We start from the raw sequence: 57,671 nt of genomic DNA, 5'->3' as shown, positions 1-57,671 counted from the left end.
ATTAGGTTCTCCCTTTTCAATCAGTGCATCCACTTCTGTTTTGAAGATAACCAACTGTTCGGCTACTGCTGTATTCAGGGCAATCATAGCGCTGGCGCAGTTGGCTTCCGAACCCACCGCACGGAACTCGAAACGGTTGCCGGTGAAGGCGAACGGCGAAGTACGGTTACGGTCGGTATTGTCAATCAGCAGTTCCGGAATCTGCGGAATATCCAGTTTCAGCCCGTGTTTGCCACCCAAAGACACCAGATCATCACTTGTACTTTCCTCCATGTGGTCGAGCACCTTACTCAGTTGGTCGCCCAAGAAAGAAGAAATAATGGCAGGAGGTGCTTCGTTGGCTCCCAGACGATGAGCATTGGTGGCACTCATGATGGAAGCCTTCAGCAGTCCGTTGTGACGGTAGACAGCCATCAGGGTGTTGACAATGAAGATAATGAAACGCAGGTTCTCTTCAGCGGTCTTGCCCGGAGCCATCAGCAGGACTCCCGTATCGGTACCCAATGACCAGTTGTTGTGTTTACCGGAACCGTTCACTCCCTTGAAAGGTTTCTCGTGCAACAGCACACGGAAACCGTGGTTGCGGGCGATTTTCCGCATCAATGACATGATAAGCATGTTATGGTCGACTGCCAGGTTACATTCCTCGAAGATAGGCGCCAGTTCGAACTGGTTCGGAGCCACTTCATTATGACGGGTCTTCACCGGAATACCCAGTTCCAAAGCCTGGATTTCCAAATCCTTCATGAAAGCAGCCACACGGCTCGGAATGGCTCCGAAATAATGATCTTCCAGTTGCTGGTTCTTGGAAGCCTCGTGTCCCATCAATGTGCGTCCGGTGAGCAACAAGTCTGGACGGGCGGCATACAATCCTTCGTCTACCAGGAAATATTCCTGTTCCCATCCCAGATAAGCCATTACCTTCTTCACATCCGGATCGAAATAATGGCAGACATCTACAGCTGCCTTATTGACCGCACTCAGGGCTTTCAGCAATGGAGCTTTATAGTCCAGAGACTCACCGGTATAAGCGATGAATACAGTCGGGATGCACAATGTGTCATCTACGACAAAGACCGGAGAAGAAGGGTCCCATGCACTATAACCACGAGCCTCGAAAGTATTTCGAATACCACCATTCGGGAAAGAAGAAGCATCCGGTTCCTGTTGTACCAGCAGTTTTCCGGAAAATTCTTCCATCATTCCACCTTTTCCGTCATGTTCTACAAAAGCATCGTGCTTTTCGGCGGTACCTTCCGTCAGCGGCTGAAACCAGTGTGTATAATGTGTAACCCCCAATTCGCTGGCCCAACGTTTCATACCGGCTGCTACTTCATCAGCAATGTCCCGGTCCATCGGAGCTCCATTGTCCATAGCATCCACCAGACGGGCGTAAACGGTACTGGGCAGATACTTGAACATCTTTTCACGGTTGAACACGTATTTACCAAAATATTCACTCGGTCGGCAATCAGGAACAGCCACTGGCTGCGGCTTGGCCTGAAACGCCTTCTCAACGACACTGAATCTTAAACTTGTCATCATGTTTCAATCTTTTCGTTAGTTGTTATTCATATTTGTTATTTATCTTTTATTGCTCCGGAAAGACCGTTGAGCCTTTCCGGTATCAATTATCGGTTATAAGCGGATTCTCCATGTTCATAGATATCCAATCCTTCTTCTTCCACCCGTTTATCTACCCGGATACCAACCAGTCTGTCGGTTACCTTAAACAGCAGATAAGTCATAACCGCACTGAATACAATGGAAATCAAGGTAGCTACAAGCTGTACACCCAACTGATGCCAATCACCGTAAAGAGCTCCCTTCACTCCTCCTTCACCAGTGATGAACTGAGTGGCAAAGACACCCGTCAGGATAGAACCAATGATACCGCCTACTCCATGTACACCGAAAGCATCGAGGGTATCATCGTATTTGAATTTAGGTTTGATAACAGCCACCATGTAAAAACAAACAATCGGGGTTATCAGTCCGATGAAAAAGGCTCCCAGGATATCGGTACTTCCAGCTGCCGGTGTAATAGCTACCAATCCTGATACAGCACCAGTACAGGCACCTACCGTAGTCGGTTTCTTGTTATAAATCCAGTCAATAGCCATCCAAGTAAGTGCAGCCACACAAGTAGCCAGGTGTGTCACCAGAAAAGCGTTGGCGGCAATACCGTCGGCACAGAGGCCACTTCCGGCATTGAAACCGAACCATCCCAGCCACAGAAAGGCAGTTCCCATGAAGACGAAAGTAATGTTATGCGGAGCCATAGGATGTCCGATCTTATAATCACGCCGTCTCCCTATCAGGACAGCCATAACCAAAGCTGCGATACCGGCATTGATGTGCACCACTGTTCCACCGGCAAAATCGATAGCTCCCATCTGCTGGAGAAATCCTCCTCCCCATACCCAGTGTGCCATCGGCATGTAAACCAGAATGCTCCAGAGTACTGTAAACACCAGGAAACCAGCAAACTTGATACGCTCGGCAAAAGCTCCCAAAATCAGGGCCGGCGTAATGATGGCAAACATACACTGGAAAAGAACAAACACCAGTTCCGGTATGTTACCTGTAGTCAGGGTCGATGTAGTAATTCCCTGTAGAAAAAGTTTATCGAAACCTCCGATGAAATGTCTCCAGATACTGTCTGTATTCATCAGACTGCTGCCAAAGACAAAACTGTAACCGAATGCTATCCAGAGTATACTGACCGCTCCTACTATCAGCAGACTCTGCATGATAATGCTCAAAACATTTTTCTGTCTGACCAATCCACCATAAAACAAGGCAATACCCGGAATAGTCATCAATAGGACGAGCAGGGTGGCTACAATTATCCAAGCCGTGTTCCCTGAATCTAGTATCATAGTTGTATCCATATCCATTCGTTTTAGTTGTAAATGTTTTGTATAGTAGCTTATAAAATTCTTATTTCTCCTGTTCGGCATTGTAAAGAGCAATATCCCCCCGTTCACCGGTACGGATTCGGATAGAGTCTTCCACCGGAATCACAAAAATACGTCCATCACCGATTTCACCTGTACGCGCAGCTTTCATGACGGCCTGTATGGTCTTCTCCACATTCTTATCACGCACCACAATGGAAATCAGGATCCGTTCAATAGAACTGGTATCATACACAACCCCACGGTAGATACGCCCTTCACGTGTTTTACCTACACCTCTTACATCGTAATACGAGAACCATTCAATGTCGGCTGCCAGTAAGGCCTCCTTTACATCTTCGAACTTGGTTCTACGGATAATTGCTTCAATCTTTTTCATACCTTGTATTGTATTTGTTCATGTATTTGCTCGTTTATTTCTATCTCTTATAAGGGTCAGAAACTGATACCACCTACAAAATAGGCGCCTTCCGTAGCCGGGTTCCAGGTGAATTTGGCAAACAGCGGCAACGAGAACGAATCGGTAATGCCGATTTCTTTCGATACACCGACACTAATGTCACAAACCTCAAAGCCAGACGCTCCCCCATTATAGAAAGTGTTCGCCCAAGGTGTAGCACCTATCCCTGCTGTCCAGTCCAGCCCGCCCAGTTTGAAGGGCGCAACTACTGAAAGATAAGATGAATAGGCACGGTCGCCATCCTTATTCACGCCATCGTTTCCGGCAAAATTCGTATACCAGTTCAATGCCAGCAGACCAAAATCATAACCTACCTGCACTTCGAACACATGGCTTGTATTTGTGCTTCCGTAGTGGAAGTAACCGGGACCAGAATTAAACCAGTAATCAGTTACCGAAACACTGAAACCTTTGTGTGCATAACCAAAAGTCAGGTCGAATTCTTTGGTATCTTCTTTTTCAAAACCTACAGAACCCCATCCAGACAAAGAGAATCCACGATAGGATATCGATGCGGAAGGCTGGATACTTACATTTCCCAAATCCTGTCCACGCCAAATATATCCCGATACAAGATCTGCACCTACCGATGCTTCTACTTTACCCTGGGCCTGTACCCCTACCGGTACCGCTGCGGCTAACACCAACAGCCATGCACCTGTCTTTACCTTTCTATCCATTTGCTTTTACCGTTTTAGTTAAACATTGCATAGCGTGTCTTATCCGGATTCATTCACACTTTTCTTTGTATTGCAGCACTCGTCAGTTGTATTGCATACTACCCTTGAAAACTTTCTTTTTGAAAACCTATTTAATTGTATTGTTGTTATTTTGTTTTTGTTTGATGCAAAGTTATAGCTTTTTGAAATGATACAAATAAAAATGCTTTCTTTTTCCTAGAAAAAATTACACACAATATCAATCTGAAACAAATCAACGGATTTTACTTTCCAATCGAAAGAAAAGAAAATCGATTTTCAACGATGTTTAAGTAATCAAAAAACGAGAGAAAAAGAACTGGATTCGGAAGAATTTCATTATTTTTGTAAGAAAGTCAAACTTTTTCAAAAACCGTTTGTTTATAAAGTACAGAAGCAAACATTTTAAAAAATGAAGCAGACATTTTAGTATCACTTTAAAAAACAATCACTATGAATCACCCGATGCCTTCACTTCCCTACGCTGCGGAAGCACTTGCCCCACACATGAGCAAAGAAACTATTGATTTCCATTATGGGAAACACCTGCAAACTTACGTAGACAACCTGAACAAGTTGATTCCGGGAACTCCGTATGAAAAGATGAGTCTGGAACAGATTATCCGCAAGGCTGATGGCCCTGTCTTCAACAATGCCGCACAGACCTGGAACCATACTTTCTTTTTCCAGACTCTGACCCCGCAACCGACCGCTGTACCGGAGAAACTGGCTGAACTCCTGACACGCGATTTCGGCTCGGTAGATGCCTTCAAAGAGGCATTCACCAAGGCTGCATTGGGACTCTTCGGATCCGGATGGGTATGGCTGGTATCCGACAAGCAGCACAAGCTGTCCATTGTCAGTACGCCGAACGCCGGGAATCCGCTCACCCAAGGATTAAAGCCGATATTGGTCATCGATGTATGGGAACATGCCTATTATATTGACTACCGCAACCGCCGTGCGGCTTTCATCGAAGCTTTCTGGAACCTGGTAGACTGGGAAAAAGTGGCTGAACGCTGCGTAATGAAACGCTACGAATGTACAGCCTGCGATTACATCTACGACCCGGAAACCGGTTCACCGGAAACAGGTATCGCCCCGGGAACTCCGTTTGAAGAAATTCCGGACGACTGGACCTGCCCTATCTGCGGATTGTACAAGGACGCGTTCCGACCCATGGAATAACCAGGTGACCAGGTAATGGAGAACAGGCGACCAGATTCTCACGATTACCGATTCAACTGTTTATATAGAAAGACGGTGGATTGAATGAGGTACCAGTTACCCCTCTTCACTCCACCGTCTTTTTCATGAATAAAAAATCCGAATATCCAGTAGCTAGTCCTCGGAAGTTTCCTGATTCTCCTGCATCTTCCGCTCTACAAAACGGATTTTCAGGTTCGCTTCGTTCTGTTCCTTTTTGATTTCCTCCATACCGGAGAGAACCTTAGCCAGTTCCACCAGCTCCACTACCGCCTTCACGTCATTCGGCTGCATCACTGTACGGTAAGTCCGGTCTCCCAGGAAGGTCAGTTGGATATTCTTCTTGTCCTGATTGGCCAGGATGAAGTTCACTACGCCACCGTCGTTTTCTACCTTATAATCGGCCTTTTCGATGGCACGTCCCAAATCGGTCGTTTCGTAACTGTCGTTCGATACAGGAGTTTCCGCATACGTATCGCCCACACTTACCCGGACAGCCGTATGATGGAGATTTCCTCCGGCACAATAGATGGACGTCAACGACATTTCTCCCAGTTCATTGACCTGAGCCCGCAGGAACGAACGTCCGATGTTCTTCTCCACCACCTGAGTCGGATAGAAATAATTGCCGATTTCCTGGTAAGCGGTATCCTTTTCGAGGACAAAGCGAGTCTTCAGGCTATCCAGAGCCGCCTGTTTCACCGCCATCATGCTATCCAGATACACCAGACTCTTCTGCTGTTCCTCCAGATCCACCCGCTGCATCAGCCGGATTCCCTCTTTCCGGGCATCGAATGCCTTCGGATAGAAGGTACGTATACTGTCAATCTGTAGTTTAGCCAGGTTATAGTCGCCGGCTTCAAACGAGGCATTGGCGCGTTCCAACAATCCGGCAGCTTTCTGTTTATCGCCGTTGCAGGCAGTGAGCAGTCCCGCCAACGACAGTACAATCCATCCTGTTTTCTTCATGTCTTTCTTCTATCTTTTTGTCAATGAGGCAAAAATACAACATATTCCGGAAACGTTGACACGATTGGCCCGAAATCTTCGGCATCTTCCACCTCCAGACCACCGTAGAATACACTTTTTTTCGTACCTTTGCACTCCGATTTCGAACAAATACAACAACCATGAATTTGAAAGAGCACTTTACTGACAAGATTTTCCAGCAGATTTCAGCCACAGCCGACGAGCTGGGCCTGGAATGCTACGCGGTAGGTGGCTATGTACGCGATATATTCCTGAACCGCCCGTCGAAAGACATCGATGTGGTAGTTGTAGGAAGCGGCATAGAAATAGCGCAGGCATTGGGAAAGAAGCTGGGACGTGGAGCACATGTAGCAGTTTTCAAGAATTTCGGGACCGCCCAGGTGAAATACCACGACATAGAAGTGGAATTCGTAGGTGCCCGTAAAGAATCATATAGCCACGACAGCCGCAAGCCGGTAGTAGAAGACGGTACCCTGGAAGACGACCAAAACCGCCGGGACTTTACCATCAATGCCCTGGCCGTCTGCCTTAACAGCCAACGGTTCGGCGAACTGGTAGACCCGTTCGGCGGACTGGACGACCTGAAGGAACGGACTATCCGTACACCGCTCGACCCGGACATCACCTTCAGCGACGACCCGCTCCGCATGATGCGCTGCATCCGCTTCGCCACCCAGTTGAACTTCTACATCGAAGACAGTACCTTCGAGGCGTTGGAACGCAACCGTGAACGTATCAAAATCATTTCACGCGAACGCATTGCCGACGAGCTGAACAAGATACTGCTCTCGCCTGTCCCGTCGAAAGGATTCGTCGACCTGGACCGTTGCGGACTGCTGGCCCTCATCTTCCCGGAACTGGTAGCCCTGCAAGGCGTAGAGGTACGGAACGGACGGGGACACAAGGACAACTTCTACCATACCCTGGAAGTAGTGGACAACATCTCGCGGGTGACAGACAACCTTTGGCTCCGTTGGGCAACCCTGCTGCATGACATCGGCAAACCGCGCACCAAACGCTGGGAACCGCGTGCCGGATGGACCTTCCACAACCACAACTACATCGGCGAGAAAATGGTACCGGACATCTTCCGAAAAATGAAACTGCCGATGAACGAAAAGATGAAATACGTGCAGAAGCTGGTAGGACTCCACATGCGTCCCATCGTCATTGCCGACGAGGAAGTAACCGACTCGGCTGTCCGCCGCCTGCTTTTCGAGGCCGGCGATGACATCGACGACCTGATGATGCTCTGCGAGGCCGACATCACTTCGAAGAACGAAGCCCGCAAGCAACGTTTTCTCGACAACTTCAAACTGGTACGCCAGAAGCTGAAAGACCTGGAGGAGAAAGACCGCATCCGTAATTTCCAGCCACCGGTAGACGGTACCGAAATCATGCATGTGTTCAACCTGCAGCCCTGTCAGGAAATCGGCCGACTGAAGGCTTCCATCAAGGACGCGATTCTGGACGGCATTATTCCGAACGAGCACGATGCCGCCTTCAGCTACATGCTGGAAAAGGCAGAAAAGATGGGCTTGAAACCGGTAAATTTACCGGCCGAGAAATCCGGAGAACAGCCATAAAAGAAATATTCGAATTTCCAAAATAAAAAAGCAATATAAATAAGACTTTCCCGTTTATCCGCTCCAAAAAGCGTATAGACGGGATTTTCTTTTCCAAAGTCTCCCAATTTAGACAGAATACGCACCCCGCATATTTTTCAGATTCATTCTTTTTCCTATCTTTGTTTCGCTTTTCAGGGTAACTCACAAGTTTCAAAAGGGAATGCCGCGCGATTCGGCAACAGTACCCGCTGCTGTGATTCTTGACGAACCCCGGACGATGTCCAGACAGCCACTGCCGGCACGGCGCCGGTGGGAAGGTACGACCGAGGGGAGAGATCAGTCAGAAGACCTGCCGAGAAAAGCAGAAGCATTTTTTAATACATTCATTTAATCATTCTCAACCATGAACGTAGAAGACATCTGCATCATCAAACGTGACGGAAAGCGGGAAAACTTTTCGGCCCACAAGATTTCGAACGCCATCGGCAAAGCCTTTACCGCGACAGGACTCAACGACCAGGAAGCATTGATTGACGAAATTACCCGGCGGGTCATCAACCATTTCCAGGAACCGACCATCGGGGTGGAAGCCATCCAGGACCTGGTAGAAACGGAACTGATGAAGGTACAGCCGGAAGTAGCCAAGAAATACATCATCTACCGCCAATGGAGAAATACGGAACGCGACCGGAAGACCCAAATCAAACACATCATGGACGGCATCGTGGCCATCGACAAGAACGATGTCAACCTGAGCAATGCCAACATGTCCAGCCACACACCGGCCGGACAGATGATGACCTTCGCCTCGGAAGTCACCAAGGACTATACCTATAAATACCTGCTGCCCAAACCGTATGCCGAAGCACACCAGTTGGGCGACATCCACATCCACGACCTGGATTACTATCCGACCAAAACGACAACCTGCATCCAGTACGATCTGGACGACCTGTTCGAACGCGGTTTCCATACCAAAAACGGTAGCATCCGTACACCACAGTCCATCCAGAGTTACGCTACCCTGGCCACCATCATCTTCCAGACCAACCAGAACGAACAGCACGGCGGTCAGGCTATCCCGGCTTTCGACTTCTTCATGGCAAAAGGCGTGCTGAAAACGTATCAGAAGGCGGTAGCCTCTACCCTCTCCTTCTACCTGGAGATGAAGGGAGGAACCCTGAACGAAAAAGAAGCACTGGAACTGGTCCGCCAGCAACTGCATACCATTCTTCCGGACGCACAGGTCATCGCTGCCCTGCAGGAAGCCCTGCAGAGCAGACACTGCGACATCAGCGAAACAGAACTGACGCATATCCTGGACAAAGCCTACCAGCAGACCCGGAAAGATACTCATCAGGCCATGGAAGGATTCATCCATAACCTGAACACCATGCATTCCCGTGGAGGTAATCAGGTGGTATTCAGCTCCATCAATTACGGAACCGACACCTCGGCCGAAGGACGCATGGTCATCGAAGAACTGCTGAATGCCACCATTGAAGGCCTGGGTACCCGTGGAGAAGTGCCGGTTTTCCCGATACAGATTTTCAAGATTAAAGACGGCGTCTCCTATTCCGAGGCCGATTACCGACGGGCCATGGAAGACTTCGAAGCGGCCATGGATGGAAAAGTCACGTTCGAAGCTCCGAACTTCGACCTGTTCCTGAAAGCCTGCCGCACCACTGCCAAGGCACTCTTCCCGAACTTCATGTTCCTGGACACCCCGTTCAACAAGCACGAGGCGTGGCGGGCAGACGACCCCAAACGCTACCGCTACGAACTGGCAACCATGGGCTGCCGCACCCGTGTATTCGAAAACCTGAACGGCGAAAAGACCTCGCTGGGCAGAGGAAACCTGTCGTTCACGACCATGAACCTGACTCGCCTGGCCATCGAAGCCCGCCGGAAAGCAGAACAGCTGCTGAATGAGGGACAAACCACCGACGTGGAAAGTACCGCCCGCAGCCTGTTCCTGGAATCGGTACACCGGATGGCTTCCTTCATAGCCGAACAGCTTTACGCACGCTATCAGTACCAGCGGACAGCACTCGCCCGCCAGTTCCCGTTCATGATGGGTAACGATGTCTGGAAAGGAGGCGGCAAGCTCAATCCGAACGATGAAGTGGGCGACGTCTTGAACCAAGGAACCCTGGGTATCGGCTTCATAGGCGGACACAACGCCATGGTAGCCCTGTACGGACAGGGTCACGGCCATAACCAGAAGGCCTGGCAGACACTGTACGATGCCGTACTGGAAATGAACAAGGTAGCCGATGAATATAAGGCCAAATATCACCTGAACTATTCCATCCTGGCTACTCCGGCCGAAGGACTTTCCGGACGCTTCACCAAGATAGACCAGAAAAAATACGGTATCATCCCGGGCGTGAACGACAGAGACTATTACGTCAACTCGTTCCATGTAGACGTAAAGGAACCGATTACCATCGTCGAGAAAATCAAGTGCGAGGCTCCCTTCCATGCCCTGACCCGCGGCGGGCACATCACCTACGTGGAACTGGACGGAGAAGCCAAGAAGAACATCAAGGCCATCGCCAAGATTGTCAAGGTAATGCACGATGAGGGTATCGGCTACGGTTCCATCAACCATCCGGTAGATACCTGCCACAACTGCGGCTACAAGGGAGTCATCTACGACAAATGTCCTATCTGCCGGAGCGAAAACATCCTGCGTATGCGCCGTATCACCGGTTACCTGACCGGAGACCTGAGCAGTTGGAACTCGGCCAAACGCGCCGAAGAGCACGACCGTGTAAAGCACGGATAATCCACACCTGGAGGGAGCATGTTACATTATTTATATACTTATCCTGAAACCATTGTCGACGGTGAGGGCATCCGCTATTCCATCTATCTGGCCGGATGCGCCCACCGTTGCAAAGGGTGCCACAACCCGGAATCCTGGAATCCGCAAGCCGGCAAACCGCTGACCGACGAGGAATTGACCGGCATGATTCGGGAAATCAACGGCAATCCCCTGCTGGACGGAGTCACTTTTTCCGGCGGAGACCCTTTCTACAATCCCCAGGAGTTCGGCCGTGTGCTGAAGCGCATCCAGGAAGAGACCGGGCAGAACATCTGGTGCTATACCGGATATACCTACGAGGAACTGCTTGCCGACCCGCTTCGGAAACCGCTGCTGGCATTCATCGACGTACTGGTGGACGGACGTTTCGACGAGACCCTCTATTCCCCCCATCTTTCCTTCCGGGGAAGCAGCAACCAGCGCATCATCCCCCTCAAATAGGCCTTCTGCAAGGCCTATTTTTTATGTTACATGACATAAATCAAGAAAACACGGGTTTTCTGCAGAAACTTTTCTCCGGCTATTGCAGGGATTGAAAAAAGAAATACCTTTGCAGTGTGGTTGTGAAATCACATAGCAATAACGTAAACAAAACTAGATAACTAAGGTATTAGATTTAAGGTATTAGATTAAAAAGTTAGGTATTAGATTTAAGGTAAAAAGCAATTTTAGTTTAGGTATTAGGTTAATTAATAGGTAAAGTTTAGGTATTAGTAAAAAGGTTAAAGATTTCAGGATTTAGGTTGAAATAGGTTTTAGGTAAATTGCTTTTAAGGAAAAAGGATAACAGACACAATGACTAGATGTTTAGACGCAAGAACCCTTCAATGGGGGTTCTTTAGGCGGCCGGCGGTGTTCAGATGAACAGCGCTTTTTTTATGCCCGTTCCGCTCATCGGAAAAACAAACGTTCGTTCAATTTAATCCATCCGTTCGTTTTCAGTAAAACGTCCGTTCGTCTGCGCTGAAACACGGGTTCGTTTTTCCGCTGAAGTTTCTTGGGCCTTTCGCTCCGCCATTCACCGGAATTTTCACCGTCCCGAAAGGCTGGCGGTAAAAACCGGAAGAAAAAACGGCATCAAGCGGGAATTGGTCCACTAAAATAGTGGATATATGGAAAAAAGTTACCATCTTTGTCTCGTGAACAATACGGAAAACAATGGAAATAATCTTTGATAAGGAGTATTTGCGCCAGCTGTATGAGGAAGGAAAAACGACGGACAAAAAACATCGCTTCCAGCCCCACATCATAGCGCGCTACCAGCTACGTATCAAAGTACTGGAGCAAGCCGGAAATATAGAGGAACTTTATGCTATCCACTCTCTTCATTACGAAGTATTGAAAGGAGACAAAGCGGGTATCTCCTCTATCCGGGTGAATGACCAGTACCGCATCGAGTTCACAGTAAAACAAATCTCACAGGAAACGGTAGTGACCATCTGTAACATTTTGGAATTGTCGAATCATTATAAATAAAACAATCATGGGAAAATACATCTGCCAACGCCCCATACATCCGGGTGAACTGCTGAAAGAAGAGACTGAAGAACGTAAGCTCTCACAGCGAAAGCTGGCTGAGCAGATGGGCATCTCCTACAAGGTGCTGAACGACATCCTCAACTGCCGCCGGCCGGTTACGACACAGACAGCCATGCTATTCGAAGCTGCGTTGGGAATCAGTGCCTCGCTGCTGATGCGGATGCAGCTCGACTGTAACATGCAGCAGGCCGCCTCCGACCCCACTTTCATGGAACGCCTGAAACAGGTACGTAAGTACGCCGCCAAGCTGTAGGCTGAAACAAGCTGAAAAAGAATCGTCCCGCCCCGCTCCCATGAACAGGAGCCAGGCGGGACGATTTGTTTTATCCCCTTGGGAACTACTTACAGACCAAGTAGTTCAAGAACTTATCTTGCGTTTTCGGGCGGACTGCCGCCGAACGGAGAATCAATCTACCGCTGCGGGATATCTACCGAATCCTCCTGCTTGCCTTTCAGGTATTTCGAGAAGAAATCCACCATGCGCCAGTAGAAATACTCATCCATATTGCCAAACGCATGACGCTGACCCGGCAAGATCAACATCTCGAAACGCTTGTTGGCCTGAATCAGGGCATTCACCACCCGGATGGTATTACCCGGATGCACGTTGTTGTCAATATCCCCGTGTACCAGCATAAGGTGTCCCTTCAACTGCTTCACAATTTCCGGATTCGTGGCAATCTTGTAGGCGAAGATGGTATCGCCCTTCTCGGTAATTTCCTCTTTCACCCCGTGATGCGTCTCACTCCACCAGCGGTTATAAATCCGGTTGTCATGGTTTCCGGCACACGATACGGCTGCTTTGTAGAAATCCGGGTACTGACAGATAGCTGCTGTTGACATGAATCCACCTCCGGAATGTCCGTGAATCCCTACACGGTTAATATCGATAAACTTATACCGTGCAGCCAGTTGCTCTACAGCAGCCTTATGGTCGGCCAACGGATAGTCGCGCATGTTTCCGTAACCATAGTTGTGATACCACTTCGAACGGCTCGGATGTCCACCCCGTTGTCCTACGGAAATCACGATGAAACCGGCCTGGGCCAGACGGTCGGTACGAACACTCATGCGGGTAAACGGATAATACACCGCTTCCACCTGCGGGCCCGGATATACATAGTCGATAATCGGATAAACCTTGGTAGAATCGAAATTGAAAGGCTTGTACATTACGCCATACAAGTCGGTCACTCCATCGGCCGCCTTTACGGTAAAGAGTTCCGGGAACTGATAGCCCGCAGCTTTCAGTACCGAGAAATCACTCTCCTGCAAGCTCATCACCTTGTTCCCGTTGCGGTCAATCACATCGGTACAGGGAACCGTATTCACCCGTGAATAGTTGTCCACGATGAAACGGGCCTCATCGTCCACTTCTACCTGATGGAAGAAATCGCCGGCGGTCAGACGTTTCAGACCGCTTCCATCAGCATTCACCTTATACAGATGTTCGTAATACGGATTCTCTCCCGCTTCACGACCGTTGGCGGTGAAATAAATGGTGCGGGTAGCTTCGTCTACCTTCACCACCTGCTCCACGTGCCACGGTCCTTTGGTAATGCGGTTCTTCAGGTTTCCTTTATCATCATACAGATACAGGTGTGCCCAACCGTCACGCTCACTCCACTGGATAAATTCCTTGCCTTCGTTGAATACCTGAATCGGGCGGGTTTCCTGGTAGGTATTCATCCGTTCCTCCACAATCGGTACGATGGAATCCTGACCGACCGTATAGGTACAGACATCGATGCGATGCAGGTCACGGCTGCTGCGGGTTACATAGAAACGGTTATTGTCTCCCTGCCAGATAGCGGGCACCAGCTCCTGGTCACGCTGTTTCTGTTCCCAAGGACGATAAGACAAATCCAACGTCTGGTTCTTCCAGGCAGCCGTACGGATTTCTTTCCGTGTATTGGAAGTCATGTCAAACAAGTAAAGATGGTCTTCCGGAGCCTCCATCTCACCCGGCATCTGATACTTGTAGGTTTCCAAGGTAGGACGCGGTTCGGCGATGGAATTGATAACCCAAAGCGGTTTGACGGCCCTGTTATCCGAAACGATAGTCACAAAATATTTCGAGTCGGGCGACCAGCATCCCCACACGCCCCGGCGTTTACCGTTGCACAAGGTATCGGTATTCAGGATGCTGTAAGGAATTCCGTAACCGAAATCGGGAGTACCGTCAGTAGTCAGCTGTGTCTCGACAATGGTACTGTCCTTCTCGTCCTTCTGTGCCTTGCGGTAATTCTCGATGCTCATGCGATACAGGTTGCAGTCCTTGGCATAGACCACACTCTTTCCGTCCGGCGATACAGATGCCCATTCCAGCCGTTTCGGCTCTTCCTCCGCATCCTTCAGGTGCGTCAATTTACGGGTTTGGAGATCGTAAGAGAAATAGAACACTTCCTTTTTCTTCTCGTCCTTCTTCTTATCATCGTCTTTCTTCGGTTTGGCATCGCGACTGGAAGTCACTTCGAAAGTAAAGGTACGTCCGTCTTCCTTTACTTTCAGGTTGGTGATAGGCAGATGACGGGCCTCAAACGGGTCCTGCACGATTTCGGTCAGCTGGGCAGCCAGTTCATCGCGGTCAAAAAGCGGAGTCTTGCTGCGGGCAGCAGGGTCTACCACATACCAGAACTTCCCTTCACTCGTCTTGTATTCAAACCAGAAACGGGTGCCCTGCTGAAACCAGTGCGGGTCTACGGTGGTAGAAAACAGCATGTTCTTCAGCTTGGCCCCTGTAAACTTCTCGGCCTGCAGGTATTCAGGCAGTCTCTCCTGTGCCTGTCCCGGCATGGCCTGTAAACAGATTGCGCCTAACAAAAAGGCGGCTAACAACATTTTTCTCATGATGTGTGCTACTTTAATAATTTTTTGTTACAAAGATAGCAAACTTCCGAGAAAAGTTGTCGGCCGCCCTTCAGAAAGTATCTAAGGAAATAAAATCCGCTAGAACAGGAACCTCAAGACATCGTTGAAATTCGCCCAGATAAGCAAGGCAAAGAGCAGGAACATACCCACCATCTGCGCATACTCCAGGAACTTGTCACTCGGTTTGCGCCGGGCAATGATTTCATACAGCAGGAACAGCACGTGTCCACCGTCCAGCGCAGGAATCGGCAGGATGTTCATGAATGCCAGGATGATGGACAGGAAAGCCGTCATCGACCAGAAACGGGGCCAGTCCCACACTTTCGGGAAAATACTGCCGATGGTTCCGAAACCACCCACGCTCTTGGCACCTTCCTTCGTAAAGACATACTTCATGTCGTTCACATATCCCTTCAAGGTATTGACACCGAGGGTCACACCGGCCGGGAAGGAAGAAAAGAAACCGTAGGTCAGTACCGTCGGCTTATAGTCCAGGTGCATTTCCGCGCCCACCTTGAAGCTGGAATTGGTCTGTACCTGTACCGTATCGCGTATACCGCCACGGGCATAAACCAGACTGAAAGTCGCATTCGGTTGCTTTTCCAGTTCAGCCTTCGCCTGCAAGGTACCCAGTTCATTGACAAAATCATTCCAGGAGTTCACTGCCGCTCCGTTGACTGCCAGCAGCGTATCGCCAGCCATAATACCGGCTTTGGCAAATCCTCCGTCCGCCCATACCGAGTCTACGACATTCGGATAAAGGATATCCACAAACGGAGGGTCCTCTTTCGCGATGTCCAACAGGCTGACCTCCGGCATCAGTATCTTCTCCTCCTGTCCGTTACGCAGCACCGTCACTTCGCGGGCCTCTACCAGACTACGGAGCATATCGACGTTGAAACGTTCCAGCGGCTCGCCGTCGGCAGCCTTCAGGATATCCCCGTCGCGGAATCCAATCTGCTTGGCCGTTTCGTTGAACTTCATACCGTAAGTCATGTCCTTCAGGGCGATGTAGGAATCTCCCCAGGTATAAAGAATCATGGAATAGATGAAAAGTGCCAGCAGGAAGTTCATCAGCACTCCGCCTATCATGACCAGCAGACGCTGCCACGCCGGTTTGGAGCGGAATTCCCACGGCTGCGCGGGTTGCTTCATCTGTTCGGTATCCATCGACTCATCTATCATTCCCGCAATCTTACAGTAACCGCCCAACGGCAGCCACCCCACACCGTATTCCGTATCGCTGTTCTTCGGCTTGTACTTGAACAGCGAGAACCAAGGGTCAAAAAAGATATAGAACTTCTCTACACGTATCTTGAAAAGGCGCGCAAAGAAAAAGTGTCCTCCTTCATGAACGATGACCAGCAGCGAAAGGCTGAGAATCAGTTGAAGGGCACGAATCAAAAATGTTTCCATTTACAATCTACTTCTGTGTTAATAATTAATTTTCATTCTGTCAATAAGTTCTGTTAATCACCATTTCGGCTGCCACACGCCGGGTCAAGGCATCTGTCTCTACATAGTCCTCGTAGGTCGGCGTCTGAATGAAAGTCACCCGTTCCATGGTCTTTTCGATGACATCGCTCATACCCAAGAAAGAAATCTGGTCCTTCAGGAAAGAGGCCACCACCACTTCGTTGGCCGCATTCACGATACAAGGCATGTTTCCTCCACGGTGCAAGGCCTCGTATGCCAGAGCCAGGTTCCGGAACCGCCGGGTATCGGGTGCCTCGAATGTAAGCGTATTGCATTTCATGAAATCCAGACGTTCGCCGGAAAGCGGTTCACGTTTCGGATAAGAGAACGCGTACTGGATAGGCAGACGCATGTCGGGTACTCCCAGCTGGGCTTTCACTGCACCGTCTACGTATTCCACCATGGAGTGTACCACCGACTGCGGGTGTACCACCACTTCAATCTGTTCCGGACGCACGCCGAACAACCATTTGGCTTCAATCACCTCGAATCCCTTGTTCATCATCGAAGCCGAATCGATGGTAATCTTGGCCCCCATGCTCCAGTTGGGATGTTTCAACGCCTGCTCCTTGGTAACCGTCTGCAACTGTTCCAACGAGAACGTACGGAACGGTCCTCCCGAAGCGGTCAGGATAATCTTATGTACCGGATTGTTCAATTCCAGGCATTGAAAAATAGCCGAATGTTCCGAATCGACCGGCAGAATAGGCACCCGGTATTGGGCAGCCAGGGCATTGACCAGCTCGCCGGCCACCACCATGGTTTCCTTGTTGGCCAGCGCAATGACCTTTCCTGCCTTGATGGCATTCATGGTCGGACGCAGACCGGCATACCCTACCATTGCTGTCAGGACGATATCTATCGGACCGGATTCCACAATCTGTGCCAGCGCATCGGCACCGGCATAGACTTTAATCGGTAAATCCGATAACGCTTCTTTCAGCTGCAGATACTTGTCCGGATTGGCGATAACCACCGCTTCCGGCCGGAACTGACGGGCCTGTTCTATCAGCAGGTCCACTTTATTGTTGGCAGTCAACGCATAAGCCTCATACAAGTCGGGATGTTCGGCAATCACCTTCAGCGCCTGTGTCCCGATGGAGCCCGTTGAACCTAAAATAGCTATCTGTTTCTTCATAATTATTAGAATACAATGTATTTTTCCGGATTGATGGGAGTCCCCTGATGCCACAATTCAAAATGCAGGTGAGGCTGTTCCCCTTCCGGATTACCTTCCACCTTGTTTTCCACCAGTGCGATGACCTCCCCGCCCTTTACTTCGTCGCCTTCCTTCTTCAGCAACGAACCGCAATGCTTGTATACGGTAATGAAATTACGTGCGTGCTGTAACTGGATAACATACCCCGCTTCGGCCGTATAGGCGGCCAGAATCACGGTTCCGTCCAGGGCAGCGAGTACATTCTCGTTCGGTGCCGCCACCAGGTCGGTCCCGAAATGTTTCTGCATCGGCTGGAAACCGGTAGTCATCACCCCACGTACCGGACGGTAGAATATCAGTCCGGCCGCATCGTGGTTTTCGTTGACAGAGCGCAGGTTGTAGCGTTCCTTCTCTTCGTATTGCTGCCGGAACTTCTCTTCTTCTTCCGAGCGTTCCATCAGCTCCTCCACACGGACGTCGGTCAGCGAATCGATGGACTGCACAGTATCTGCCTTCACCTTTCCGCTGATGATGTCCTGGATATTCATCAGATACAGCTGCTGACGGGCAAGGGCCTGCTGCAGGGAGTCGGCCCGCAAGGCATTCTCCACGACCTGCCGGCGCACTTCGCTGTTCATGTATCCCGGCAGATAGTTCCGCAAAGGAGTGAACATGATGATGAACGCGGCAATGAGGAAGATGACCGTACACGCAGCCAGCAAGACCGAAATACCGTTCAGTTTAGACACATGAATCCCCACCACTTCTTCCAAAGTGTTCTCGTTCAAAACAATCAGCTTGTACTTGAACTTGATGTTGTGCCAGAAGGCTTTCCTTCCTCTCCGTTTCATAAATCAGTGCCGACTTCGTTAATCCTCCAGCAGTCCGTCGGGTATTTCTACCGTCAGAAGCTTCTTTTTCTTGTCGAGTCCCCGGATAAACTCCTCGTGGGCCGGCAGCAAGATTTCCCGGCCGTCCCGTTCGATGACAAACAGTACATTTACCGTCGAATCGTCCACATGCGTGATTTCGCCCAGATTTCCATGCGCGATATCTTCCACCTGGAAGCCTACAAAGAAATTCCACGAGGAAATACCATCTTCTTCCTCCAGATACTTGCTGGGGAAGTACACTTCCACGTTAGAAAACCTGCGGGCACGTTCGGCCGTATCAATACCTTCAAACTTCACCAGGGCCACATTGTCCGAACGGAAACGGTACTCCTCGATGAAGAAAGGTACCAGAATCCCGTCAAGCAACAGGATGAGGTAATCACAGTCCACACGGTCGAACACATCGTCCGTGAAAGTAAAACCAATTTCCCCCTTCACCCCGTGAGGTTTGTTGAGGACTCCTATCTTAAATACTTCTTCTTTTCTTATCATATTATAACCGGCTCTATTCAATACGGGTGATACGTGCTCCCAGCGCGGTAAGACGCTGTTCGATGTTCTGGTAACCACGGTCTATCTGCTCGATGTTGTGGATACGGCTTACACCCGTAGCGCCCAGTGCGGCAATCAGCAGGGCGATACCGGCACGGATATCCGGCGATGACATGTTTCCGCCCCGCAGACAGAAGTTACGGTCATGACCGATGACGACAGCCCGGTGCGGGTCGCACAAGATAATCTGTGCCCCCATATCAATCAGCTTGTCGACAAAGAACAGACGGCTTTCGAACATCTTCTGATGAATCAGCACACTGCCCTTGGCCTGGGTAGCCACAACCAGCATCACGCTCAGCAGGTCCGGAGTCAGTCCCGGCCACGGCGCATCGGCGATGGTCATGATGGAACCGTCGATGAACGATTCAATCTGGTAATGCTCCTGAGCCGGAATGTAGATATCGTCACCACGTTGCTCCAGCCGGATACCCAAACGCCGGAAGCTGTCGGGGATAATGCCCAGATTCTGATAAGACACATTTTTGATGGTCAGTTCGCTGCCCGTCATGGCTGCCATGCCGATAAAGCTTCCTACCTCAATCATATCCGGTAATACATGATGCTGACAACCGTTCAGGCTTTCCACCCCTTCGATGGTCAGCAGATTGGAAGCGATACCGGAAATCCGGGCTCCCATGCGGTTCAGCATCCGGCAAAGCTGCTGGACGTATGGCTCACAAGCCGCATTATAGATGGTGGTGGTTCCTTCGGCCAATACCGCTGCCATGATGATGTTGGCTGTACCGGTGACCGAAGCCTCATCCAGCAGCATGTCCGCTCCCTTCAGATGTTCCGCCACGATGCGGTATACCTTCCTGTCCGCATCGTATTCGAAGTCAGCCCCCAGTTTCTGGATACCCAGAAAATGCGTATCAAGACGGCGGCGGCCTATCTTGTCACCGCCCGGCTTGGATATGAGTGCCTGTCCGAAACGGGCAATCAACGGACCGACCAGCATGACCGACCCGCGCAGCTTCGAGCAGCGCTGCAGGAAATCATCGCTTTCCAGGTAAGCCAGATTCACGAAATCGGCCTGGAACGTATAGGTTTCAATATCCGTCTTCGATACCTTTACTCCCATATCGCGGAGCAGCTGAATCAGATTGTTCACATCCAGAATATCGGGGATATTGCTGATAGTCACCTCTTCCGAAGTCAATAATGTGGCACAAAGCACTTCCAGTACTTCATTCTTGGCACCCTGCGGAATAATCTCGCCATGCAGTTTATGCCCACCCTCTATTACAAATGAAGCCATAATGTCACGTTTATCGGGTTAGAATTTTCTTCGCTGATTATTATTGTTATTGTTCATCTGGCGACGCCGCGGAATAAAGGTACGCGGTTCCACCAGTTTCAAATCCTCCGGTGTCAACTTAATCTTGCCACCTGAGAGTTCATACAAATCATCCAGAATCTTCTGGTCTTCCACACCGTCCTTGTTCCAGTTCAGGTAATCCTTCTTCATGTGGTTGGCAATCATGGAAATCAGCTGTTTCCGTTCCTCACCTTCCGGATAATCCACAGCCACCTGAATCATATCCTGAATAAAACGTCCGTAATGACGGTAGTGAATGTTATTCTGTGAATAAGGAATGCAATCCGGCTTCACTTCCAGGCTCTCCTTCTTGACCACTTCCACCGGGTAATCAATATCCAGCTTGAAATCGGCCATAATAGCCAGATGGTCCCATAACTTATGGTTGAAGTCCTCAACATCACGTAAATGCGGGAACATGCCCCCCATGATGTTCACAATGGTATTGGCGCAACGCTGGCGTTCCTCACGGTCCTCGATAGTCAAGGCGTGGTCCACCATATTCTGTACACTGCGTCCATATTCGGGAAGCGGTAATCTCCGCTGTTGGGTATTATACTCCATACTTTTATTTTAACTTTTAGCTATTCAATCAGTCTATAACAGTTTCTTGGGTACCGAAGCAACGAATTCCTTCAGGTAGAAAGGCTCAAAGTAAGCCACATCCTTGAAATCTTCTTTTGCCATCGCCTTCTCGGCCAGCGGGAACATCCACTTGGCCAGCGGATAAATGTCTTCAATGAAGTGCGCATTCGGATGTGTCAACTTCTCGCGGCATTTGGCAGCTCCGTTACCGAAGAAATACACCGGATGAGCGTCCAGGAACTCGGCATACGAATTTTCATCGATGATATCGGCGGCCGTTTCACGTTTCACGCGCAGGGCACGGTCGTAAACGGCGGCGTACACCTCCATACGGCGGGCATCAATCATCGGACAGAGCAACGCATCGTCCGGCAAATCCTGATGCAGCAGCACCGGTACACACATCACCTCCAGTGTGGGTAACCCAATCAAGGGGATATTACGTCCGTAACAGATTCCCTTCGCCATGGAAACCCCGATACGCAGCCCCGTATAGGAGCCCGGCCCGCAGCTGACGGCTACCGCATCCAGCGGAATGGCATGATTATCCGCAAATGACAACGCTTCGTCTACATACACGCCCAATACCGTAGCGTGCGAAGGACCCTTGAAATCTTCTTTTGAAAAAATGGAAGCACCGTCCTGACTGACAGAAACGGAACAGACTTCCGTAGATGTTTCGATATGTAAAATGCAAGACATAATTACGCTTATATAGATAGTTTGCAAATATACACTTTTATTTGTACTCCATTTCCATATTTTCTTTACTTTTGCAAAAAAATACATTTAGTTATGATACAGTCTATGACCGGATACGGCAAAGCAACCGCCTCATTCGGAGATAAAAAAATCAATGTCGAAATCAAGTCTTTAAATAGTAAGGCGATGGACCTGTCTACCCGCATCGCCCCCCTGTACCGGGAAAAGGAAATGGAAATACGTAACCTTATCGCCCAGACCCTGGAACGCGGGAAAGTAGATTTCAGCCTGTGGGTAGAAAAGGATGCCGCCGAAACAGCGACTCCCATCAACGCCGCACTGGTAGAAAACTACTACAACCAGATTAAAACAATTTCCGAGACCTACCACATCCCGGTACCGCAGGACTGGTTCGCTACCCTGCTGCGGATGCCCGATGTACTGACCCGTGTAGACGTACAGGAACTTTCCGAAGAAGAATGGACCGTGGTCCGTCAGGCTGTCAGCGAAGCCCTGCAGCATCTGGTAGATTTCCGCAAACAGGAAGGACAGGCTCTCGAAAAGAAGTTTACAGAAAAGATTGACAACATCGAGCGCCTGTTGCAAAGCATCGAGGTCTACGAGAAAGAACGTGTCACCAGAATCCGTGAACGCATCACCGACGCACTGGAGAAAACCATCAGCGTAGACTACGACAAGAACCGGCTGGAACAGGAACTCATCTATTACATCGAAAAGCTGGACATCAACGAAGAGAAACAGCGTCTGGCCAATCACCTGCGCTATTTCCGCGAAACGATGGCAGGCGGACACGGACAAGGCAAGAAGCTGGGATTCATCGCCCAGGAAATGGGACGGGAAATCAATACCACCGGCAGCAAGTCGAACCACGCCGAAATGCAGAACATCGTGGTACAGATGAAAGACGAACTGGAACAAATCAAAGAGCAGGTGCTCAATGTCATGTAAAAACAACTTCATCCATAAACGAACCTTATGACTGGAAAACTGATTATCTTCTCAGCCCCTTCAGGCTCCGGGAAATCCACCATCATCAACTACCTGTTGACCCAGAACCTGAACCTGGCTTTCTCCATTTCGGCCACCAGCCGTCCGCCGAGAGGAACCGAACAGAACGGAGTGGAATATTTCTTCCTGACTCCGGAAGAATTCAAACAACGCATCGCCGACAACGAGTTTCTGGAATACGAAGAAGTCTACAAGGACCGCTTCTACGGCACCCTGAAATCGCAGGTGGAGAAACAGCTCGCCGACGGACAGAATGTAGTATTCGACGTAGACGTGGTAGGCGGATGCAACATCAAGCAATATTACGGTGAACGTGCCTTGTCGGTATTCATCCAGCCGCCTTCGGTAGAAGAACTGCGCAAACGCCTGAACGGACGTGGCACAGACTCGCCGGAAGTCATTGAAAGCCGCATCGCAAAGGCCGAATTCGAACTGGGCTACGCCCCGCGGTTCGATGTCGTCATCGTCAACGATGACCTTGACAAAGCCAAGGCCGAGGCCCTGAAAGTAATCACCGAATTCCTGAACCGATAACAGAAACATCCCTTATGGTGAAAGACCCGAAAAAAGTAATCCGTATGCTGCTGGTCCTGTGCATCGTCATCGGACTGGCAGCCGTAGCGGTTGGTGTAGTGGCTGTCTATAAAGAAGAATACATCATTGCGGCAGGTATGCTGTTCGTTGCCATCTGGCAGGTCATCAATTTCTATAAATGGAAGAAACTCGTATAAAGACCGGTATCTTCGGAGGCTCCTTCAATCCGATTCACCTGGGCCATCTGGCCCTGGCCAATTACCTGTGTGAGTACGGCGAGGTGGACGAAGTATGGTTTCTCGTCTCACCGCTGAATCCCTTCAAGGTCCATCAGGACCTGCTGAAAGACGAGCTCCGCCTGCAACTGGTACAGGCTGCGGTAGAAGGATATCCACGCTTCAAGGCCTCCGACTTCGAGTTCCACCTGCCCCGGCCTTCGTATACCATCCATACGCTCGACAAGCTGGCCCGTCAATATCCCGACCGGGATTTCTACCTGATTATCGGAGCCGACAACTGGGCGGCCTTCGACCGTTGGAAATCGCCGGAGGAGATTCTGCAAAAACATTACGTACTGATTTATCCGCGTCCGGGGTACGACCTGGGAGCACTCACCCTACCGCCCCGCGTCAAGGCCGTGCATACCCCCCTGCTGGAAATCAGCTCCACCTTTATCCGTACCGCCATCCGCGAAGGGAAAGACATGCGTTACTTCCTTCATCCGGAAGTAGACCGCCTCATCAAGGAGCTCCACCTCTACCGGAAATGACCGCTACGGCTTTTCCGGTCCGCAGTGGAGTATCACCAGGACGACCTCGCTGGGGGTAAACAAACGGATATCCTTCCGCGATGTACCCAATCCGTTACTGATAATTACCGGTATACCCTGACTGTTGTGTTTCAGTCCGGTGAGGAAACGGCTCCCGTATTTGGAAAAATTACCTGCCGGTGTCCATCGTTTGAACAGACTTACCTGTCCGCCGTGGGTATGTCCCGCCAAAGCCAAATCCGTATGCGAGATGTCCACATCTTCTACATAATCGGGAGTGTGCGTCACCATCACGACAAAATCTTCCGGTTTCAAGGCCAAGGTAGGCGACACACCGTTCCGCTTCAAATCGAACGGGTTCCGGATGCCGCAGATTTCGATGAACCGGTTTCCCTTCCAAAGCGTATCCACCCGATGTTCCAACAGCTTTACGCCACTATCCTTCATGGCTTTCCGTGCCAGACTATCCGCTTCTCCCCGCTCGTGGTTACCCATCACGGCATACGTTCCGTAAGGCGTTGAGACCTGCTGCAAAGCCTTGAAAAGCTCTTCTACATCACCCCCTTCGCGTCCCCGATAGTCACCACCCAAAATCAGGACATCGGCATCTACCGACTGAAGGGCACGCACGAGGTTCGGCAAGCGCTTGGCAGTAAACCGGCTCTCGTAATGGAAATCGGTAGCAAAGGCTATCCGGAAGCTGTCAAAGGTCTCCGGAAGCTGCTCACTGTAAATATCATACTGTTTGATACGTCCTATTCCTTTATACTTGGAAAAGGAAGCCGTGGCACACGAACCAAGCAATACGGCCGACAATACTGCTCCAGTCAATGCCATTCCTATTCGTTTGAACATAAGCGATTGTTTGGGGATGCCTTTTGTCCCCCCGGGATTCCGGATGAACAAAAGATTTTCTCATATATTGACTTTATCTCTTCAGCCCGAAAATAAGCAAAAAGCGTTACCTTTGCCACGACAAAACAAAGTATTCATAACATGAAACAGAATCCTACTCCCAATTCTTTCAAGGCATGGGTACTGGCTGCCCGACCCAAGACATTGACAGCCGCTTCCGTACCTGTACTGATAGGAGGCGCACTGGCCTACATCTACGGTCATCTGCAGGCTACCCCATTCCTGCTCTGCCTGCTCTTCGCCTACCTGATGCAGATAGATGCCAACTTCATCAACGACCTGTACGATTTCCTGAAAGGAACCGACCGCGAAGACCGGCTAGGTCCCGAACGGGCCTGCGCCCAAGGCTGGATAACTGTTCCCGCCATGAAGAAGGGAATCCTGATAACCACCCTGCTGGCGGCCTGCTGCGGCCTGTGCCTGTTGATATACAGCGGTTGGGAAATGATTCCGGTGGGTCTGGCCTGCATTCTTTTCGCCTTCCTCTATACCGCCGGACCTTACCCGCTGGCTTATCATGGCTGGGGCGATGTACTGGTACTTGTCTTTTTCGGGTTTGTACCGGTAGGCTGCACCTACTACGTCATGGGGCACGGTTGGAATACGGCTGTCACCATGGGTTCCCTGGCCTGCGGACTCACCATTGACACCCTGCTGATGGTCAACAATTTCCGCGACCGTGACCAGGACCGCCAGAGCGGGAAGAAAACACTGGTTGTCCGCCTGGGAGCCAAAGCCGGACTCATCCTGTATTTCCTGTTGGGGCTTGTTGCCTGCTGGTGCTGCTTTTATTTCATCGGCCTGGGTAAACCCCTGGCCGCCATCCTTCCACAGATTTACCTGTTACCGCATATCCTGACGACCATGAAAATGGCGCGTATCCATCAGGGCAAAGCCCTGAACGCGATATTGGGTGAAACCTCGCGGAACATCCTTATTTTCGGAATGCTGTTAACAATAGGGCTGGCGCTGTAAGCGTTTTCCGCTTACAAGGCCAGCCCCCGTCGGACTTCCTGTTTCAAGGGAGTCCGTTTTTTTATCGATACTTATTCGTTACTGAAACGCTTGGCCTGTTCGGCAATCAGCGCATCATCATCGAAATAATTGATTTTCATGGCCCGGCGGACTTCATCCAGTGTCTGGGCAGCCGCTGCACGAGCTACCTCGCAACCCTGTTTCAGCATGGCATAGACAGCCGGAATGTCTTTCTCGAACTCTTTACGACGGTTGCGGATAGGTTCCAGTTCTTCCTGCATGATGGCAGCCAGGAACTTCTTCACCTTCATATCCCCCAAACCACCGCGGGTATAGTGAGCCTTCAGTTCATCCAGCGAAGCATAATCGGTCAGATAACGGCCGAAATGTTCCGGACGGCAGAATGCATCCAGGTAAGTGAATACCGTATTTCCTTCCAGACGGCCCGGGTCGGTCACCTTGATGTGGGTCGGGTCTGTATACATGCTCTTCACCTTCTTTTCCACTTCGTCAGCGCTATCGGACAGGTAAATGCAGTTACCCAACGATTTACTCATCTTCGCCTTACCGTCGGTTCCCGGCAGACGCAGACAAGCCGCATTATCCGGCAACAGGATATCCGGCTCTACCAGTGTTTCGCCATAGATGTGGTTGAAACGACGGACGATTTCGCGTGCCTGCTCAATCATCGGTTCCTGGTCTTCACCAACCGGTACAGTGGTAGCCTTGAACGCTGTGATGTCGGCAGCCTGACTGATGGGATAAGTAAAGAAACCGACCGGGATGCTGGTCTCGAAGTTACGCATCTGAATTTCAGTCTTCACGGTCGGGTTACGCTGCAGACGTGATACGGTCACCATATCCATGTAATAGAAGGTCAACTCGCACAGTTCCGGAATCTGAGACTGGATAAAGATGGTCGATTTGCTCGGGTCCAATCCGACAGACAGATAATCCAAAGCAACTTCTATCACATTCTGACGTACCTTTTCCGGATTATCGATATTATCGGTCAAAGCCTGCCCGTCGGCCTCGAAAACGAAAATCTTGTCATAAAGGCCGGAATTCTGAAGTTCCACACGGCGACGAAGCGAACCTACGTAATGTCCGATATGCAGTTTTCCGGTAGGACGGTCACCGGTCAGTATAATCTTTTCTTTTTTCATGGGTATGTATTTCATTTGTTTATAAATTGCAGCAAAGATACACAATTACTTTGTTTTCTTCAAAATAAATCGTTTCTTTGCATCATACGATGTAACAGCCCTATCCGGGGCACTGCATCCCCGCTCTAAAACATTCAAATAATCTATATGTATGAAAAAGACATTGAAAAAAGTGCTGGTACTCGGTTCGGGTGCCTTGAAAATCGGCCAGGCCGGTGAATTCGACTACTCCGGCTCACAAGCATTGAAAGCCTTGCGCGAAGAAGGCATCCGCTCCGTGCTCATCAACCCTAACATCGCTACCATCCAGACTTCCGAGGGTATTGCCGACCAAGTATACTTCCTGCCGGTAACTCCTTATTTCGTGACTGAAATCATCAAAAAAGAACGCCCGGACGGCATCCTGCTGGCCTTCGGCGGACAGACTGCCCTGAACTGCGGAACAGAACTTTATCAGACAGGAGTTCTACAGGAATACGGTGTAGAAGTATTGGGTACCTCGGTAGAAGCCATCATGTACACCGAAGACCGAGACCTCTTCGTGAAAAAGATGAACGAAGCTTCACTGAAGACTCCGGTTAGCCAGGCTGTAGAATCCATGGAAGCTGCACTCGAAGCCGCCCGCCGTATCGGTTACCCGGTCATGATCCGTTCTGCATACGCTTTAGGTGGATTGGGAAGCGGTATCTGTCCCAACGAAGAAGCCTTCATCGAACTGGCAGAGAGCGCCTTTACTTTCTCACCACAGATTCTGGTAGAAGAATCGCTGAAAGGCTGGAAAGAAATCGAGTTCGAGGTTATCCGCGACGCGAACGACCACTGCTTCACGGTAGCCAGCATGGAGAACTTCGACCCGCTGGGTATCCATACCGGTGAATCCATCGTAGTAGCTCCAACCTGCTCCCTGTCAGAAGAACAGGTGACTACCTTGCAAGCTCTCTCCCGCCAATGTATCCGCCACTTAGGTATCGTGGGCGAATGTAACATCCAGTACGCATTCAATGCCGATACAAACGACTACCGCATCATTGAGGTAAATGCCCGCCTCAGCCGTTCTTCGGCTTTGGCTTCCAAAGCCACCGGTTACCCGTTGGCTTTCGTTGCCGCCAAGATTGCTCTAGGCTATACCCTCGACCAAATCGGTGAAATGGGAACTCCAAACTCGGCTTATGTGGCTCCATCACTGGATTACCTCATCTGTAAGATTCCACGCTGGGACCTGACCAAATTCGTAGGCGTATCGCGCCGCATCGGTTCCAGCATGAAGTCAGTAGGCGAAATCATGTCCATCGGACGCTCGTTCGAAGAAATCATCCAAAAGGGTCTGCGTATGATCGGACAGGGCATGCACGGTTTCGTAGGCAATGACCATACTCGCTTCGACAACCTGGATGACGAGCTGTCCAACCCGACCGACCTGCGTATCTTCGCCATCGCCCAGGCACTGGAAGAAGGATACAGCATCGAGCGTATCTTCGAACTGACCAAGATTGACCCGTGGTTCATCGAACGTCTGAAGAACATCGTCGATTATAAAGCCAAGCTGCAGAGCTATGATTCCCTGGAATCACTCCCGGCCGATGTATTGCGCGAAGCCAAACGTCTGGGATTCTCCGACTTCCAGATTGCACGTTTCGTACTGAAACCGCACAACGGCAACATGGAAAAAGAAAACCTGCAGGTACGTGCCTACCGTAAGAAACTGAATATCCTGCCGGCTGTAAAACGCATCAATACCGTGGCTTCCGAACATCCGGAACTGACCAACTACCTGTACTTCACCTACGATGCCGAAGGTTACGATGTGAATTACTACAAGAACGAGAAATCGGTGGTTGTACTGGGCTCAGGCGCCTACCGCATCGGTTCTTCCGTAGAGTTCGACTGGTGTTCGGTAAACGCCATCCAGACTGCCCGCAAACTGGGTTACAAGTCCATCATGATCAACTATAATCCGGAAACCGTATCGACCGACTACGATATGTGCGACCGCCTCTACTTCGACGAACTCTCGTTCGAACGGGTATTGGATGTCATCGACCTGGAACAGCCACGTGGTGTCATCGTTTCCGTGGGCGGACAGATTCCGAACAACCTGGCCATGAAACTCCACCGCCAGTCTGTGCCTATCCTGGGTACTTCGCCGGTATCCATCGACCGTGCCGAAAACCGCAACAAGTTCTCGGCCATGCTCGACCAGTTGGGAATCGACCAGCCGGCTTGGCAGGAACTGACCAGCCTGGACGATGTGAAACAATTCATCGCCAAAGTAGGTTATCCGGTACTGGTACGTCCGTCGTACGTACTTTCCGGTGCAGCCATGAACGTCTGCTACGATGAAGAAGAACTGACCCGCTTCCTGCAGATGGCCAGCGAAGTATCGAAGGAATATCCGGTAGTTATCTCACAATTCATGCAAGAGACTAAGGAAATCGAATTCGATGCCGTAGCCAATCAGGGCGAAATCGTGGAATACGCCATCTCGGAACACATCGAATATGCCGGTGTACACTCCGGCGACGCTACTCTGGTTTTCCCGGCCCAGCAGATTTATTTCTCTACAGCTCGTCAAATCAAGAAAATCAGCCGTCGCATCGCTCAGGAACTGAACATCTCCGGTCCGTTCAACATCCAGTTCCTGGCACGGAAGAACGAAGTAAAAGTCATCGAATGTAACCTGCGTGCTTCACGCAGCTTCCCGTTCGTATCGAAGGTACTGAAACGTAACTTCATTGAAACAGCTACCCGCATCATGCTCGATGCTCCATACACTCAACCGGATAAATCGGCTTTCGACATCGACCGCATCGGTGTAAAAGCTTCCCAATTCTCATTCGCCCGTCTGCAGAATGCCGACCCGGTATTGGGAGTCGACATGTCGTCTACCGGTGAAGTGGGTTGCTTGGGAGATGATTTCGACGAAGCTCTGCTGAACGCGCTCATCGCTACCGGTTACCGCATTCCGAAGAAAGCTGTCCTCCTCTCTTCCGGAGCTACCAAGTCGAAAGTAGATTTGCTGGATGCCAGCCAGATGTTAAGCCAGAAAGGTTACCACATCTACGCTACTGCCGGTACCGCTACTTTCCTGAACTCACACGGTATTCCTACTACACCGGTATTCTGGCCGGATGAACGTCCGAACGCTGAAAACAACGTGATGAAGATGATTGCCAACCATCAGTTCGACCTGATTGTGAACATTCCGAAGAACCACAGCAAACGCGAACTGACCAACGGTTACCGCATCCGCCGTGGCGCCATCGACCACAACATTCCGTTGATGACGAATGCCCGCCTGGCCAAAGCCTTCATCGAAGCCTTCTGCACTACCAAACTGGAAGACATTCAGATCAAGAGCTGGCAGGAATACAAATAATCCGTTTTTAAACCGCACTTGAACGGTATTTAAAATCGCATAAAAAGGGTGGGGCCTCATAGGTTCCACCCTTTTTTATGCGGTTTTGTATGCTTGCTCCTATCCTCAAAAATCAGATAGTCCCCAATTATCAACCGTGTACCTTTAACTACACTGTTCTCCACTCTCCAATGGTTCCTCAATGAATAATCTTATAGATGCAATGCCATTCCACTACCGGAAGTGAACCATCATCCTTCACGGTGAAACATCACCCTTCACAGAGAGTTCCTGTTCAACAACCGGTTACCCGTGTGTGAAAGTGTGAAACCAACTATCAGAACTTCTGAAAGCAGCAGGATATACCCCTAAAATAAGCTGAAAAGGTCCATGGACAACCCACCTATAACGATTATCCATGGACCTTTATGTACTCTGCTGTATCTCAGCAGAAGAATTATTTGGCCAGTTCCTGTTCAATGCTTTCCATCAGGTGCTGGAACTCTTCGGCGGTATAACCGATGGAAGCATGCACCAACTTGCCGTCTTTTCCGAACAGGTAAACCCGAGGAATGCTTTGGTCGGCAAACAAGGAGAATACTTCACGCTTGGGGTCTGGATACAACGGGAAGGTGAATTTCTTCCGTTCGTTGTACTTCTTCAGATCGGCATCCGTATGCTCCCGCCCAATCACCAGCAGCTTGAAGTCCGCATTATCTTTGTATTTCGGCCACAAGACCTTCTGTACCTGACCCAATTCCAACTGACAGGGACCGCACCAGGTAGCAAACAGGGAAACCAATACGACCTTTCCTTTCAAATCGGCAGGTGTCACCTTACCATACACTTCCGAGTTCAATGAAAAAGCCGGCATTGCATCACCTGCCTTCACTTTCTCCACTCCCTGAGCGTTCACTCCCAACATAAACATCCACATCAGTCCTATCAGACTGAAAATTCTAACACTTCTCATACGAATATCCGTTTTTATCATTTTACTGACAAAGATAAAAATACTTTCGGTGAATCCCGCAAATTCCACTATCTTTACCCGCAAAAAGAATATGCTTACTTTCATCTCCTGCGCCAAGACTATGACTGCCCGTTCCAACGTACGGGTTCCTTTCACGACTGTGCCTCCTTTCGAGACAGCAGCCAAAGAACACGCTCTGAACCTCTCCCAATTTTCGACCCAGGAGCTGGAAAAGCTGTTACGCATCAATTCCAAACTGGCTGCCACCAACTACCTGCGCTATCAGGATTTCTGTTCGGACGAGACACCGGCACTGCCCGCCTTGCTCTCCTATACCGGTATGGTATTCAAGCGCATCAATCCTAAAGATTTCAGCGAGGACGATTTCCGGTATGCGCAAGAGCACCTGCTTATCACTTCTTTCCTGTACGGATTATTGCGCCCGCTGGATGCCATCAAGAATTACCGGTTGGAAGGCGATGTAAAACTTCCGGAACTGGGAGGAATGTCTTTCTTCGACTATTGGAAACCCCGGTTGACCGATTACTTCATCGAACCCATCCGGAAACAAGGAGGCATCCTGATAAACCTGGCCAGCGGAGAAATGAAAGATTTGTTTGATTGGGAAAAAGTGAACCGTGAAGTACAGGTCATCACCCCGGAGTTTCATACCTGGAAAAACGGAAAACTGGCAACCGTTGTGGTGTATGCCAAGATGTGCCGGGGAGAAATGACCCGTTACATCCTGAAGAACCGGATAGAACAACCGGAAGAACTGAAAAAATTCGAATGGGAAGGATTCCGTTTCAGCGGCACGGATGATTCCGGAAAACACTGGAACTTCGTGCTGGGATAAAGCCTCTTTCTAATCTTACCGAAAAAAGCAACATCCGATACTCCATCCGGGAAAAGATATATAGGCTACAAAAAACGCTACCCGCATGCCTTTCGGGATTTCCTTCAGACATGCGGGCAGTATTTCATATCGTCTAACAGCCTACTAGCGGAACATCTTCTCCAAATCTTCTTCCTTCAGGACAGAAAGAACCACTTTTCCGTCCGGAGTATAATTAGGGGTAGACGCGGCAAAAAGGCCGTCTACCAAGCTGTTCATCTCCTCATTGGTCAAGACCTGTCCCGGCACGATGGCAGCCGCTTTCGCCAACGAAAGTGCCAACAGGCTCTGGATTTCCTCCTTCACCTTACAGCCTTTCTCGATGGCTGTCTGTACCATGTTCGTCACCAGTGTTTCCGGATTCAGCCCTTCGATTCCTTCCGGTACCCCGTTGATGGCATACGTACCACCACCCAGGCTACTCAAATCAAAGCCTAAATCATTCAGGTCACTCATGATTTCCTCCAGTACCGGAACTTCGGCCGGAGAAAAATGCACCATATCCGGGAACAGCATCCGTTGGGAAACATGCTGATGACTCTCCAACTGACGCATATAGCGGTCATATAGAATGCGGGTATGCGCCCGTTGCTGGTCGATAATCATCAAACCCGACTTGACGGAAGTCAGGATATAGCTTCCTTTATACTGATAATGCTGGGCCACTTTTTCCTTGACCGCCTCAGCCGGATGTTCGTCATAAAGCGTCGGTTCTTCCTCAGGCACCAGTGAAGCAGATGTTTCCGGAAACGCTTCTTCCGGAAAATCCGGTCCCTCCGAAGGCCAGGCAGGAGCCTGCTGTTTCTTCTCCAATCCCTGGAACAACGGTTCCCATTCGGTAGAAGGCTTCGGCGTATACGATGAATAGGCCGAAGGAGGTACTACCGACGACGTATTGAACGGATTGTAAGAAGTATCGTACGAAGTCTTCGGGGGTTGTACCACCGAATAAGGCGAAGCATCGAAAGCCGGAATATCCGGCATCCCTTCCGTATCAAAGTCGATGGAAGGAACGGCATTGAACCGCCCTAGGGTCTCTTTCACGGCAGCCGACAGAATCTGCCAGATGGCCTGTTCGTTCTCGAACTTGATTTCAGTCTTGGTAGGATGGATATTCACGTCAATATTGGCCGGTTCCACCTCAAAATAAAGAAAATAAGAAACCTGCTCGCCTACAGGAACCAGATGCTCGTAAGCATCCATCACCGCCTTGTGGAAATACGGATGGCGCATGTAACGCCCGTTCACGAAGAAGAACTGTCGCGCCCCTTTCTTACGGGCGGTCTCCGGCTTCCCGATGAAGCCGTGTATCTTCACCATGGTGGTATCGATTTCCAGTGACAGCAGGTCCTGGTTGAGCTTTCTGCCGAATACGCCCATAATACGCAGACGTAGCTGGGTAGCCGGCAGGTTAAGCATCTCTGTATCGTTGTGATGCAGGGTGAAGGACACATCCGGATTCACCAAAGCAATCCGTTCAAACTCAGCCAGGATATTACTCAACTCCGTCTGATTCGACTTCAGGAATTTCCGGCGGGCAGGAACATTGAAAAACAAGTTCTTCACCGCAAAGTTACTGCCCTTACGGCAAGTTACCGCTTCCTGGCTTTCTACCTTCGAACCGGCGATTGTAAGGGCTGTTCCCAGCTCGTCACCTTCCTGACAGGTTTTAAGTTCCACCTGTGCCACAGCCGCAATGGAGGCCAATGCCTCCCCTCGGAATCCCATGGTATGCAAGGCAAACAGGTCGGAAGCCTCCCGGATTTTCGAAGTGGCATGGCGTTCGAAAGCCAAACGCGCATCGGTCTCGGACATACCCTTTCCATCGTCTATCACCTGGATGCACGTCTTTCCGGCATCGGTCACCGAGACATCAATGTGATGTGCCCCGGCATCAATGGCATTCTCCACCAGCTCCTTGACTACTGAAGCAGGCCGCTGGATCACTTCACCCGCCGCAATCTGATTGGCTACGGAATCGGGCAACAAACGGATAATATCGCTCATACGTCTACCAATCAACTAACGATTAGAAAGTAAATTCTCCGGTTATCAGGTAATGCAGAATGTACAGAAGCACAGCAATGGCTACAAAAATAGTTCCGTAGGCCAGCGGCTTACGTCCGCTTTCCTTCCGACGCTTCAGGTAAGTAGTACCCTCGATGAACTTTCCCCGGATATCTTCCGGCGAAAATTCCTTGGGCGGGAGCATTCCCAGATCACGTTTGGCAGACTCTTCTATCTTCTGCAACTTTTCCTTACGCTCGTCCACGTAGATATACTCATGGTGATACGCACGTGGCTTTCTCATTGAAAACATTCCCATAATCACTCCTCCTTTTTCTGTTGGTCAAACAAATGCTGGTTAGGCAGCTCTATCGGCCCGCGGATATTCTTCTTCAGCTCATCGCCGGCCTTCTTAGCTCTCCATTCAAAGATGTCGTCCTTATTAAGCGGACGGATATAATCGAACCAGACAAAATTGTCCAGCTTATCTTTTCCCTTCGGTATCTGAGGCAACGGATAAAGTGTACCGTTCGACTGCGGACTCATCACCATGTGGTCCAACTTCTGTTGTTCCAGATAGATATCCAGCTGGCTGGTCTCAGACACATTCATACCAATCAATGTACTGTCTGAATCCATCGGATAATACACCAGACGCACCGAACCGATAACCTCCACCTTCTTCATTTCACCATCCCGGAAGAAAGCCTTCATCTCCTTACCCGTGACCTGATTATACTTCGTCGTATCAATCTGCTCCACAGACAAGGCCTGATTGATGATATGTGCCCAGTCTATCGTACTGTCATTCATATAGATAAGTACCTTCTCGCCTATCAGCTGCTGGTTTTCATTCCAAAGAATCGGATTGTCATACATGGTCAGGCAACTGTCCTTGGTAGAGAAGACCAACGAATCGCAGACACCCTGTACATCCGTACGGTAAAAACGTACCTTATGAAAAGCCCGCATCTCACGGAACATGGAATCCGTATCGAGGTGGAAGGTCTTCATCATCAAGGTATCGGCATGAAGAAACAGACTGTCTCCTTGTGAATAATCGATGGCAACCGCTTTACGCGTAGCAAAAGCATATTTAGTCTTCTCGTTGTAGAAGCCGTAATCACCGGTCATCATGTTCTTATTGACAGTATCGGTCATTACCATGTCATGAAACGCCTCACCCACTCCTTCATTACGGTCATAGAACAATGTATCGCCGGTGAACTGCTTTCCTTCGTTTGTCAAGACCGAACGCTGATACAAATCCGCTTTCCCGGTCTGGGTGTTGTAATAGCCAGACTCGGAATAAATGTGGTTTTTGTCGCTCAAGATATCCGAGGGACCCACAATGTTCGCCACCTTACTGGCCGTATTGTACCGCAAGGTATCGGAAGTCAGCGTGAACTGCGGGTTCACCAGTTTCACATTGTAGTTGAATACCGACTGCTTGTTCTGGGTGTTGTATTCCCCCCATTCGGAAGTCAGTACATTCTGTTCGTCCATCAAGGTACCCCCATCGAAGAAATATCCCAGACTATATACCCGGTCGTAGTTCAAGCTATCGGTCAGCAACGTCGTGTTACGGTTTTCCAGACGTACATTCATACGCATCTGGGCAATCTGAGTCATACCGTCATAATACAGATGGTCGCCATACAGGAACAAGGTATCTCCCTGTTCCATCCGTACATTCCCGAACGCCTCGAACGAGTTGCGCTGGTCGAAATAATAGGCACTGTCGCAATACATGTACAGGCTGTCGTGACGGAAAATGACATTTCCTACCACCACCTGTGCGTCTGAACGGTCGAGTGTCTTTTTCAATATATCCGAATGCAGCAGATAAACTTTACTCTTCTGTTTCGGTTCTTCCTTCTTGGCCGGTTTCCCCGTCTTTGCCACTGAATCTTTCTTCGGGGCAGTCGCAGTTGTACCTGTCACTTTTTTCTGCACCGGACGCTGAGCCAGCAGACAAAAGCCGAACAGGCATAGGATACCCAATACCAGTATCCTATGCCCGCCTATCCATGTATATTTTGTTCTTTTATCAGACATATCCTTTCTATAGCAAGGTATCAGCGGTTATTTAATCCACCCCGGATACTTGAAATCACACTTTCTCCAGTCCGGATTAACACGGACATACGTATTCTTCTGTTTCTCAACAATCCACTTCTGCAATTTTTCTTCACTGCGTTTAGCTGTTACGATAGACTTCAGGCGTTGATAGTCTTCGGTAATCGTAGCCTTATGTCCGTCAATCCGATTCTTCAGCTTGACAATGGCACACACCTCTTTGCCTTTGCTGTTCACCATGGTAAACGGCTGTGAAACCTCGCCGATCTGCAGGTTCTCGACCGCTTTTGCTACCTCCTGAGAAACGAATCCGGCCAACTGCTGCATTTCGAAACGGGAAGTTCCACTCTGCGGATTGGCCAACAAGCCATGGTTGTTCTTCGTATCTTTATCCTGCGACACCCAGGTAGCCGCCTCATCGAAGGTAACCTTTCCTTTACGGATATCATTGGCCAAGGTATCCAGCTTCTCGAGTGCCTCATTGATTTCTGCTTCATCCACTTTCGGTTTCAGGAGGATATGACGGTAACTGATACGGTCACCACGTTTTTCTATCAACTGAGCGATGTGATAACCATATTCTGTCTCGAACACTTTAGAAATCTTTTTCGGGTCAGTCAGGTTGAACACCACATTGGCAAATTCCGGAGTCAACTCGCCCCGACCGGTAAATCCATATTCACCGCCTTTACGGGCCGAACCTGGGTCTTCGGAGTACATACGGGCCAACGTAGAGAAAGTGGTTTCACCTTTGTTGATACGGTCGGTAAAATCACGCAATTCCTTTTTTACGCGTTCTATCTCTTCTTCCTTCACCTTCGGCTCACGAGTAATAATCTGTACTTCCACCTGCATCGGTACATACGGAATACTGTCATCGGGCAACTTATTGAAATAATTCCGCACCTCGGCAGGAGTCAATTTGATATCACCTACAATTTTCTTCTGCATTTCCTGTACGGTTAATCCGTCGCGAATATTTTCACGCAACATTTCCCGAATCTGGGTGGTAGTCTTGTTGTAATATTCTTCCATCTTTTCTTTCGAACCGATCTGCTCTTCCAGCCACGAGAGACGTCGGTCTACCTCTTGCAGAACTTCCTGATCGGATACCGTCACACTGTCTATCTCCGCCTGATGGAGGAACAGTTTCTGTACAGCCAGTTCTTCCGGTATCACACAATACGGGTCTCCTTCGAAACGACGCCCTTCATACTGGGCATTCAGGCGTTCGGTTTCCACATCCGATTTCAATATGGCCTCATCACCGACAACCCATACCACTTCGTCTATCACATTTTCCTGAGCATACATGTTCACTCCCAGCAGCAGAAAAAGCAGACAAGCGCAAATTCTTGTAAAATTCATCTTATTCATCCGAATAGTCAATAATAGATTATTTCCTTGTTTTCTGAAGCGGTAGTATACAGATTCTTCTTCATCTGATTTATATAATCTACCCGCTTCAGGTTAATTAATAGTTCCTTGATCTCATTCCTGGCATGTTCCAAAGGCAATGTGCCTCCAGGAGGCAAATAATTCTCAACGTGCAGGAAATAACAGAAAGCCGTATCACGGACTTCCACGTTCCGGTTCCGGTTCAGATAATCGGGGTCGGACGTAAGTGTCCGTGCCGGTAGTTTCCCTGCGTATTCCGATACCGGCTTCCATCCGTCCAGAAAGCTGTCATAGCTCACCGCATTGCCAATGCTGTACTTTTCCAGCTTATCGATATTGTCCGCCGTAACTTTCCTGCACCAGGCACGGACCTGATTCAATTGCGGCGCATGAAGCGGGACCTTCAGGAACAGCCCCTGAATGTAAGGCTGGTCAGCCCGGAAACGCTCCTTGTTCTGCAGATAATACTGTTCAATCTCCGCATCGGTAACGTATTCGCCGACCTCCTGACGCACCAGTTCTTCTTCGTAAGTATGCATAATCAATGCACGCCGGTAAGCCGCTACCCGTTCGTTGATGGCGGCATTGTCAGGAATATTCCCTTCAGCTTTCTGAAAAAGCAAGGCATCTTCTATCCATTCACGAATGTATGCCTCGGCAAACCGGGCACTGTCCTTTCCCTTCAGTGCAGGAGGAATAACAGGCAGCAAGTCTTCACGATACAGGAACACACCACCGGCTTCCACCAACGGAGTTTTTCCATGATGGTCTACAGACTGACTGCAACCGGACAGCAGTAGCGACAGTGCGAAAATCCCTCCAAATGCTTCTTTCAGCTTCATGAATGACAATTGAGTGAACGAAGATACACTATAAATTAATTACTTCCGCTAGAATTAACGGTTTTTAAAATCTCCGGATTGATTTCCACCGCAAACCGCTTCCGCAAATCACCCAGACGGACTTCCTCCTGAGCCATCCGGAAATCCTCCAATACCTCGTGGCGTACATCCGTATAAACTTCCGGTCCCTTCAACCGTTTCCCCAGCACAAAGACATAAGGGAAACCTTCCTTCGGCTGATAGGCCCCGCACTTGAAGGCCAGCTTATCGACATAGGGATTCTTCCCTATCTGAAACAGCCCCTGCTGTATCTGTGCCGGACTGTCGGGATGTTCCTCCGACCATTTCCGGATGGCCGCGTTCCATTCACTCTCAGGCATTTTCTTCAACATCTTCCGGATTTTCTTGGCCGCCTTCTTATCCTGACAATGAACGACGGCCCCTTTATAATGAGGGAAAGCCCAGGCATATTCCGAACGGTTCCGGTCGAAATACCGCTCCAGTTCGGCCGCAGACACATCCGCATGACCGCCGATGTGATTCTGCTTATCCCAACAGGCAGCCAGCAAGCCATCGGCTACCTGTTGCAGTTCCAAACGCACCGCTTCAGGAATAGCCCCTTTACTCTGGCCGTTCCAAGCCGTATAGGCATCCATGTTCAGGCACTGTGAGCTGGCACCCAATCTGTCCAGGTAACTTTCCAGTAAAGGCAAGGCCTGTGTGAAACCGACTTCCTGCTTCCGTTCCAACAGACGGACCAGATGAACTCCTAACGGAGAAACAAAAGGAGCGGAATAATCGCCTGCGTCCATTTCCAGCAAAGGAGCAGAGAACTCCTGCAGAAGTCCTGCCACCGGACGCCAGAGTGTATCCGTATCCACCACGAGACTGATGTCCTTCTGCTGCGGAAACTGTCCGACTGCTTCTTCCAGGCTCATTCCCTGGCGCAACTTCCGGCTGACCTCCTCCATCCGGTCCTGTGCCTGCCGCAACCAACTCCTGGAGGCGGACTGCGGAAGCAGAATACTGACACTCTCCATACGCACCCACTGGCGCAACTGTACCCGTGCCGATTCCCGCTGATAACATTCACGCAGAAAAGCCTTTTTCTTATCGGCATCTACCAGTGCCCGCTTCAGGACCTGAGCCTGAAGTACGCTGCATGCCTGCCGGAAATCTGGGAGCGTATCCCACCCCTGCCGACGGGCATCGGCCACCTTCAATTTGAACAGGACAAAACGAGACAGGTAATGCTGCGGTGTCTCCATCGCAGAATCGGCGTACATGCGGTAATAAGATTCGAACTCCGAAGAGGTAACTTCGTTCCCGCCGATACGCAGCAGCGTCTTGTCCGGCATGGCACCGTACATCGGTAAAGTGTACAGAAGGACGATTCCCAACAGGAACCCCCACAATCGTTTGCTGTTCATATATTTCCTTCAATGACAAAACAGGCACGAATCACACCCCTGGAATAGTCACTGTATTCCATCGTGTAACTCGTGCCCGATTCTTTATCGTTCAGTTCTGATTAATCTCAAAATTACTGAGGACGGCTGTAGTTAGGAGCCTCACTGGTAATGGCCACATCATGCGGATGGCTTTCCAGTACACCGGCATTTGTGATGCGGGTGAACTTCGCATTGTGCAACTGCATGATATTGTGTGCGCCGCAATATCCCATACCGGAACGCAAACCACCTACCAACTGATAAATCACCTCATACAAAGTACCTTTGTAAGGAACACGGGCTGCGATACCTTCCGGAACCAGTTTCTTGACATCGACGGTATCTGCCTGGAAGTAACGGTCCTTTGAACCATGTTCCATAGCTTCCAGAGAACCCATTCCACGGTAAGATTTGAATTTACGGCCGTTGAAGATGATGGTGTCGCCCGGTGATTCCTCTGTACCGGCTACCAATGAACCGATCATCACACTGTATGCACCTGCAGCCAAAGCCTTGACTACATCGCCTGAATAACGCAGACCACCGTCAGCAATCAAAGGCACATCGGTACCTTCCAGTGCTTTGGCAACATCGTATACCGCGCTCAACTGGGGAACCCCCACACCGGCTACGACACGGGTTGTACAGATAGAACCCGGACCGATACCCACTTTTACCGCATCAGCTCCGGCCTCAACCAACATCTTGGCAGCATCGCCAGTAGCAATGTTACCTACCACAATGTCTACATCCGGGAATCTCTTCTTGGCTTCTTTCAGCTTATCGATAACGCCCTGAGAATGTCCGTGAGCCGTATCGATGACAATGGCATCAGCGCCGGCATTAATCAATGCCTCCATGCGTTGCAACGTATCCGATGTCACACCAACACCTGCGGCTACACGCAGACGTCCTTTGGCATCCTTACAAGCCATCGGTTTATCTTTAGCTTTTGTAATGTCCTTATAAGTAATCAGACCTACCAGTTTACCAGCCTTGTCGACTACCGGCAGTTTTTCAATCTTATTTTCCTGCAGAATCTGGGAAGCAGTTTCCATATCCGTACCCGGAGTCGTGGTGATGATGTTTTCTTTCGTCATCACTTCGTCGATACGTTTGTGCATATCCTTCTCAAAACGCAGGTCACGATTGGTTACGATACCTACCAGGTAATTCTCATCATCTACCACAGGTATACCGCCAATCTTATATTCTGCCATAATGTTCAACGCATCTTCTACCGTAGACCCACGCTTGATGGTTACAGGGTCGTAAATCATACCGTTCTCGGCACGTTTTACGATGGCAACCTGACGTGCCTGTTCTTCGATAGACATGTTTTTATGAATCACACCGATACCTCCTTCGCGGGCAATCGCAATGGCCATCTGGGCCTCTGTAACTGTATCCATGGCAGCAGTTACAAAAGGAATTTTCAACTCGATGTTTCTGGAGAATCTGGTCGTGAGCTCGACAGCTTTGGGTAATACATCAGAATAGGCCGGAATCAACAATACATCATCATAGGTTAATCCGTCCATTACAACTTTATCTGCAATAAATGACATAGGGCTTTATGCTTTAGAATTTATTGCGTGCAAATATACAATTTTTATTCAAATTCAGAAGCATGCTTAACATCTTTTTTTTATTTACGCTTCATTTGCCACACACCGGACGGTATCCGAAAAAAATGTGGCAACAGGGTGTGACAGAAGCCTCTGTCTACCCTGTTACCACACGTATGCTATCGTGACAATGATCAGTTGGCCATCTCTGATATGAACTTGATGCGAACCAGACGGATTTCGTCTTCCGTATAATCGTCGCCCAGCTCATCCATTGCATCATCAATCTTATCGGTAGTAGATTCCTTGAAATAATCATAGATGTCCTGCATGTGATCTTCATCCATGATTTCGTTCAGGAAATAATCGATATTCAGTTTGGTACCTGAATAAACAATAGCTTCGATTTCATCCAGCAGTTCACTGAACTCGATACCTTTGGCTACAGCAATGTCATCCAATGCCACTTTCCGGTCGATGCTTTGAATAATGGATACCTTCAGTTTCGATTTGTTGGCGACAGTACGTACGCGCAAATCTTCCGGACGGTCTATCTCGTTTTCGTCGCAGTGCTTTCTGATCAGTTCACAGAATTCCTGACCATAACGCTTTGCCTTTCCGGCTCCCACTCCCGGAATATTCTGAAGTTCCTCCAATGTAACCGGATAGATGGTTGCCATGGCTTCCAGCGAAGGATCCTGGAAAATGACGTAAGGAGGAACGTCCAGCTTCTTTGACATCTTCTTACGCAAATCCTTCAGCATGGAGTACAGCACCGGATCGACCGCACACGAAGCGCCGCTCCGCATCGGAGTCTCTTCCGCTTCTTCTTCATCGAAATCCGTATCTTCTACAATCTTGAATGATTTGGGTTTCTTCAAGAATTTGTGTCCTTCCGGAGTCACCTTAAGCAGGCCGTAATTTTCGACATCCTTGTCCAGGTATCCGGCAATCAGTCCCTGACGGATGACCGCGTTCCACAACCGGTCTTCCTCACCCATTCCGGAACCGAACACCTCCAAGTCTTCGTGCTTATGGGCCAATACTTCCGAAGTTTCTCTACCCAACAGCACATCTACGATATAATCTTGTTTGAAATTTTCTTTCACCGCAATGATTGTTTCAATCACTGCACACAACGAGTCCTGAGCTTCCACTTGTTTTTTCGGATTTAAACAGTTATCACAGTTTCCACAATTGTCCTCAGTATATTCTTCTCCGAAATAATGCAAGAGTACCTTTCTACGACATACGGACGATTCGGCATACGCCGCTGTTTCCAGCAGCAGCTGTTTTCCGATTTCCTGTTCAGATACCGGCTTTCCCTGCATGAACTTCTCCAGTTTCTGCAAGTCCTTGTTGGAATAGAAGGTGATGCACTGTCCTTCCCCTCCATCCCGTCCGGCCCGTCCGGTTTCCTGATAATAGCCTTCCAGGCTTTTAGGCACATCATAATGAATCACAAAGCGCACGTCCGGCTTGTCGATACCCATACCAAACGCGATGGTAGCTACTATCACCTCGATATCCTCCTTCAGAAACGCGTCCTGATTGGCGTTTCGCGTAGCCGAATCCATTCCCGCGTGATAGGCACGTGCCTTGATACCGTTGGCACAGAGTATCTCGGTCAGTTCTTCCACCTTTTTGCGGCTCAAGCAATAAATGATACCCGATTTCTCCGGATTCTGCTTGATGAACTTGATGATGTCCTTATCTACGTTGTTGGTCTTCGGGCGTACCTCATAATACAGGTTCGGGCGGTTGAACGACGACTTGAATTCCGTAGCGTCTGTAATACCCAGGCTCTTCTGGATATCCATCTTCACCTTCGGAGTAGCCGTAGCGGTCAACGCGATGATAGGCGCTTTCCCTATTTCATTGATGATGGGACGGATGCGGCGGTATTCCGGACGGAAATCATGTCCCCATTCAGAAATACAATGCGCCTCGTCCACGGCATAGAAAGAAATCTTCACATGTTTCAAGAAGCCTACATTATCTTCCTTCGTCAGCGATTCAGGAGCGACATACAGCAGCTTGGTCTTTCCGGCAAGGATATCTGCCTTGACCTGCTCGATGGCCGACTTGGTCAATGACGAATTGATAAAATGGGCCACGCCGTCTTCTTCGCTGAAGTTACGCATGGCGTCCACCTGATTCTTCATCAAGGCTATGAGCGGTGAAATAACAATTGCTGTTCCTTCCATCAGCAGGGAAGGCAGCTGGTAGCATAACGACTTTCCACCCCCGGTAGGCATCAATACAAACGTATCCTTTCCGGCGAGCAGGTTTCTGATGATGGCTTCCTGATTTCCTTTAAAGGTATCAAAACCAAAATATTTTTTCAGTTGCTCCGCTAAATTGATATTTTCCGTCATTGTCCTAGATTTTATTAGTAGTTTCTCTTTGTAAGAATGAATCTCATGATAACAAAGTTATAAACAACTTTCCAAATTACACAAATTTTCAGCCTATTATTTTACTGAAGATTTGTATTTTCTCTCTACTTTTTTCGTTCAGGCCATCTGCAACCTAGAAAGATTGGCCTTATCCATCTGCTCCTTGGCATAGTCCAAGGTAACTGTAAAATGATCGACTTTCCGCGAAGGAATATCAAACATGGTATCCATCATGATGGTTTCCACAATCGAGCGCAAGCCGCGTGCTCCCAATTTATACTCGATGGCTTTATCGACTATAAACTCGAACACATCGGGTTCGAAATCCAGCTTCACCCCATCCATCTCGAAAAGCTTGATATATTGCTTGATGATAGAGTTCTTCGGCTCAGTCAGGATATTCCGCAAGGCGGTACGGTCCAACGGATTCAGGTAAGTCAGAATCGGCAGACGACCGATGATTTCCGGAATCAGACCAAATGACTTCAGGTCTTGGGGAGCGATATACTGCATCATGTTCTTGCGGTCAATGTTGACGGTAGACTTGGCTGCGCCATATCCTACCACATGCGTATTCAGGCGCTGCGCAATCTTCCGTTCGATACCGTCGAAGGCACCTCCACAGATAAACAGGATATTCTTCGTATTGACCGGAATCAGCTTCTGTTCCGGATGCTTACGTCCGCCTTGGGGAGGAACATTCACGATGGAGCCCTCCAGCAGCTTCAGCAAGCCCTGCTGTACACCTTCTCCACTCACATCACGCGTAATGGAAGGGTTGTCCCCCTTACGGGCAATCTTATCGATTTCATCGATGAAGACGATTCCCCGTTCCGCCTCTTCCACATTGTAATCGGCCACCTGCAGCAAACGGGTCAGGATACTTTCGATGTCTTCACCCACATAACCGGCTTCTGTCAAGACTGTAGCGTCGACAATGGTAAAAGGTACATTCAGCAACTTGGCAATGGTACGCGCCAGCAAGGTCTTGCCTGTACCGGTGCTTCCCACCATGATGATGTTTGATTTTTCAATTTCCACATCATCCTTGGTTACCGGCTGCATCAACCGTTTGTAATGATTATATACCGCTACCGACAAATAACGTTTGGCGTCGTCCTGGCCGATGACATACTGGTCCAGGAAGTCCTTGATTTCTTTCGGTTTCGGCAGTTCACTCAGGTTCAAGCTACTAGGGCTGTTCTTCTGCCGCATGGCCTCTTTCACGATTTCATGGGCCTGTTCCGAACAACTGTCACAGATACATCCGTTGACGCCGGTAATCAGGAAACCGACCTCATCTTCCGAACGGCCGCAGAAACTGCAGTGCCGTTTGTTGCCTTTTGTTGATTTCTTATCTTCCAAAATAATCTGTTTTAAATGAACGACAAATACACAGGCCTTCCCCGTTAGAGTGAAGGCTTGCGTGAAAGGACTTCATCAATCATGCCATATTCCTTGGCTTCCTGAGCAGTCATCCAGTAGTCGCGGTCAGAGTCTGCCCACACCTTATCGAAGTCAGTATGCGAATGATCGGCGATAATGGTATACAGTTCCTTTTTCAACTTTTGGATTTCGCGGGCTGTGATTTCAATATCCGATGCCTGTCCCTGTGCGCCGCCCATCGGCTGGTGAATCATCACCCGTGAGTGGGTCAATGCAGAACGTTTTCCTTCTTTTCCGGCTACCAGCAGTACGGCCGCCATCGAAGCCGCCATTCCGGTACAGATTGTAGCGACATCGCTGCTGATGAACTGCATGGTATCATAAATACCCAGACCGGCATATACCGAGCCGCCCGGAGAGTTGATATAAATAGAGATGTCCTTGCCGGAATCTACTGAGTCCAGGTACAGCAACTGTGCCTGCAAGGTGTTGGCTGTATAATCGTCGATGGGAGTTCCCAGGAAGATGATGCGGTCCATCATCAAACGGGAGAAGACATCCAGCTGAGTAACGTTCAACTGGCGTTCCTCCAGGATATAAGGATTCAGATAACTGGCCTGCGAGTTGATTACGTCATCAAGTACCATGCTACTCATACCCAAATGTTTGGTAGCATACTTTCTAAAATCATCTTTCATTTCCATTCTTATTTTTATATTAAAAAGAGAGGCTTCCAACCTCTTTCATCCGAAGGAAACAAAGGTACAAAACGCGTGTCTCCTACGAAAAAAGTCGGGTCAAAAGCCTCTCTTCTTTTAATATTTTTTAGCAATTGCTTTATTCCGCTTTCATCAGAGATTACTGGAACATCTGATTGAATTCTTCTGCAGATACGGCCTTGTGGTTCAGGGTTACCTGAGCTTTCAGCGCATCGCCCAACTTAGATTCGATAACGCGGTTAACCAGTGCCTCTACGCTTTCACGTTTCTTCAGCATTTCCTTTGAATAGTTTTCCAACAGTTCATCAGGAACATTGATCATACCGTACTGAGCGAACTGAGCGCGGGTAGTTTCCTTCGCCATGTCTGTGATATCGCCCTGTTCTACCTTGATACCGTTAGCTTCTACCAGTTTTTCCTTGATCAGGTGCCATGTCAGTTCTTCCAGGCTCTTGTCGTAATTTTCGTTTACGAACTCTTCGCCTTTTTCCTTGTTGTTTTCCAACATGATACGTTTCATCAGTCCGTCAGCGAATTCCAGCTTACCAACCTTGTTAGCCAGATAAGTACGTACATCGATCATGAACTTGTAGTCGCTGTCTCCTTCAAACTGCTTAGCGATAGCTTCCTTGATCTGAGCGCGGAATTCTTCTTCGTTTGAAGCCTTTCCTTCACCCAATACCTGGTCGAACAGTTCCTGAGTCAGTTCACCCGGAATCATGCGAGTGATTTCTTCAATCTGGAAGCTGAAGTTACCGGTGTGAGCAGCAACGTCTTCCTTCTTCACCTTCAACAGTGAAGCCAGTTCAGCTTCGTTGTTGTCGAAAGCTACCGACGGGTTGAATACCAACACCGTATTTACCTTTGCGCCGTTGAAGATAGCTTTCTGGTCATCGTTCTTCATGTATGAAGGCATCATGACAGCACCTTCTACCTGCAGGCCACCTTCTTTGGTGTTACCGTTTTCGTCCAGTTCAGCCAGCAGACCTTTCAGCATGTCATTGTCCTGATAGTCTTCTACTTTCTCATATTTAGCGGTACGCTGAGTATACATCTTCACCTGCTGGTCTACCATTTCGTCTGTTACATTGATGTCGTAGTAATCGAGGTTGTCAGCAGCCGACAGTTCTACGTTGAATTCCGGAGCCAGAGCGATATCGAAAGAGAATTCGAAGTTTTCGTCTGTTTCGAAGTTGATGTTATTTTCTTTCGGCAGCGGAGTACCCAGCATGTTCACCTTGTTTTCACGGATGTATTCGCCGACTTTTTCCTGCAACAGCTTGTCTACTTCTTCCAACAGAACAGAAGTTCCATACTGTTTCTTGATGAGTCCCATCGGAACCATACCCTTACGGAATCCCGGCATATTTACTCTCTGACGCAAAGTCTTCAGAGCCTTTTCTACTTTTTCCTGATAGTCAGCTTTTTCAATCTGAGCAGTAAGTACAGCACTTACTTTGTCAACATTTTGCAATGAAATATTCATTTCCGATCTTTATTTTAATTGTTACTTCTTTTTCTTTTATCCAAACAGGTTGCAAAAATAGTGTTTAATCCGTCAACTACCAAACTGTCACCCTAAAAAAAACGGGACAACTCGGGTCATTCACGGATTTCACGCAGCTGGAAGTCTTTCCGCCGCAGTACAAAACTGTTACTCAAGTATTTTTCACGGACAATCTGGTTGGCTGCCAGCTCCTCCGGAGTACCTTGGAACAGGATTTTCCCTTCGAACAGCAGGTAGGCACGGTCCGTAATACTCAGGGTTTCCTGTACGTTGTGGTCGGTAATCAGGATACCGATATTCTTGTCCTTCAGTTTCCATACGATGTGCTGGATGTCTTCTACCGCAATGGGGTCTACTCCCGCAAACGGCTCGTCCAGCATGATGAATTTCGGGTCAATGGCCAGGCAGCGGGCGATTTCCGTCCGTCGGCGTTCTCCTCCCGAAAGCTGGTCTCCCAGGTTCTTGCGCACCTTCTGCAGGCGGAATTCGGCTATCAGGCTCTCCAGCTTCTCTTTCTGATATTCTTTCGAGGTCTTCGTCAGCTCCAGTACCGAAGCGATATTGTCCTCCACGCTCATTTTCCGGAACACCGAAGCTTCCTGTGCCAGGTAGCCGATGCCATTCTGGGCACGTTTGTACACCGGGTAGGAAGTGATATCCTGATCGTTCAGGTAGATATGCCCTTCGTTGGGCACAATCAATCCGGTGGTCATATAGAATGAAGTGGTCTTACCGGCGCCGTTAGGCCCCAGCAGTCCGACGATTTCCCCTTGCTTCACGTTGATGGAGACATGACTCACCACCGTACGTTTCCCGTATTTTTTCACCAGGTTTTCCGTACGGAGCACCATGCGTCCGTCGGCAGGCAATTCGAAGGCTTCCGCCGCCTGTCCGTTTGTCTCTTGAAGGTTTTCCTGTTCTGCCATATTCTGATTCTTTGGCGCAAAAGTAGTAAAAATCTTGGGTTATGTGGTAGACAGCTTTAATTTCATTCTATCTTTTAGGATAATATAGCCAAAAAAGCGTACTTTTGTCGCAAATATAAGAAAAACTGTATGATAAGACCCATCACAACCTTCGGGAAATACCTGATGCTCATGGGACGTGTCTTCGGACGCCCTGAACGATTCCGCATGTATTTCAAGCAGTACGTCAATGAAATGTACCAGTTGGGTATCAATTCCATCGGTATTGTATTGCTGATTTCTTTCTTCATCGGTGCGGTTATCTGTATCCAGATTAAGCTGAACATCGAAAGTCCGTGGATGCCACGCTTCGTTGTAGGATATACCACCCGTGAAATCCTCCTGTTGGAGTTCTCTTCTTCCATCATGTGTCTCATCCTGGCCGGAAAGGTCGGTTCCAACATCGCCTCCGAGATCGGGACCATGCGTGTCACCCAACAGATTGACGCGCTCGACATCATGGGTATCAACTCGGCTTCGTACCTGATTCTGCCCAAGATTCTGGGGCTCATGACCATGATTCCGTTCCTGGTCATCTTCAGTATCTGCGCCGGTATCTTCGGAGCCTTCTGCACGGCCTGGTTCGGCGGGATCATGAATGCCACCGACCTGGAATACGGTCTGCAATACTGCTTCATCGAGTGGTATATCTGGTGCAGTTTCATCAAATCGCTGTTCTTCGCCTTTATCATTGCCAGTGTCTCCGCCTATTTCGGCTATACCGTAGAGGGCGGCTCCATCTCGGTAGGTAAGGCCAGCACCAATTCAGTGGTAAGCAGCAGCGTACTGATTCTGTTTTCTGATTTAATTCTTACTCAATTGTTAATGGGATGATAAAGCTTGAATCTATCTATAAATCCTTCGAGGGACGTACCGTACTGGACGACATCAATTTCTCGTTCGAAGACGGAAAGACGAACCTGATTATCGGTCAGAGCGGTTCCGGAAAGACCGTACTGATGAAATGTATCGTCGGACTGCTCACTCCGGAGAAGGGGCATATCCTATACGACAGCCGCGATTTCAACGCCATGGATAAGAAAGAGAAGAAAGCCCTCCGCCGTGAGATGGGGATGATTTTCCAGAGCGCCGCCCTGTTCGACTCCCTTTCGGTACTCGAGAATGTCATGTTCCCGCTCGACATGTTCTCCAACGACACCTACCGCGACCGTGTGAAACGGGCCCAGTTCTGTCTGGACCGTGTCAACCTGACCGATGCCCAGAACAAATACCCCGGCGAAATCAGTGGCGGTATGCAGAAACGTGTAGCCATTGCCCGTGCCATCGCCCTGCAGCCCAAGTACCTGTTCTGCGACGAGCCGAACTCGGGACTCGACCCGAAGACCTCGCTGGTTATCGATGCCCTGATTCATGACATCACCACCGAGTACAACATGACCACCATCATCAATACCCACGACATGAACTCCGTAATGGGCATCGGCGACAGCATCCTTTACATCTACCAGGGACACAAGGAATGGGAAGGAACCAAGAACGATGTATTCACCGCCACCAACGAACGGCTGAACAACTTCATCTTCGCATCCGACCTGCTGCGTAAAGTAAAGGACGAAGGTCTGAAACAACGGTAAATCATTTCCGGACGTCACGTTCCGGCACCGATAAGCATCAGAAAAGGCATGAATCTGCCCCCTTACGGGAAACAGGTTCATGCCTTTCTGTATAGATGCAGGCCACAGCCTATTTCTGACGGATAAAGATATTGATCGGAGTACCCGACAGTTTCCAGCGTTCACGCATCTTGTTTTCCAGGAAACGCTTGTACGGCTCCTTCACATACTGCGGCAGGTTGGCGAAGAACACGAACGAAGGCACCTGCGTATTCGGCAGCTGAGTGATATACTTTATCTTGATATACTTGCCCTTGTTTGAAGGAGGCGGATAAGCCTCAATCAGCGGGAGCAGTTCTTCGTTCAGCCGGGCAGTCGGAATGCGTGAGGTACGTGCCTGATAGACCTCCTTAGCCGCTTCCAGTACCTTGAAGATACGCTGTTTGGTCAGTGCCGAAGCAAAGATGATGGGGAAATCGGTAAACGGAGCAAAACGGTTGCGGATGGCATCCTCGAAAGTCTTCATCACCTTCACGCTCTTGTCTTCCACCAGGTCCCATTTGTTCACCACGACTACCAGCCCTTTCTGGTTACGCTGAATCAGCGAGAAAATGTTCAGATCCTGGCCTTCGATACCCCGGGTAGCGTCCAGCATCAGGATACACACGTCCGAATTCTCGATGGAGCGGATGGAACGGACTACCGAGTAATATTCCAGGTCCTCGCTCACCTTGTTCTTCTTGCGGATACCGGCCGTATCCACCAGGTAGAAGTCAAATCCGAACTTGTCATACCGGGTATAGATCGAGTCGCGGGTCGTTCCGGCAATATCCGTCACGATGTTCCGTTCCTCGCCGATGAAGGCATTTACGATAGACGATTTTCCGGCATTCGGACGTCCTACCACCGCAAAGCGCGGTATGTCCTCATCCAGTATCTCATCGGTTTCTTTCCGGAACTTGCTTACCACCAGGTCCAGCAGATCGCCCGTACCGCTTCCGCTCATGGCAGAGATACAGTAAGGGTCTCCGAGTCCCAGCGTATAGAATTCCGCAGCGTTATACTGCAGATCGATATTATCAGTCTTGTTGGCCACCAGGATGACCGGTGTCTTGGAGCGGCGCAGGATGCCTGCCACCTCCATGTCCAGGTCGGTCACACCGTTCATTACATCCACTACAAACAGGACCACATCGGCCTCATCAATGGCCAATACCACCTGTTTACGGATTTCTTCTTCGAACACGTCATCCGAGTTCACTACCCATCCTCCGGTATCCACGACAGAGAACTCCTTTCCGAGCCACTCCGATTTGCCGTACTGGCGATCGCGGGTTGTTCCGGCCTGTTCATTCACGATAGCCTGACGCGTCTTGGTCAGGCGGTTAAACAGTGTCGACTTCCCCACATTGGGGCGTCCCACAATTGCTACTAAATTTCCCATATTCTGTTTTGTTTACAGCTTCGCAGCCGTTCATTAATCTAATTGATATCCAAAATTCTTCAGTTCCTTGTCCGAGCTTCTCCAGTCCTTGTCCACCTTCACGAAAGTTTCCAGGTAGATGGATTTCTGGAAGAAGTGCTCCAAGGTCTTGCGCGCTTCAGTAGCCACTTTCTTCAGTGCCTTTCCTTGGCGGCCGATGATGATTCCCTTCTGGGAGTCACGTTCCACATAGATGACCGCGTTGATGTGGATGCTTTTGGCCTCTTCCTTGAACTGCTCCACCACGACCTCTACCGAGTAAGGGATTTCCTTGTCGTAATAGAGCAGGATTTTCTCGCGGATGATTTCCGTCACAAAGAAGCGTGCCGGCTTGTCGGTCCACTGGTCCTTACCGAAATAAGGAGGAGAGTCGGGCAGCAGTTCCTTGATGCGTTTCATCACCACATCTACATTGAATTTGGCAATGGCCGAAATCGGAATAATCTCTGCCTGCGGCAGCAGTTCATGCCAATCTTCCACCAGTTTTTCCAGGGTTTCCTGGTTGGTCAGGTCAATCTTGTTGATCAGCAGCAGGACCGGTACAGTCAGGTTCCGCACCTTTTCCATGAACTCGCCGTTCTTGTCGGGCTTCTCTACCGTGTCGGTCACATAGAGCAGGACGTCTGCGTCCACCAGGGCCGATTCCGAAAAGTTCAGCATAGACTCCTGCAGTTTGTAGTTGGGTTTCAGCACCCCAGGAGTATCAGAGAAGACAATCTGCATGTCCTCCGTATTCAGGATACCCATGATACGGTGACGCGTTGTCTGCGCCTTGAACGTAGCGATGGAGATACGTTCCCCCACCAGCAGGTTCATCAATGTAGACTTTCCGACATTCGGATTACCCACAATATTCACAAATCCGGCTTTATGCATAATCAATCCGTTCGTTTACAGACAAAAAAACGCATCAGGTTGAGATGCGTTTTTTTGTATTCGGTTATTTAACTATCTTTCGTATTATTTGCTACCGTCATATCCCCATTTCACATACGCTGCTCCCCAGGTAAATCCGGCACCGAACGCAGTGAAGATGATGTTATCGCCCTTCTTCAGCTGCTTTTCGTAGTCCCACAGGCAAAGCGGCAATGTACCGGCGCTGGTGTTTCCGTAACGCTGGATATTCACCATCACCTTTTCCAGAGGTACTTCCAGGCGGGAAGCCACCGCGTCGATGATACGCAGATTAGCCTGATGCGGAACAATCCAGTCGATGTTGTCCTTGCTCAAGCCGTTTCTTTCAGCTATCTGAACGGTAGCGTCCGACATGTTCGATACAGCATACTTGAATACGGTACGGCCTTCCTGATACAGGTAGTGCATCTTGTTGGCTACCGTAAAATAAGAAGGAGGACATACCGAACCTCCGGCCTTCATGTGCAGGAACGGAAGTCCCTTACCGTCGGTCCGCAGGATAGAGTCCATGATACCATAGTCTTCTGTAGTAGCTTCCACCATACATGCAGCGGCGCCGTCACCGAAAATCGGACAAGTGGCACGGTCAGCATAATTCACCATCGACGACATCTTGTCGGCACCGACAATGATGATTTTCTTATGACGTCCGGACTGAATCATACCGGCAGCCGTTTCCATGGCGAACAGAAAACCGCTACAAGCAGCCTGCAGGTCGAAGGCATAGGCATTCTTCAGGCCCAGCTTGTCGCACAGGATAGAAGCTGTAGAGGGGAAATGAAAGTCAGGAGTCGTCGTAGCCACGATTACACAGTCGATAGAAGCAGGGTCTGATCCGGTTTTCTGCATCAACTGCTTGGCAGCCTTACGTGCCATGTAGGAAGTACCCAGACCTTCTTCGTTCAAGATACGTCTTTCCTTTACTCCGATACGGGTCATGATCCACTCGTCGTTGGTATCCACCATTCTTGACAACTCATCGTTGGTCAACACATAATCAGGCACATAACCGCCGACACCTGTAATTACAGCATTAATTTTTTCCATCATTCCAAGTTTTGATTCACGTCATTCAACGGATAAAGCCGGGGAGCCGAAGGCCCTCCGGCTTTATCCGTGATTACGCAAACAGGTTAATGAAGCGTGCCGATTATACAGCAGCTTCTTTTTCGATTGCTACTTTCCCTCTATAATAACCGCAAGCTCCACAAACAGTGTGATAAACATGCCATGCGCCGCAGTTCGGGCAGATAGCCAAAGTAGGAGCAACTGCCTTATCGTGAGTTCTTCTCTTCGCAGTTCTCGTTTTTGATTGTCTTCTTTTTGGATGTGCCATTTTTCTAAACTTTTATTTAATTATTATCTAATATTTTTTTCAGTTCATTCCATCTCGGATCTGTTGGAGTCTCCTCCCCGCCGTCCGGCAGGTCATTCTCCTCATCGTCAAAGACAGGTGCTTCTTCATCATCGGCAGCATGGGTCATGTGCTTCTTCAGAACGCCCATCATACCTTTGTTACACTTGCCCGGCGCATGTACATGCTTCATAGGCAGGCTCAGTTCGATGAATTCATACAGGAACCAGGCCACGTTGATATAGCCGTCCTCTTCGGTGACAATCACCATATCGTCTTCATCGGAAAACTCGGCTCCCAGCTTCACTTTCAGTACGTTCTCGGTATCCACCGGAAGTTCCAGATCGCTCAGGCACCGGTCGCACGGCACCGTCACACTACCTGTGATATGGAAATCCAGCACATAGGCACCTATGCTTTTCTTCACCTTCAGCTGTACGTTCAGCTGGCCTTTGTGGATTTCGCTGGCATCGATGTCTGTAAAGAACTGATTCGTCAGTTCGTACTCATAACTGCATGCGTCTTCGCGCATATTTTTCAGTTCAACCTTATATTTAGCAAGTTTTCCCAATTCGCAATACTATATAAATCGGGCGACAAAGATACAAATAATTATTGATTTTATCTAGAAATTCCTTTTTTATTTCCTAAAAAATGTTCCGAGCCGGTTTACGACCGGCTACAATCGCCTTATATATAAAAGGAATAAGGCGTCTACGGAACACTTTTCACAGAAATATCCGCCGGATTCTTAAAAAAACCGGACAACAGGGCGGATTCTTATTTTAATTAAGTATATTTACGCAGTTTTAAAATAAAAATAATTATTATCTCACCATTATGTTAACCCAAATAATAAATGCCCGCATCCTGACCCCTCAGGGCTGGCTGAAAGACGGGTCTGTCCTGATCCGTGACAACAAGATTCTGGAAGTGACAAATTGTGACCTGGCCGTTGTCGGAGCCACATTGATTGATGCCAAAGGCATGTACATCGTACCGGGCGGTATCGAAATCCATGTACACGGAGGAGGTGGCCGTGACTTTATGGAAGGCACCGAAGACGCATTCCGCACCGCCATCCACACCCACATGAAACACGGTACTACCAGTATCTTCCCTACCCTCTCTTCTTCTACTATCCCGATGATCCGCGCCGCAGCGGCTACTACCGAAAAACTGATGAGTGAACCGGACAGCCCGGTACTCGGACTTCACCTGGAAGGACATTATTTCAACATGAAGATGGCCGGCGGCCAGATGCCGGAAAACATCAAGAACCCCGATCCGGAAGAATACATCCCGTTGCTGGAAGAAACCCACTGCATCAAGCGTTGGGATGCCGCTCCCGAGCTGCCGGGTGCCATGCAGTTCGCCAAATACATCACTTCGAAAGGCGTGCTGGCCGCTGCCGGACACACCCAGGCCGAATTCGAAGACATCTATACCGGTTATTATGCCGGCTATACCCATGCCACTCACTTCTATAACGCCATGCCGGGTTTCCACAAGCGCCGCGAATACAAGTACGAAGGTACGGTAGAAAGTATCTACCTGATGGACGACATGACCGTAGAAGTGGTAGCCGACGGTATCCATGTGCCTCCTACCATCCTGCGCCTGGTACATAAGATAAAAGGAGTCGAAAAGACTGCCCTGATTACCGATGCCCTGGCCTGTGCCGACAGCGACAGCAAAGAAGCGTTCGACCCGCGTGTCATCATCGAAGACGGCGTATGCAAGCTGTCCGACCGTTCGGCCCTGGCAGGTAGTATCGCCACCATGGACCGCCTCATCCGTACCATGGTACAGAAAGCCGAAATCCCGTTGGAAGACGCCATCCGGATGGCTTCCGAAACCCCGGCCCGCATCATGGGCGTACTCGACCGCAAAGGTACCCTCGAACGCGGCAAGGATGCCGACATCATGGCATTGGACAGAGACCTGAACGTACGCGCTGTCTGGGCAATGGGTAAGATTGTGGAAGGAACAAACCAACTCTTTTAAAAACGAACGACTATGTTAACACAGATAATCAATGGAGAAATCCTCACCCCGCAAGGGTGGTTGAAAGACGGTTCCGTACTCATCAGCGACGGAAAGATTCTGGAAGTGACCAACAGCGATCTGGCTGTCATCGGCGCCAAAGTGATTGATGCCAAAGGCATGTACATCGTGCCGGGCTATGTCAGCATGCACAGCCACGGTGGCGGCGGACACGATTTCACCGAAGCTACCCCCGAAGCCTTCCAGGCAGCTACCGAAGCCCACCTGAAACACGGGGCCACCACCATCTTCCCCACCCTCTCTTCTTCCAGTTTCGATACCATCCGCCAGGCGGTAGAAACCTGCGAGCAACTCATGGCTGCCGGAAACGGACAGATTCAGGGACTGCACATCGAAGGTCCGTACCTGAACCGGAAGATGGCCGGCAAGCAATGGGAAGACTGCCTAAAGGACCCGGATCCCAACGAATACCTGCCGTTGCTGGACAGCACCACCTGTATCAAGCGCTGGGACATCAGTCCGGAGCTGCCGGGCGCGCACGAGTTCGCGCATGAGACCACCTCACGGGGTATCCTGACTGCCATCACCCACACCGAGGCCGAATACGATGAAATCAAGGCTGCCTACCAGGCCGGCTTCACCCACGCCGCCCATTTCTATAACGCCATGCCGGGCTTCCACAAACGCCGCGAATACAAGTACGAAGGTACGGTTGAAAGCGTTTACCTGACCGACCCGATGACGGTGGAAGTCATTGCCGACGGTATCCACCTGCCGGCTACCATCCTGAAGCTGGTCTATAAGGTAAAAGGCGTAGAAAAGACCTGTCTGGTAACCGACGCTCTGAAATATGCCGCTTACGACGGCGAAGTGGACGACCCACGCTACATCATTGAGAACGGTGTCTGCAAGCTGGCTGACCATTCTTCCCTGGCAGGTAGTATCGCCACCATGGACAAGCTGGTTCAAGTCATGGCCTTCAAGGCAAACATTCCGGTAGCCGATGCCATCCGCATGGCTTCCGAAACTCCGGCCAACATCATCGGCGTAGGCGACCGCAAGGGTACCCTCCAGCGCGGCAAGGATGCCGATATCCTGATTCTCGACAAAAAACTGAATGTACGTTGTGTATTCGCTGCCGGAAACATGGTAGAAGGCACCAATACGCTGATACATTAATTCATCTTTTTACTCCAATACAAAGGAGGTAGTTCCTATTTCTCCCCAAAGAATAAGGAACTGCCTCCTTTTCTATTTCTATTAATCCGAATGCATGCTAAAATCATATATCATTCAGTTGCCAATTTATACAATAGTATAGATACAAAAGAAAGTAAAGGGAGGATTCACGGCGGAAGACCGTACGGGGCGTCCGGCGGACCGACGGCACGACGGGACACAAAAAAAGCCCCGGACCTCCTTGCGGAATCCGGGGCCTCAAGACGGCGACTACCTACTCTCCCACTTGCGCAGTACCATCGGCGTGACGAAGCTTAACTTCTCTGTTCGGAATGGGAAGAGGTGGAACCTTCGTGCTATAGTCACCTGAATACCTTTCATATATCCCTGTAACATGATTCTCAAGCAACAGTGCCAAGTCCCCGACGCAAGCGCCGGACGTATATGCCACCCATC

The 57,671-nt window shown here is 49.5% G+C and carries 50 protein-coding genes, 1 rRNA gene and 1 riboswitch (1 of these 52 running past the window's edge); of the genes, 17 read left to right on the top strand and 34 right to left on the bottom strand.

Annotation, left to right across the window (positions count from 1 at the left end; translation table 11 throughout):
• The 4 genes from C510_RS0107345 to C510_RS0107330 form a co-directional block, all read right to left on the bottom strand.
• On the bottom strand, window positions 1-1,542 hold the 5' portion of the coding sequence (locus tag C510_RS0107345) for a glutamine synthetase III family protein (protein ID WP_026320141.1). 648 nt of this gene lie to the left of the window's left edge; the window shows 1,542 of its 2,190 coding nt (coding positions 1-1,542); the start codon lies at window positions 1,540-1,542; the stop codon falls past the left edge of the window.
• Window positions 1,543-1,631: 89 nt separating this feature from the next.
• Window positions 1,632-2,894: an ammonium transporter gene (locus tag C510_RS0107340; protein ID WP_025892310.1), complete on the bottom strand. Its 1,263-nt coding sequence runs from the start codon at window positions 2,892-2,894 to the stop codon at window positions 1,632-1,634.
• Window positions 2,895-2,943: 49 nt separating this feature from the next.
• On the bottom strand, window positions 2,944-3,300 hold the full coding sequence (locus tag C510_RS0107335; RefSeq protein ID WP_018710694.1) for a P-II family nitrogen regulator: 357 nt from the start codon (window positions 3,298-3,300) through the stop codon (window positions 2,944-2,946).
• Between the two features lie 56 nt (window positions 3,301-3,356).
• Window positions 3,357-4,061 (bottom strand): hypothetical protein, encoded by a 705-nt coding sequence (locus tag C510_RS0107330; protein ID WP_018710693.1) that lies wholly within the window; start codon window positions 4,059-4,061, stop codon window positions 3,357-3,359.
• 471 nt (window positions 4,062-4,532) lie between these two features.
• On the opposite strand from C510_RS0107330, the gene rd reads away from it, so the two are divergent.
• Window positions 4,533-5,267, top strand: coding sequence for a rubredoxin (gene rd, locus C510_RS0107325; protein ID WP_025892309.1), 735 nt, complete (start codon window positions 4,533-4,535; stop codon window positions 5,265-5,267).
• Window positions 5,268-5,420: 153 nt separating this feature from the next.
• Here rd and C510_RS0107320 read toward each other — a convergent pair whose 3' ends face one another.
• Window positions 5,421-6,254, bottom strand: coding sequence for an outer membrane protein assembly factor BamD (locus C510_RS0107320; RefSeq protein WP_018710691.1), 834 nt, complete (start codon window positions 6,252-6,254; stop codon window positions 5,421-5,423).
• Window positions 6,255-6,415: 161 nt separating this feature from the next.
• On the opposite strand from C510_RS0107320, the gene C510_RS0107315 reads away from it, so the two are divergent.
• The 5 genes from C510_RS0107315 (at window position 6,416) to C510_RS0107295 (ending at window position 12,465) form a co-directional block, all read left to right on the top strand.
• Complete coding sequence (locus C510_RS0107315; protein ID WP_018710690.1) at window positions 6,416-7,861, top strand: CCA tRNA nucleotidyltransferase; 1,446 nt, start codon at window positions 6,416-6,418, stop codon at window positions 7,859-7,861.
• Window positions 7,862-8,020: 159 nt separating this feature from the next.
• Window positions 8,021-8,214, top strand: a riboswitch (cobalamin riboswitch).
• 32 nt (window positions 8,215-8,246) lie between these two features.
• Window positions 8,247-10,634: an anaerobic ribonucleoside triphosphate reductase gene (locus C510_RS0107310; protein ID WP_018710689.1), complete on the top strand. Its 2,388-nt coding sequence runs from the start codon at window positions 8,247-8,249 to the stop codon at window positions 10,632-10,634.
• 18 nt (window positions 10,635-10,652) lie between these two features.
• Window positions 10,653-11,114 carry an anaerobic ribonucleoside-triphosphate reductase activating protein gene (gene nrdG, locus C510_RS0107305; RefSeq protein WP_018710688.1) on the top strand — a complete coding sequence of 154 codons (462 nt, stop codon included), beginning with the start codon at window positions 10,653-10,655 and terminating at the stop codon, window positions 11,112-11,114.
• Window positions 11,115-11,831: 717 nt separating this feature from the next.
• Window positions 11,832-12,149, top strand: coding sequence for a type II toxin-antitoxin system RelE/ParE family toxin (locus C510_RS0107300; protein WP_018710687.1), 318 nt, complete (start codon window positions 11,832-11,834; stop codon window positions 12,147-12,149).
• A gap of 7 nt (window positions 12,150-12,156) precedes the next feature.
• Entirely contained in the window at window positions 12,157-12,465 is a 309-nt protein-coding gene (locus C510_RS0107295; protein ID WP_018710686.1) for a HigA family addiction module antitoxin, read from the top strand.
• Between the two features lie 158 nt (window positions 12,466-12,623).
• Here the strand turns inward: C510_RS0107295 and C510_RS0107290 are convergent, their stop codons facing one another.
• The 8 genes from C510_RS0107290 to tsaB all read right to left on the bottom strand — a co-directional run bounded on the left by C510_RS0107290 (window position 12,624) and on the right by tsaB (window position 21,771).
• Window positions 12,624-15,062: a S9 family peptidase gene (locus tag C510_RS0107290; protein ID WP_025892307.1), complete on the bottom strand. Its 2,439-nt coding sequence runs from the start codon at window positions 15,060-15,062 to the stop codon at window positions 12,624-12,626.
• A gap of 99 nt (window positions 15,063-15,161) precedes the next feature.
• Complete coding sequence (rseP, locus tag C510_RS0107285; protein ID WP_018710684.1) at window positions 15,162-16,499, bottom strand: RIP metalloprotease RseP; 1,338 nt, start codon at window positions 16,497-16,499, stop codon at window positions 15,162-15,164.
• Between the two features lie 40 nt (window positions 16,500-16,539).
• Window positions 16,540-17,697, bottom strand: coding sequence for a 1-deoxy-D-xylulose-5-phosphate reductoisomerase (locus tag C510_RS0107280; RefSeq protein WP_018710683.1), 1,158 nt, complete (start codon window positions 17,695-17,697; stop codon window positions 16,540-16,542).
• A 5-nt stretch (window positions 17,698-17,702) separates the two neighbouring features.
• On the bottom strand, window positions 17,703-18,569 hold the full coding sequence (locus C510_RS0107275; protein ID WP_018710682.1) for a M23 family metallopeptidase: 867 nt from the start codon (window positions 18,567-18,569) through the stop codon (window positions 17,703-17,705).
• An 18-nt stretch (window positions 18,570-18,587) separates the two neighbouring features.
• Window positions 18,588-19,103: a ribosome maturation factor RimM gene (gene rimM / locus C510_RS0107270; protein ID WP_018710681.1), complete on the bottom strand. Its 516-nt coding sequence runs from the start codon at window positions 19,101-19,103 to the stop codon at window positions 18,588-18,590.
• 13 nt (window positions 19,104-19,116) lie between these two features.
• Window positions 19,117-20,424, bottom strand: a complete 1,308-nt coding sequence (gene murA / locus C510_RS0107265; RefSeq protein WP_018710680.1) for a UDP-N-acetylglucosamine 1-carboxyvinyltransferase — start codon at window positions 20,422-20,424, stop codon at window positions 19,117-19,119.
• A gap of 18 nt (window positions 20,425-20,442) precedes the next feature.
• Window positions 20,443-21,048, bottom strand: coding sequence for a DUF4290 domain-containing protein (locus C510_RS0107260; protein ID WP_018710679.1), 606 nt, complete (start codon window positions 21,046-21,048; stop codon window positions 20,443-20,445).
• A gap of 33 nt (window positions 21,049-21,081) precedes the next feature.
• The gene (gene tsaB / locus C510_RS0107255) at window positions 21,082-21,771 is read right to left on the bottom strand and encodes a tRNA (adenosine(37)-N6)-threonylcarbamoyltransferase complex dimerization subunit type 1 TsaB (protein ID WP_018710678.1); all 690 of its coding nucleotides are present in this window, start codon (window positions 21,769-21,771) and stop codon (window positions 21,082-21,084) included.
• Window positions 21,772-21,864: 93 nt separating this feature from the next.
• Between tsaB and C510_RS0107250 the strand changes: the two genes are divergently transcribed.
• Genes C510_RS0107250 through nadD form a run of 4 tightly spaced genes read left to right on the top strand, consistent with a single transcriptional unit; the run spans window position 21,865 to window position 24,103 of the window.
• Window positions 21,865-22,740, top strand: a complete 876-nt coding sequence (locus tag C510_RS0107250) for a YicC/YloC family endoribonuclease (RefSeq protein ID WP_022339959.1) — start codon at window positions 21,865-21,867, stop codon at window positions 22,738-22,740.
• Between the two features lie 27 nt (window positions 22,741-22,767).
• A complete protein-coding gene (gene gmk, locus C510_RS0107245) occupies window positions 22,768-23,334 on the top strand; it encodes a guanylate kinase (protein ID WP_018710676.1) in 567 nt (188 codons plus the stop codon).
• Window positions 23,335-23,348: 14 nt separating this feature from the next.
• Window positions 23,349-23,531, top strand: coding sequence for a hypothetical protein (locus C510_RS0107240; RefSeq protein ID WP_018710675.1), 183 nt, complete (start codon window positions 23,349-23,351; stop codon window positions 23,529-23,531).
• On the top strand, window positions 23,513-24,103 hold the full coding sequence (gene nadD, locus C510_RS0107235) for a nicotinate (nicotinamide) nucleotide adenylyltransferase (RefSeq protein ID WP_018710674.1): 591 nt from the start codon (window positions 23,513-23,515) through the stop codon (window positions 24,101-24,103). The genes C510_RS0107240 and nadD overlap by 19 nt, the downstream gene beginning before the upstream one ends.
• 3 nt (window positions 24,104-24,106) lie before the next feature.
• Here the strand turns inward: nadD and C510_RS0107230 are convergent, their stop codons facing one another.
• Window positions 24,107-24,958 (bottom strand): metallophosphoesterase, encoded by an 852-nt coding sequence (locus tag C510_RS0107230; protein ID WP_018710673.1) that lies wholly within the window; start codon window positions 24,956-24,958, stop codon window positions 24,107-24,109.
• 141 nt (window positions 24,959-25,099) lie between these two features.
• On the opposite strand from C510_RS0107230, the gene C510_RS0107225 reads away from it, so the two are divergent.
• Window positions 25,100-25,993 carry a 1,4-dihydroxy-2-naphthoate polyprenyltransferase gene (locus tag C510_RS0107225; protein ID WP_018710672.1) on the top strand — a complete coding sequence of 298 codons (894 nt, stop codon included), beginning with the start codon at window positions 25,100-25,102 and terminating at the stop codon, window positions 25,991-25,993.
• Between the two features lie 71 nt (window positions 25,994-26,064).
• Here the strand turns inward: C510_RS0107225 and trpS are convergent, their stop codons facing one another.
• On the bottom strand, window positions 26,065-27,159 hold the full coding sequence (trpS, locus tag C510_RS0107220; RefSeq protein ID WP_025892306.1) for a tryptophan--tRNA ligase: 1,095 nt from the start codon (window positions 27,157-27,159) through the stop codon (window positions 26,065-26,067).
• 151 nt (window positions 27,160-27,310) lie between these two features.
• On the opposite strand from trpS, the gene carB reads away from it, so the two are divergent.
• Window positions 27,311-30,535, top strand: coding sequence for a carbamoyl-phosphate synthase (glutamine-hydrolyzing) large subunit (carB, locus tag C510_RS0107215; RefSeq protein WP_018710670.1), 3,225 nt, complete (start codon window positions 27,311-27,313; stop codon window positions 30,533-30,535).
• Between the two features lie 436 nt (window positions 30,536-30,971).
• Here carB and C510_RS0107210 read toward each other — a convergent pair whose 3' ends face one another.
• The gene (locus tag C510_RS0107210; RefSeq protein ID WP_025892305.1) at window positions 30,972-31,487 is read right to left on the bottom strand and encodes a TlpA family protein disulfide reductase; all 516 of its coding nucleotides are present in this window, start codon (window positions 31,485-31,487) and stop codon (window positions 30,972-30,974) included.
• 91 nt (window positions 31,488-31,578) lie between these two features.
• Between C510_RS0107210 and yaaA the strand changes: the two genes are divergently transcribed.
• Window positions 31,579-32,343, top strand: a complete 765-nt coding sequence (yaaA, locus tag C510_RS0107205; protein ID WP_025892304.1) for a peroxide stress protein YaaA — start codon at window positions 31,579-31,581, stop codon at window positions 32,341-32,343.
• A gap of 144 nt (window positions 32,344-32,487) precedes the next feature.
• On the opposite strand, the gene mutL is transcribed toward yaaA, so the two are convergent.
• The 12 genes from mutL to lptB form a co-directional block, all read right to left on the bottom strand.
• The gene (gene mutL / locus C510_RS0107200) at window positions 32,488-34,389 is read right to left on the bottom strand and encodes a DNA mismatch repair endonuclease MutL (protein ID WP_018710667.1); all 1,902 of its coding nucleotides are present in this window, start codon (window positions 34,387-34,389) and stop codon (window positions 32,488-32,490) included.
• Window positions 34,390-34,411: 22 nt separating this feature from the next.
• Window positions 34,412-34,708, bottom strand: coding sequence for a hypothetical protein (locus C510_RS0107195; RefSeq protein WP_018710666.1), 297 nt, complete (start codon window positions 34,706-34,708; stop codon window positions 34,412-34,414).
• A gap of 2 nt (window positions 34,709-34,710) precedes the next feature.
• Complete coding sequence (locus C510_RS0107190) at window positions 34,711-36,447, bottom strand: OstA-like protein (protein ID WP_025892303.1); 1,737 nt, start codon at window positions 36,445-36,447, stop codon at window positions 34,711-34,713.
• 27 nt (window positions 36,448-36,474) lie between these two features.
• On the bottom strand, window positions 36,475-37,845 hold the full coding sequence (locus C510_RS0107185) for a peptidylprolyl isomerase (protein WP_018710664.1): 1,371 nt from the start codon (window positions 37,843-37,845) through the stop codon (window positions 36,475-36,477).
• 8 nt (window positions 37,846-37,853) lie between these two features.
• Window positions 37,854-38,708, bottom strand: a complete 855-nt coding sequence (locus tag C510_RS0107180) for a peptidylprolyl isomerase (RefSeq protein WP_026320138.1) — start codon at window positions 38,706-38,708, stop codon at window positions 37,854-37,856.
• A gap of 35 nt (window positions 38,709-38,743) precedes the next feature.
• Window positions 38,744-40,138, bottom strand: coding sequence for a peptidylprolyl isomerase (locus C510_RS16255; protein ID WP_018710662.1), 1,395 nt, complete (start codon window positions 40,136-40,138; stop codon window positions 38,744-38,746).
• 113 nt (window positions 40,139-40,251) lie between these two features.
• Window positions 40,252-41,727, bottom strand: coding sequence for an IMP dehydrogenase (gene guaB, locus C510_RS0107170; protein ID WP_025892302.1), 1,476 nt, complete (start codon window positions 41,725-41,727; stop codon window positions 40,252-40,254).
• Between the two features lie 194 nt (window positions 41,728-41,921).
• The gene (gene recQ / locus C510_RS0107165; RefSeq protein ID WP_018710660.1) at window positions 41,922-44,105 is read right to left on the bottom strand and encodes a DNA helicase RecQ; all 2,184 of its coding nucleotides are present in this window, start codon (window positions 44,103-44,105) and stop codon (window positions 41,922-41,924) included.
• Between the two features lie 138 nt (window positions 44,106-44,243).
• Window positions 44,244-45,491 carry an ATP-dependent Clp protease ATP-binding subunit ClpX gene (clpX, locus tag C510_RS0107160; protein ID WP_018710659.1) on the bottom strand — a complete coding sequence of 416 codons (1,248 nt, stop codon included), beginning with the start codon at window positions 45,489-45,491 and terminating at the stop codon, window positions 44,244-44,246.
• Between the two features lie 44 nt (window positions 45,492-45,535).
• Entirely contained in the window at window positions 45,536-46,210 is a 675-nt protein-coding gene (gene clpP, locus C510_RS0107155; RefSeq protein ID WP_022339274.1) for an ATP-dependent Clp endopeptidase proteolytic subunit ClpP, read from the bottom strand.
• A gap of 160 nt (window positions 46,211-46,370) precedes the next feature.
• Window positions 46,371-47,717, bottom strand: coding sequence for a trigger factor (tig, locus tag C510_RS0107150; RefSeq protein ID WP_018710657.1), 1,347 nt, complete (start codon window positions 47,715-47,717; stop codon window positions 46,371-46,373).
• 116 nt (window positions 47,718-47,833) lie between these two features.
• The gene (lptB, locus tag C510_RS0107145) at window positions 47,834-48,664 is read right to left on the bottom strand and encodes an LPS export ABC transporter ATP-binding protein (RefSeq protein ID WP_018710656.1); all 831 of its coding nucleotides are present in this window, start codon (window positions 48,662-48,664) and stop codon (window positions 47,834-47,836) included.
• Window positions 48,665-48,793: 129 nt separating this feature from the next.
• On the opposite strand from lptB, the gene C510_RS0107140 reads away from it, so the two are divergent.
• On the top strand, window positions 48,794-49,537 hold the full coding sequence (locus C510_RS0107140) for an MlaE family ABC transporter permease (RefSeq protein WP_018710655.1): 744 nt from the start codon (window positions 48,794-48,796) through the stop codon (window positions 49,535-49,537).
• A complete protein-coding gene (locus tag C510_RS0107135; protein WP_018710654.1) occupies window positions 49,534-50,298 on the top strand; it encodes an ABC transporter ATP-binding protein in 765 nt (254 codons plus the stop codon). Before C510_RS0107140 ends, C510_RS0107135 begins: the two co-directional genes overlap by 4 nt.
• 109 nt (window positions 50,299-50,407) lie before the next feature.
• Here the strand turns inward: C510_RS0107135 and der are convergent, their stop codons facing one another.
• The 5 genes from der to C510_RS0107115 all read right to left on the bottom strand — a co-directional run bounded on the left by der (window position 50,408) and on the right by C510_RS0107115 (window position 54,561).
• The gene (gene der / locus C510_RS0107130) at window positions 50,408-51,721 is read right to left on the bottom strand and encodes a ribosome biogenesis GTPase Der (protein WP_018710653.1); all 1,314 of its coding nucleotides are present in this window, start codon (window positions 51,719-51,721) and stop codon (window positions 50,408-50,410) included.
• A gap of 33 nt (window positions 51,722-51,754) precedes the next feature.
• Window positions 51,755-52,636, bottom strand: coding sequence for a GTPase Era (era, locus tag C510_RS0107125; protein ID WP_018710652.1), 882 nt, complete (start codon window positions 52,634-52,636; stop codon window positions 51,755-51,757).
• A gap of 84 nt (window positions 52,637-52,720) precedes the next feature.
• Window positions 52,721-53,722, bottom strand: a complete 1,002-nt coding sequence (locus C510_RS0107120) for a beta-ketoacyl-ACP synthase III (protein WP_025892301.1) — start codon at window positions 53,720-53,722, stop codon at window positions 52,721-52,723.
• 103 nt (window positions 53,723-53,825) lie between these two features.
• Window positions 53,826-54,011 (bottom strand): 50S ribosomal protein L32, encoded by a 186-nt coding sequence (rpmF, locus tag C510_RS17060; RefSeq protein ID WP_022339270.1) that lies wholly within the window; start codon window positions 54,009-54,011, stop codon window positions 53,826-53,828.
• A 16-nt stretch (window positions 54,012-54,027) separates the two neighbouring features.
• On the bottom strand, window positions 54,028-54,561 hold the full coding sequence (locus tag C510_RS0107115) for a YceD family protein (protein ID WP_018710650.1): 534 nt from the start codon (window positions 54,559-54,561) through the stop codon (window positions 54,028-54,030).
• A 308-nt stretch (window positions 54,562-54,869) separates the two neighbouring features.
• Between C510_RS0107115 and nagA (C510_RS0107110) the strand changes: the two genes are divergently transcribed.
• Window positions 54,870-56,036: an N-acetylglucosamine-6-phosphate deacetylase gene (gene nagA / locus C510_RS0107110; RefSeq protein WP_018710649.1), complete on the top strand. Its 1,167-nt coding sequence runs from the start codon at window positions 54,870-54,872 to the stop codon at window positions 56,034-56,036.
• 12 nt (window positions 56,037-56,048) lie between these two features.
• Complete coding sequence (nagA, locus tag C510_RS0107105) at window positions 56,049-57,215, top strand: N-acetylglucosamine-6-phosphate deacetylase (RefSeq protein WP_018710648.1); 1,167 nt, start codon at window positions 56,049-56,051, stop codon at window positions 57,213-57,215.
• A gap of 261 nt (window positions 57,216-57,476) precedes the next feature.
• Here the strand turns inward: nagA (C510_RS0107105) and rrf are convergent.
• Window positions 57,477-57,585: ribosomal RNA gene (gene rrf, locus C510_RS0107100) — 5S ribosomal RNA — on the bottom strand.
• Window positions 57,586-57,671: the final 86 nt, after the last annotated feature.

Origin of the sequence: Phocaeicola barnesiae DSM 18169 = JCM 13652 (assembly GCF_000374585.1) — a bacterium.
Lineage (GTDB): Bacteria > Bacteroidota > Bacteroidia > Bacteroidales > Bacteroidaceae > Phocaeicola > Phocaeicola barnesiae.
The sequence above is the reverse complement of the archived record's forward strand: the minus strand, read 5'-3'. Positions and strand labels throughout refer to the sequence as shown.

Bases quoted from the DNA above. Each gene is read 5' to 3' on its own strand.
- era (WP_018710652.1), bottom strand. From the start codon at position 52,636: ATGCATAAAGCCGGATTTGTGAATATTGTGGGTAATCCGAATGTCGGA.
- murA (WP_018710680.1), bottom strand. From the start codon at position 20,424: ATGGCTTCATTTGTAATAGAGGGTGGGCATAAACTGCATGGCGAGATT.
- rpmF (WP_022339270.1), bottom strand. From the start codon at position 54,011: ATGGCACATCCAAAAAGAAGACAATCAAAAACGAGAACTGCGAAGAGA.
- C510_RS0107310 (WP_018710689.1), top strand. From the start codon at position 8,247: ATGAACGTAGAAGACATCTGCATCATCAAACGTGACGGAAAGCGGGAA.
- C510_RS0107120 (WP_025892301.1), bottom strand. From the start codon at position 53,722: ATGGAAAAAATTAATGCTGTAATTACAGGTGTCGGCGGTTATGTGCCT.
- C510_RS0107195 (WP_018710666.1), bottom strand. From the start codon at position 34,708: ATGGGAATGTTTTCAATGAGAAAGCCACGTGCGTATCACCATGAGTAT.
- C510_RS0107300 (WP_018710687.1), top strand. From the start codon at position 11,832: ATGGAAATAATCTTTGATAAGGAGTATTTGCGCCAGCTGTATGAGGAA.
- C510_RS0107140 (WP_018710655.1), top strand. From the start codon at position 48,794: ATGATAAGACCCATCACAACCTTCGGGAAATACCTGATGCTCATGGGA.
- clpP (WP_022339274.1), bottom strand. From the start codon at position 46,210: ATGAAAGATGATTTTAGAAAGTATGCTACCAAACATTTGGGTATGAGT.
- rd (WP_025892309.1), top strand. From the start codon at position 4,533: ATGAATCACCCGATGCCTTCACTTCCCTACGCTGCGGAAGCACTTGCC.
- C510_RS0107225 (WP_018710672.1), top strand. From the start codon at position 25,100: ATGAAACAGAATCCTACTCCCAATTCTTTCAAGGCATGGGTACTGGCT.
- C510_RS0107210 (WP_025892305.1), bottom strand. From the start codon at position 31,487: ATGAGAAGTGTTAGAATTTTCAGTCTGATAGGACTGATGTGGATGTTT.
- C510_RS0107190 (WP_025892303.1), bottom strand. From the start codon at position 36,447: ATGTCTGATAAAAGAACAAAATATACATGGATAGGCGGGCATAGGATA.
- C510_RS0107115 (WP_018710650.1), bottom strand. From the start codon at position 54,561: ATGCGCGAAGACGCATGCAGTTATGAGTACGAACTGACGAATCAGTTC.
- tsaB (WP_018710678.1), bottom strand. From the start codon at position 21,771: ATGTCTTGCATTTTACATATCGAAACATCTACGGAAGTCTGTTCCGTT.
- yaaA (WP_025892304.1), top strand. From the start codon at position 31,579: ATGCTTACTTTCATCTCCTGCGCCAAGACTATGACTGCCCGTTCCAAC.
- C510_RS0107340 (WP_025892310.1), bottom strand. From the start codon at position 2,894: ATGGATACAACTATGATACTAGATTCAGGGAACACGGCTTGGATAATT.
- C510_RS0107280 (WP_018710683.1), bottom strand. From the start codon at position 17,697: ATGAAGAAACAGATAGCTATTTTAGGTTCAACGGGCTCCATCGGGACA.
- C510_RS0107260 (WP_018710679.1), bottom strand. From the start codon at position 21,048: ATGGAGTATAATACCCAACAGCGGAGATTACCGCTTCCCGAATATGGA.
- C510_RS0107315 (WP_018710690.1), top strand. From the start codon at position 6,416: ATGAATTTGAAAGAGCACTTTACTGACAAGATTTTCCAGCAGATTTCA.
- C510_RS0107330 (WP_018710693.1), bottom strand. From the start codon at position 4,061: ATGGATAGAAAGGTAAAGACAGGTGCATGGCTGTTGGTGTTAGCCGCA.
- C510_RS0107290 (WP_025892307.1), bottom strand. From the start codon at position 15,062: ATGAGAAAAATGTTGTTAGCCGCCTTTTTGTTAGGCGCAATCTGTTTA.
- mutL (WP_018710667.1), bottom strand. From the start codon at position 34,389: ATGAGCGATATTATCCGTTTGTTGCCCGATTCCGTAGCCAATCAGATT.
- der (WP_018710653.1), bottom strand. From the start codon at position 51,721: ATGGGAAATTTAGTAGCAATTGTGGGACGCCCCAATGTGGGGAAGTCG.
- C510_RS0107185 (WP_018710664.1), bottom strand. From the start codon at position 37,845: ATGAATAAGATGAATTTTACAAGAATTTGCGCTTGTCTGCTTTTTCTG.
- C510_RS0107180 (WP_026320138.1), bottom strand. From the start codon at position 38,708: ATGAAGCTGAAAGAAGCATTTGGAGGGATTTTCGCACTGTCGCTACTG.
- C510_RS0107275 (WP_018710682.1), bottom strand. From the start codon at position 18,569: ATGAAACGGAGAGGAAGGAAAGCCTTCTGGCACAACATCAAGTTCAAG.
- tig (WP_018710657.1), bottom strand. From the start codon at position 47,717: ATGAATATTTCATTGCAAAATGTTGACAAAGTAAGTGCTGTACTTACT.
- nrdG (WP_018710688.1), top strand. From the start codon at position 10,653: ATGTTACATTATTTATATACTTATCCTGAAACCATTGTCGACGGTGAG.
- gmk (WP_018710676.1), top strand. From the start codon at position 22,768: ATGACTGGAAAACTGATTATCTTCTCAGCCCCTTCAGGCTCCGGGAAA.
- carB (WP_018710670.1), top strand. From the start codon at position 27,311: ATGAAAAAGACATTGAAAAAAGTGCTGGTACTCGGTTCGGGTGCCTTG.
- guaB (WP_025892302.1), bottom strand. From the start codon at position 41,727: ATGTCATTTATTGCAGATAAAGTTGTAATGGACGGATTAACCTATGAT.
- C510_RS0107335 (WP_018710694.1), bottom strand. From the start codon at position 3,300: ATGAAAAAGATTGAAGCAATTATCCGTAGAACCAAGTTCGAAGATGTA.
- lptB (WP_018710656.1), bottom strand. From the start codon at position 48,664: ATGGCAGAACAGGAAAACCTTCAAGAGACAAACGGACAGGCGGCGGAA.
- C510_RS0107320 (WP_018710691.1), bottom strand. From the start codon at position 6,254: ATGAAGAAAACAGGATGGATTGTACTGTCGTTGGCGGGACTGCTCACT.
- C510_RS0107230 (WP_018710673.1), bottom strand. From the start codon at position 24,958: ATGTTCAAACGAATAGGAATGGCATTGACTGGAGCAGTATTGTCGGCC.
- rimM (WP_018710681.1), bottom strand. From the start codon at position 19,103: ATGATAAGAAAAGAAGAAGTATTTAAGATAGGAGTCCTCAACAAACCT.
- trpS (WP_025892306.1), bottom strand. From the start codon at position 27,159: ATGAAAAAAGAAAAGATTATACTGACCGGTGACCGTCCTACCGGAAAA.
- rseP (WP_018710684.1), bottom strand. From the start codon at position 16,499: ATGGAAACATTTTTGATTCGTGCCCTTCAACTGATTCTCAGCCTTTCG.
- C510_RS16255 (WP_018710662.1), bottom strand. From the start codon at position 40,138: ATGAACAGCAAACGATTGTGGGGGTTCCTGTTGGGAATCGTCCTTCTG.
- nagA (WP_018710648.1), top strand. From the start codon at position 56,049: ATGTTAACACAGATAATCAATGGAGAAATCCTCACCCCGCAAGGGTGG.
- recQ (WP_018710660.1), bottom strand. From the start codon at position 44,105: ATGACGGAAAATATCAATTTAGCGGAGCAACTGAAAAAATATTTTGGT.
- nadD (WP_018710674.1), top strand. From the start codon at position 23,513: ATGGAAGAAACTCGTATAAAGACCGGTATCTTCGGAGGCTCCTTCAAT.
- C510_RS0107295 (WP_018710686.1), top strand. From the start codon at position 12,157: ATGGGAAAATACATCTGCCAACGCCCCATACATCCGGGTGAACTGCTG.
- C510_RS0107250 (WP_022339959.1), top strand. From the start codon at position 21,865: ATGATACAGTCTATGACCGGATACGGCAAAGCAACCGCCTCATTCGGA.
- nagA (WP_018710649.1), top strand. From the start codon at position 54,870: ATGTTAACCCAAATAATAAATGCCCGCATCCTGACCCCTCAGGGCTGG.
- C510_RS0107135 (WP_018710654.1), top strand. From the start codon at position 49,534: ATGATAAAGCTTGAATCTATCTATAAATCCTTCGAGGGACGTACCGTA.
- C510_RS0107240 (WP_018710675.1), top strand. From the start codon at position 23,349: ATGGTGAAAGACCCGAAAAAAGTAATCCGTATGCTGCTGGTCCTGTGC.